36 protein-coding genes and 1 pseudogene (1 of these 37 only partly in view) are annotated in these 43,841 nt (G+C 68.4%); 17 read left to right on the forward strand and 20 right to left on the reverse strand.

Annotated features, from left to right (window positions below):
- A protein-coding gene (locus tag ACTJI4_RS16330; protein ID WP_392923021.1) for a TerC family protein crosses the window boundary here: on the reverse strand, positions 1 to 213 show its start. 744 nt of this gene lie to the left of the window's left edge; 213 of the gene's 957 nt are visible here — the first part of the coding sequence; it begins with the start codon at positions 211 to 213; its stop codon lies off the left edge, out of view.
- A 277-nt stretch (positions 214 to 490) separates the two neighbouring features.
- On the opposite strand from ACTJI4_RS16330, the gene ACTJI4_RS16335 reads away from it, so the two are divergent.
- Positions 491 to 1,663 carry a class I SAM-dependent rRNA methyltransferase gene (locus tag ACTJI4_RS16335; RefSeq protein ID WP_440869953.1) on the forward strand — a complete coding sequence of 391 codons (1,173 nt, stop codon included), beginning with the start codon at positions 491 to 493 and terminating at the stop codon, positions 1,661 to 1,663.
- Between the two features lie 114 nt (positions 1,664 to 1,777).
- Positions 1,778 to 3,046 (forward strand): dipeptidase, encoded by a 1,269-nt coding sequence (locus tag ACTJI4_RS16340; RefSeq protein ID WP_440869954.1) that lies wholly within the window; start codon positions 1,778 to 1,780, stop codon positions 3,044 to 3,046.
- 102 nt (positions 3,047 to 3,148) lie between these two features.
- Here the strand turns inward: ACTJI4_RS16340 and ACTJI4_RS16345 are convergent, their stop codons facing one another.
- From ACTJI4_RS16345 to ACTJI4_RS16360, 4 genes and pseudogenes are all read right to left on the reverse strand, one after another.
- On the reverse strand, positions 3,149 to 4,579 hold the full coding sequence (locus ACTJI4_RS16345; protein WP_392923011.1) for an amino acid permease: 1,431 nt from the start codon (positions 4,577 to 4,579) through the stop codon (positions 3,149 to 3,151).
- A gap of 64 nt (positions 4,580 to 4,643) precedes the next feature.
- Positions 4,644 to 5,063, reverse strand: a complete 420-nt coding sequence (locus tag ACTJI4_RS16350) for a hypothetical protein (protein WP_392923009.1) — start codon at positions 5,061 to 5,063, stop codon at positions 4,644 to 4,646.
- Positions 5,064 to 5,229: 166 nt separating this feature from the next.
- Positions 5,230 to 5,856, reverse strand: a complete 627-nt coding sequence (gene leuE / locus ACTJI4_RS16355) for a leucine efflux protein LeuE (RefSeq protein ID WP_440869955.1) — start codon at positions 5,854 to 5,856, stop codon at positions 5,230 to 5,232.
- Positions 5,857 to 5,873: 17 nt separating this feature from the next.
- Positions 5,874 to 6,838, reverse strand: a pseudogene (locus tag ACTJI4_RS16360) (LysR family transcriptional regulator); the annotation flags it as partial.
- An 87-nt stretch (positions 6,839 to 6,925) separates the two neighbouring features.
- On the opposite strand from ACTJI4_RS16360, the gene ACTJI4_RS16365 reads away from it, so the two are divergent.
- Entirely contained in the window at positions 6,926 to 7,933 is a 1,008-nt protein-coding gene (locus ACTJI4_RS16365; protein WP_440869956.1) for a zinc-binding alcohol dehydrogenase family protein, read from the forward strand.
- 3 nt (positions 7,934 to 7,936) lie between these two features.
- On the opposite strand, the gene ACTJI4_RS16370 is transcribed toward ACTJI4_RS16365, so the two are convergent.
- A complete protein-coding gene (locus ACTJI4_RS16370; protein WP_440869957.1) occupies positions 7,937 to 8,557 on the reverse strand; it encodes a glutathione S-transferase family protein in 621 nt (206 codons plus the stop codon).
- Positions 8,558 to 8,606: 49 nt separating this feature from the next.
- On the opposite strand from ACTJI4_RS16370, the gene rmuC reads away from it, so the two are divergent.
- The 3 genes from rmuC to ACTJI4_RS16385 are packed head-to-tail and all read left to right on the forward strand — an operon-like array spanning position 8,607 to position 11,096.
- A complete protein-coding gene (rmuC, locus tag ACTJI4_RS16375; RefSeq protein ID WP_392923000.1) occupies positions 8,607 to 10,070 on the forward strand; it encodes a DNA recombination protein RmuC in 1,464 nt (487 codons plus the stop codon).
- A gap of 58 nt (positions 10,071 to 10,128) precedes the next feature.
- Positions 10,129 to 10,506, forward strand: a complete 378-nt coding sequence (locus ACTJI4_RS16380; RefSeq protein ID WP_392922996.1) for a hypothetical protein — start codon at positions 10,129 to 10,131, stop codon at positions 10,504 to 10,506.
- A 29-nt stretch (positions 10,507 to 10,535) separates the two neighbouring features.
- On the forward strand, positions 10,536 to 11,096 hold the full coding sequence (locus ACTJI4_RS16385) for a glutathione peroxidase (protein WP_440869958.1): 561 nt from the start codon (positions 10,536 to 10,538) through the stop codon (positions 11,094 to 11,096).
- A gap of 36 nt (positions 11,097 to 11,132) precedes the next feature.
- On the opposite strand, the gene ACTJI4_RS16390 is transcribed toward ACTJI4_RS16385, so the two are convergent.
- The 6 genes from ACTJI4_RS16390 to ACTJI4_RS16415 all read right to left on the reverse strand — a co-directional run bounded on the left by ACTJI4_RS16390 (position 11,133) and on the right by ACTJI4_RS16415 (position 15,234).
- Positions 11,133 to 12,149, reverse strand: a complete 1,017-nt coding sequence (locus ACTJI4_RS16390; protein WP_440869959.1) for an MlaA family lipoprotein — start codon at positions 12,147 to 12,149, stop codon at positions 11,133 to 11,135.
- A 1-nt stretch (position 12,150) separates the two neighbouring features.
- Positions 12,151 to 12,462 carry an STAS domain-containing protein gene (locus ACTJI4_RS16395; protein WP_392922986.1) on the reverse strand — a complete coding sequence of 104 codons (312 nt, stop codon included), beginning with the start codon at positions 12,460 to 12,462 and terminating at the stop codon, positions 12,151 to 12,153.
- On the reverse strand, positions 12,452 to 13,111 hold the full coding sequence (locus tag ACTJI4_RS16400; protein ID WP_392922984.1) for an MlaC/ttg2D family ABC transporter substrate-binding protein: 660 nt from the start codon (positions 13,109 to 13,111) through the stop codon (positions 12,452 to 12,454). The genes ACTJI4_RS16395 and ACTJI4_RS16400 overlap by 11 nt, the downstream gene beginning before the upstream one ends.
- Positions 13,108 to 13,632 carry an outer membrane lipid asymmetry maintenance protein MlaD gene (gene mlaD / locus ACTJI4_RS16405; RefSeq protein ID WP_282246564.1) on the reverse strand — a complete coding sequence of 175 codons (525 nt, stop codon included), beginning with the start codon at positions 13,630 to 13,632 and terminating at the stop codon, positions 13,108 to 13,110. Before mlaD ends, ACTJI4_RS16400 begins: the two co-directional genes overlap by 4 nt.
- Positions 13,633 to 13,696: 64 nt before the next feature.
- Positions 13,697 to 14,446 (reverse strand): MlaE family lipid ABC transporter permease subunit, encoded by a 750-nt coding sequence (locus ACTJI4_RS16410; protein WP_068847974.1) that lies wholly within the window; start codon positions 14,444 to 14,446, stop codon positions 13,697 to 13,699.
- Entirely contained in the window at positions 14,446 to 15,234 is a 789-nt protein-coding gene (locus ACTJI4_RS16415) for an ABC transporter ATP-binding protein (RefSeq protein ID WP_440869960.1), read from the reverse strand. The genes ACTJI4_RS16410 and ACTJI4_RS16415 overlap by 1 nt, the downstream gene beginning before the upstream one ends.
- Before the next feature lie 234 nt (positions 15,235 to 15,468).
- Between ACTJI4_RS16415 and recC the strand changes: the two genes are divergently transcribed.
- Genes recC through recD form a run of 3 tightly spaced genes read left to right on the forward strand, consistent with a single transcriptional unit; the run spans position 15,469 to position 24,340 of the window.
- On the forward strand, positions 15,469 to 18,813 hold the full coding sequence (gene recC, locus ACTJI4_RS16420; RefSeq protein ID WP_440869973.1) for an exodeoxyribonuclease V subunit gamma: 3,345 nt from the start codon (positions 15,469 to 15,471) through the stop codon (positions 18,811 to 18,813).
- Entirely contained in the window at positions 18,810 to 22,457 is a 3,648-nt protein-coding gene (locus ACTJI4_RS16425) for a UvrD-helicase domain-containing protein (protein ID WP_440869961.1), read from the forward strand. Before recC ends, ACTJI4_RS16425 begins: the two co-directional genes overlap by 4 nt.
- Positions 22,454 to 24,340, forward strand: coding sequence for an exodeoxyribonuclease V subunit alpha (gene recD, locus ACTJI4_RS16430; protein ID WP_440869962.1), 1,887 nt, complete (start codon positions 22,454 to 22,456; stop codon positions 24,338 to 24,340). The genes ACTJI4_RS16425 and recD overlap by 4 nt, the downstream gene beginning before the upstream one ends.
- A gap of 27 nt (positions 24,341 to 24,367) precedes the next feature.
- Here the strand turns inward: recD and ACTJI4_RS16435 are convergent, their stop codons facing one another.
- The 6 genes from ACTJI4_RS16435 to ACTJI4_RS16460 all read right to left on the reverse strand — a co-directional run bounded on the left by ACTJI4_RS16435 (position 24,368) and on the right by ACTJI4_RS16460 (position 30,021).
- A complete protein-coding gene (locus tag ACTJI4_RS16435) occupies positions 24,368 to 24,790 on the reverse strand; it encodes a hypothetical protein (RefSeq protein ID WP_392922970.1) in 423 nt (140 codons plus the stop codon).
- 36 nt (positions 24,791 to 24,826) lie between these two features.
- Entirely contained in the window at positions 24,827 to 26,851 is a 2,025-nt protein-coding gene (locus tag ACTJI4_RS16440) for an FUSC family protein (RefSeq protein WP_440869963.1), read from the reverse strand.
- A 3-nt stretch (positions 26,852 to 26,854) separates the two neighbouring features.
- Positions 26,855 to 28,366, reverse strand: a complete 1,512-nt coding sequence (locus ACTJI4_RS16445) for an efflux transporter outer membrane subunit (protein ID WP_440869964.1) — start codon at positions 28,364 to 28,366, stop codon at positions 26,855 to 26,857.
- Positions 28,363 to 29,277, reverse strand: coding sequence for an efflux RND transporter periplasmic adaptor subunit (locus ACTJI4_RS16450; RefSeq protein ID WP_392922961.1), 915 nt, complete (start codon positions 29,275 to 29,277; stop codon positions 28,363 to 28,365). The genes ACTJI4_RS16445 and ACTJI4_RS16450 overlap by 4 nt, the downstream gene beginning before the upstream one ends.
- Positions 29,274 to 29,483: a DUF1656 domain-containing protein gene (locus tag ACTJI4_RS16455; RefSeq protein WP_392922959.1), complete on the reverse strand. Its 210-nt coding sequence runs from the start codon at positions 29,481 to 29,483 to the stop codon at positions 29,274 to 29,276. Before ACTJI4_RS16455 ends, ACTJI4_RS16450 begins: the two co-directional genes overlap by 4 nt.
- Positions 29,484 to 29,565: 82 nt before the next feature.
- On the reverse strand, positions 29,566 to 30,021 hold the full coding sequence (locus ACTJI4_RS16460) for a MarR family winged helix-turn-helix transcriptional regulator (RefSeq protein WP_392922956.1): 456 nt from the start codon (positions 30,019 to 30,021) through the stop codon (positions 29,566 to 29,568).
- A gap of 129 nt (positions 30,022 to 30,150) precedes the next feature.
- On the opposite strand from ACTJI4_RS16460, the gene folE reads away from it, so the two are divergent.
- From folE to ACTJI4_RS16480, 4 genes are all read left to right on the forward strand, one after another.
- Positions 30,151 to 30,753 carry a GTP cyclohydrolase I FolE gene (gene folE / locus ACTJI4_RS16465; RefSeq protein WP_440869965.1) on the forward strand — a complete coding sequence of 201 codons (603 nt, stop codon included), beginning with the start codon at positions 30,151 to 30,153 and terminating at the stop codon, positions 30,751 to 30,753.
- A gap of 94 nt (positions 30,754 to 30,847) precedes the next feature.
- Positions 30,848 to 32,317, forward strand: a complete 1,470-nt coding sequence (locus tag ACTJI4_RS16470) for a DUF3375 domain-containing protein (protein WP_392922952.1) — start codon at positions 30,848 to 30,850, stop codon at positions 32,315 to 32,317.
- Positions 32,304 to 33,005, forward strand: a complete 702-nt coding sequence (locus tag ACTJI4_RS16475) for a DUF4194 domain-containing protein (protein WP_392922949.1) — start codon at positions 32,304 to 32,306, stop codon at positions 33,003 to 33,005. Before ACTJI4_RS16470 ends, ACTJI4_RS16475 begins: the two co-directional genes overlap by 14 nt.
- 19 nt (positions 33,006 to 33,024) lie before the next feature.
- A complete protein-coding gene (locus ACTJI4_RS16480) occupies positions 33,025 to 36,396 on the forward strand; it encodes an ATP-binding protein (protein WP_392922946.1) in 3,372 nt (1,123 codons plus the stop codon).
- 5 nt (positions 36,397 to 36,401) lie between these two features.
- On the opposite strand, the gene ACTJI4_RS16485 is transcribed toward ACTJI4_RS16480, so the two are convergent.
- A complete protein-coding gene (locus ACTJI4_RS16485) occupies positions 36,402 to 37,178 on the reverse strand; it encodes a sulfite exporter TauE/SafE family protein (RefSeq protein ID WP_392922943.1) in 777 nt (258 codons plus the stop codon).
- Positions 37,179 to 37,237: 59 nt separating this feature from the next.
- On the opposite strand from ACTJI4_RS16485, the gene ACTJI4_RS16490 reads away from it, so the two are divergent.
- The 4 genes from ACTJI4_RS16490 (at position 37,238) to ACTJI4_RS16505 (ending at position 42,208) form a co-directional block, all read left to right on the forward strand.
- Complete coding sequence (locus tag ACTJI4_RS16490) at positions 37,238 to 37,627, forward strand: YchJ family metal-binding protein (RefSeq protein WP_440869966.1); 390 nt, start codon at positions 37,238 to 37,240, stop codon at positions 37,625 to 37,627.
- A gap of 84 nt (positions 37,628 to 37,711) precedes the next feature.
- Positions 37,712 to 39,004, forward strand: coding sequence for an ergothioneine biosynthesis protein EgtB (gene egtB, locus ACTJI4_RS16495; RefSeq protein WP_440869967.1), 1,293 nt, complete (start codon positions 37,712 to 37,714; stop codon positions 39,002 to 39,004).
- Positions 39,001 to 39,975 (forward strand): L-histidine N(alpha)-methyltransferase, encoded by a 975-nt coding sequence (gene egtD / locus ACTJI4_RS16500; protein ID WP_440869968.1) that lies wholly within the window; start codon positions 39,001 to 39,003, stop codon positions 39,973 to 39,975. The genes egtB and egtD overlap by 4 nt, the downstream gene beginning before the upstream one ends.
- Before the next feature lie 67 nt (positions 39,976 to 40,042).
- A complete protein-coding gene (locus ACTJI4_RS16505) occupies positions 40,043 to 42,208 on the forward strand; it encodes a lytic murein transglycosylase (protein WP_440869969.1) in 2,166 nt (721 codons plus the stop codon).
- A gap of 13 nt (positions 42,209 to 42,221) precedes the next feature.
- On the opposite strand, the gene ACTJI4_RS16510 is transcribed toward ACTJI4_RS16505, so the two are convergent.
- Positions 42,222 to 43,415, reverse strand: a complete 1,194-nt coding sequence (locus ACTJI4_RS16510) for a benzoate/H(+) symporter BenE family transporter (protein ID WP_440869970.1) — start codon at positions 43,413 to 43,415, stop codon at positions 42,222 to 42,224.
- Positions 43,416 to 43,841 lie beyond the last annotated feature (426 nt).

Consider the following 43,841-nt stretch of genomic DNA (forward strand, 5'->3'; position numbering starts at 1 on the left):
CACCGCCTGGCCAGCGGTTTCGCTCAGGTAGTACCAGAGGCCACCGTTGAAGGCCAGGGCGAGGGCGACCCAGCCGATCGACCACCACAGGGCCTCCTTGAAGGTCACCTTGTGCGGGCCGCCGTGTCGCATGAGTACCAGATCGACCAGCAGCGCGATGATCACCACCGCGCCGAAGCCGCCCCACAACCACACATTACCGATCGTCTGCATGAGCTTGTCCGTTGAATGAATGAAATGCCTCAAGCCGGACGGCGAGGATCTGCAACGGAGGATCGGAGGGGATCCGGGGACAGAGCTTCGCCATGCGGCGAAGGTCTCGCTCGCAGTCCCACCGGGTGGGACTGCCGTTGCACCGGAGCCTGCGGGCTCGAATTGACGGCGACAACGTCTGGGAGCTACTCCCCTTCTGGGGCCGATTCTGCGGGTTGGATGGGTTGGCGTCAAATCGGCGGCCTGCCGGGCCGTGGCGCCCGTCTACAATAGGCAGATGAATACCGTCCCCACTCCCGTTGTCCGCCTTAAAAACGCCTGGCGCTCCAGCCACCCGTGGATCTTCCAGAAACTGGTCGAAAAGCCCGCCGTCCGCCCGAAACCCGGCGCCATCGTCGACGTGGTCGGCGTGGATGGGGAGTGGATCGGGCGTGGCTTCTACAACGGTCATTCGCGCATCGCCGTGCGTATCCTCGAGACCGACCAGCGCGTCCCCGTCGATGCAGGCTGGTTCTCGCGGAAGATCGCCCAGGCGGTGTCGCTGCGCCGTGACGTTCTGAAGCTGGATGCCATCTCCGATGCCTGGCGCGTGGTCCACAGCGAAGGCGACGGCCTGTCTGGCCTGGTGGTGGACCGCTATGGCGACCTGGTGGTGGTGGAGTTTTTCGCCGCCGGCATGTTCCGCCACCGCGAGTGGGTCTACGAGGCCCTGCGCGAGCAGTTCCCGGGCTGCCGCTTCCACAGCTTCGCCGACGAACACGTGCAGAAGCAGGAAAGCTTCGACTTCCATGGCAACACCACCACCGAAGCCTCGGTCATCACCGAGTACGGCGTGAAGTTCCGCGCCGACCCGGCCGGTGCGCACAAGACCGGCTTCTTCGCCGACCAGCGCGAGAACCGCCAGTGGCTGAGCCAGGAGGTGGAAGGCAAGTCCGTGCTGGACCTGTGCTGCAACACCGGTGGCTTTGCGGTGTACGCCGCCGCGCGCGGTGCATCGGACGTGCTGGGCATCGATATCGATGAAGACGTGATCGCCATCGCCAAGGGCAACGCGCGTCTGAACAACGTGCGGCCGCGCTTCGTGCAGTCCGACATCTTCCCGTGGCTGCGCGATGCGGCCAACCGCGGCGAGCAGTTCGATGTGGTGATCCTGGACCCGGCGAAGATGACCCGCGACCGCGACCAGGTGATCACGGCGCTGAAGAAGTACCTGGACATGAACAAGCTGGCCCTGGGCGTGGTCAAGCCGGGTGGCCTGTTCGCCACGTTCTCGTGCACCGGTCTGGTGGCCGAGGACCAGTTCCTGGACATGCTGCGTCGCGCGGCGTTCTACTCCGGCCGCACCATCCAGATCCTGAAGGTCTCCGGCGCCGGCCCGGATCACCCGTTCATGGCCCACGTGCAGGAATCGCGCTACCTCAAGGCCGTGTTCTGCCGCGTGCTCGATTGACCTTCGCGTGCCGACCAACGGTCGGCACCTACCGCAGAATGGCAGGGCAGGTACCGACCGTTGGTCGGTACGCTTTGCTATGGTCTGACGCATTCCCATCTGAAGAGAGGCGTCATGACGTTGCGCAGTCTGTCCCTGCTGGTGTCACTGGCGCTGTGCGCGCCGCTGTCGGCCCACGCCATTGAATTCAGCGCGCAGGAACTTGCGCGCGCTGCCACCCTGCAGAAGAAACTGCTGACCCTCGACAGCCACCTGGACACGCCGGCGAACCTTCACCGCGAAGGCTTCGACATCCAGCAACGCCACGACCATAACGCGTTGTCGCAGGTGGACCTTCCTCGCATGGTGGACGGCGCGCTGGACGGCGGGTTCTGGGCCATCTACACCGACCAGGGCGACCGCAGCCCGGCCGCGCAGCAGCACGACCGCGATGCGGGCCTGCTGCGGCTGATGGAAATCCGCGAGATGCTCGCCGCGCATCCGGATACCTTCGCGCTGGCATTGACCGCCGCCGACGCCGCCCGGATCAAGGCGGCTGGCAAACGTGTGGTCTATATCAGCATGGAGAACGCCAGTCCGCTGGTCGACGATCCCACGCTGCTCAGCTTCTACCACAAGGCCGGCCTGCGCCTGCTCAGCACGGTGCACTTCGCCAACAACGAGTTCGCCGATTCGGCTACCGACAGCAAAGGCGCCGAATGGAAGGGCCTGAGCCCCGCCGGCAAGACGTTGGTGGACGAGGCGGTACGTCTTGGCATCGTGATTGACCAGTCGCATGCCTCCGATGCGGTGTTCGACGACCTGATCCAGCGCATGCCGGTGCCGTTCGTGTTGTCACACAGTTCCGCCAAGGCGGTCTACAACCACCCGCGCAACCTGGACGATGTGCGTCTGAAGCAGCTGGCCAAGGCCGGCGGGGTGATCCAGGTGAACGCCTATGGCGGCTACCTGATCGACACCGGCAAGAATGAGGCACGCACGCAGGCCGAAGACGCGCTGATGAAGCAGATCGGCGCCGATTACGATGACCTGAGCATGGCTCAGGGCGTGCAGCTGAAGCAGGGTCTGGCCGAGATCGATCAGCGCCTGCCGCTGCGCAAGGCCACCTTGGACGACTTCTTCGCCCACTTCGAGCACATCCTGGCCGTGGTCGGCCCCGAGCATGTGGGTATCGGGCTGGACTGGGACGGCGGCGGCGGGCTCACCGACCTGCAGGACGTGAGCGATCTGCCGAAGATCACCGCCTGGCTGTTGCGCAAGGGCTACACCGAGAAGCAGATCGCGGGGATCTGGGGGAGCAACCTGCTGCGTGTGCTGCAGCAGGCGCAGGACTTCGCTGAGCAGAAAGCGCGCACCACCAACGGTGGCGCGCTACCGCGGTAGGTACCGCAAGGAACGGCACCGCCGTTCCTAACGTCGCTTGCGACGGCCTGAAGGGGACCCGCCAACGGCGGGCATACCGTTGGTCGGTACTCCCCCAATACGTTAACGGCCGATCAGCGCATTGCGGCGGCTGTAGAGGAAATACACCGCCAGGCCAATCACGTTCCAGATCAGGAAGTACAGCTGGGTGCTGGTGGGCAGGCTGACGAACAGGTAGATGCAGCCCAGTGCGGCCGCCGGGCCGATGAACCAGGCGATCGGCGTGCGGAATGTGCGTTTGGCGTCCGGTGCACGGCGGCGCATCACTACCAGGCAGATACCCACGGCCGTGAAGGCCGCCAGCGTGCCGGCATTGGCCAGTGCGGCAATTTCGTCCAGCCGCGCCACGCCGGCCAAGGCCGACACCACGGCGGCACTGAACAGCGTGGTGGCCACCGGGGTACCGGTGCGCTTGTTCACTGCCGACAGGCCGCGCGGGAGCAGGCCATCGCGGCCCATGACGAAGAACACGCGGCTTTGGCCAAACAGGAAGGCCAGCAGTACGGTGGGCAGCGCAATGATGGCCACCACCCCGATGACCGCTGCCGCCTTGGGCTGGCCCAGTTCACGCATGATCAGGGCCAGCGGTTCGGCGCTGCTGCCAAACACCGCGTAGCTCATCGCGCCAACGGCGGCCAGCGCCACCAGCATGTAGATGATGGTGCAGCCGACCATCGAGCCGATGATGCCGATCGACAGGTCACGGCCCGGGTTCTTGGTCTCTTCGGCTGCGGTGGAGATGGCATCGAAGCCGTAGAAGGCGAAGAAGATGATGGCCGCCGCGGCCATCACGCCACGCTCCACGCCATCCGGGCCCAGCGTCTTGGCGAAGCCGTGCGGCATGAACGGGTGCAGATTGGCCGAATCGAACGCGGGCAGCGCCACGGCGACGAACACGCCCAGTGCGATGATCTTCAGCACCACCAAGATGGCATTGAGCGTGGCGCTTTCCTTGGTGCCCAGCATCAGCCCCCCGGCGACCACCCAGGTGATGAGGACCGCCGGCAGGTTGAACACGCCGCCTTCCACATGCGGGCCCGCCGAGAGCGCCAACGGCAGCCGGATGTCGATGCCGAAGTTGCCGTGTATCCACTCAAGGAAGCCGACGAAATACCCCGACCACCCCACCGCCACGGTGCTCACCACCAGCGAGTACTCCAGGATCAGGCTCCAGCCGACCACCCAGGCGAAGATTTCACCCAGCGCGGTGTAGCTGTAGGTGTAGGCGCTGCCGGCGGCCGGCATCATGGTGGACAGTTCGGCATAGGACAGTGCCGCGCAGGCACAGACCGCACCGGCGATGGCGAAGGAGATCAGCACCGCGGGGCCGGCCAGGTTGGCACCCACGCCGATCAGGGTATAGATGCCGGTGCCGACGATGGCACCGATGCCCATGGCGATCAGGTGCGGCCAGCTGAGGGTACGAACCAGGCTCCTGCCGGCTTCATGGACGGTGACGGAATCGAGCGGCTTGCGCCGTAGCAGCGATGACATGGAACCTCACAGAGTGACGGGTATCGACAATTTTCCGAGTGTGACCGAACGCGGCGCAGCATTACTACTGCCGGACGTCGTGAATCCCTTGACGATCATTTGAAACAGCCTGCGGCGACGAATGTGGCACAACCCGGCTTGCCGCGATCAGGGGGCCCCAGCGCGCCACATCACAGGCGCCCTGCGGGTAGATGACGCAGGTGTCATCGGGGAGTTTCTTGCAGCGCAGAATTCCCCGTTCATCGAATACCCGCCAGCCGCAGGCGTCTGCCTCGGCTTCGCAGATGCGCCGGCGCAGCCCCAGCAACAGGCTGGCGGCGCAATCGAAGCGGCAGCCCCGTAGCTCGATGCGATCCAGCGGCTGCAGGTCCGCCACGATCCGCTGTACCGACGGGTGCGCCAGGTCGACGCGGTCGGTGCTCAATGCCAGCAGGCGCTCGTCGTGGCCGGTCAGGTGCTGTACGAAGTACACGGGGGTGGTCATCTCGCAATTGCCTCGCCACGGGTCGGACGCCCGTGATGGCAACGATTGGACACCTGCCCGCGATCCGGAAGAATTACGCGCTTTTGATCGCCAGGCCCCATTTCGATGACAGGCTCTATCGCAGCAGGCGGGGGGGGCGCGGGTCAAACGTCCACCTCGCAAGGGTTCAGCCACTCAGCCCCAAGCGCACCCCGAATCCGATCAGGAAAATCCCCGCCACGCGTTTCAGTATCACCCCTACACGTGGATGCTGGATGATCCGACGGCGCAACAGGTTGCCCACTCCGATCAGGACCGAGCAATACGCCAGACTGAGCACGAAGATCAGCGTTGCCATGCTCGCGAACGTCAACACGCCCTGGTGCCCCACGGGGTCGATGAACAGCGGCAGGAAGGCCATGTAGAAAATGATCGCCTTGGGGTTGAGCAGGCTGATCAGCACGGCCTGGCGGAAGTAGTGCCCCGGCTGCAGGCGGACGCCGCCGGTTTCACCGCTGGCAGGCGCGGGCCGCAGCAGGCCGATGCCCACCCACACCAGATAGGCCGCACCGAGGTACTGCACGGCGTGGAACACCACCGGGTTGGCCTTGAGCAGGGCGGCCACGCCGGCCACCGCCAGCCACATCAGGATCTGGTCGCCCAGCAGCAGCCCGAACAGCGCGGTGTAACCGCCGCGCACGCCGCCACGCCCGGTGGCGGTGAGCAGGGTGAAGGTACCCGGGCCGGGCAGCGCCAGGAACACCAGCACGGCGATGACAAAGGTCCACAGGTCCTGGATGCCCATCCACGGCATGGCGGCGACTCGAATACGGGGCCGCCATTGTCGGCTACCCGGCCGGGTGCCGACAGCGCTATGGCGCCGGAACCGGCAGATCGGCCAGCATGGGCTGCAGGCGCTGGGCGCACAGCCCATGCAGTTGGCGGATCGCGGGCGAAAACTGCTTGCGATGCGGGCAGACCAGATTCAGCGGCAGGTTGTCGCCTGCGCCCCCCATCAGCACCTGCAGGCGCCCGGCGCGCACATCGTCTGCGACATCCAGCCACGACTTGAACACGATGCCTTCGCCGGCCACCGCCCAGCGCCGCACCACGTCGGCGTCATCGCACACCAGCTGGCCGCGCACCGGTACCACCACGCGCCGGCCGTCCTGTTCGAAACTCCAGCGGTCGTAGGGGCGCCCGGCCAGCTGGTAGACCAGGCAGTGATGGTCCTTCAGCGCCTCCAGCGATGCGGGGGTGCCATGACGCGCCAGGTAGGACGGTGCGGCACACAGCACCCGCCGGTTGCCGGGCAGCAGCGGCAGCGCCACATAGCTGGCGGCGTCAAAGCGGCCCAGCCGGAACGCGATATCCACCGGATCGCGGAACACGTCGGCCACCTGGTCCGAGAGCAGCAGGCGCAGCTGCAGCTTCGGATGCGCGGCGCGGAACTCGGTGAGCCAAGGCAGCAGCACGTTGCGGCCCAGGTCCGATGGCGCGGCCACCTGCAGCACGCCGTGCAGCTCGGCATCCTCACCGCGAACCCGGGCCTGGCCCTCGTGCAGGGTGTCCAGCAGGTCCCGGGCGTAGGGCAGGTAAAGCACGCCTTCGGCCGTGAGACGCAGGCTGCGCGTGGAGCGCACGAACAGCCGCAGGTCCAGCTCCCGCTCCAGCCTGGCCACGGCCGCGGCCACCTGGCCGGGCAGCAGGTCAGCCTCACGCGCCGCACTGGAAAAACTGCCCAGCGCGGCGGTGCGGACGAACAGCTGCAGATCCTCGAAGCGGACCATTTTCATTTCCGGAGTGAAAGTGCTGCTGCATTCTGCTCCTTTCCGGGCGGGGCAGGGCAGGCGACCCTGAGCGCCTCTTCCAAAGGATCTCCCATGAAAGCCATCGCCTATACCCAGCACGGCCTGCCCATCACCGATCCGACTGCGCTGGTCGACCTCACCCTGCCAGTGCCGGCCCCGGGCCCGCGCGACCTGCGCGTGCAGGTGCGCGCGGTGTCGGTGAACCCGGTCGACACCAAGGTCCGCCGTGGCGTGGCCGTCGAGGCCCCGCGCGTGCTGGGCTGGGACGCGGTAGGCATCGTGGACGCGGTGGGCAGCGAAGTGACCCTGTTCCAGCCTGGCGACCCGGTTTTCTACGCCGGCGACATCAACCGCCCGGGCAGCAACGCCGAGTACCAGCTGGTGGATGAGCGCATCGTGGGTCGCAAGCCGGCAAGCCTGGACGATGCCGCCGCCGCGGCGCTGCCGCTGACCGCGATCACCGCGTGGGAGCTGTTGTTCGACCGCCTGCGCATCGCCGAAGGCGGCGGCGAAGGCCAGACCCTGCTGGTGATCGGCGCCGCCGGCGGGGTGGGTTCGATCCTGGTCCAGCTGGCGCGCCAGCTGACCCGGCTGACCGTGATCGGCACTGCCTCGCGCCCGGACACCCAGGACTGGGTGTACGCGCTGGGGGCCCACCACGTCATCGACCACAGCCAGCCGCTGACCGAAGGCCTGGCCCGGATCGGGATCGAGGCCGTCACCCACGTGGCCAGCCTGACCCACACCGACCAGCACTACGCCCAGATCGTCACCGCGCTGGCACCGCAGGGCCAGCTGGCCCTGATCGACGACCCCGGCCAGCTCGATGTGATGGCGCTCAAGCGCAAGAGCCTGTCACTGCACTGGGAATCGATGTTCACCCGCTCCAGCTTCAGCACGCCCGACGTTCAGCAGCAGCACGTGCTGCTGAACCGGGTGGCCGATCTGGTCGACAGCGGGGTGCTGCGCACCACACTGGGCGAGAACTACGGCCGTATCGATGCGGCCAATCTGCGCCGCGCGCACGCGCACATCGAAAGCCACCGCGCGGTGGGCAAGGTGGTGCTGGAAGGCTTCTGAGTTTCAGGCCACGCCGTTGTCGCAGTGGCGGGCAAACCCGGGGCGCGGGCCGATGCGGTGGAACCACGCCGCCACGGCCGGCAGTTCGGGTCTGTCGCCCGGGGTCAGCCGCCAGCGCTGGGTGGAAAGCCCCAGCACGATGTCGGCGAGTGTGAACTCGTCCCCGGCCACGTACGCGCCGGTCCTGGCGAGCTGCTGATCCAGTTGCTGCATGAGCCGGTTCCACTGCACCAGACCGGCCTGCGCGGCGCCATCGTCAGGGTAGGCGGGGTGCTGGCGCACGCGGGCCATGAACACGTGCCGCCAGGCGGTGTTGAGGTCGGTGGCCTGCCAGTCCATCCATTGCTCCACCCGGGCCCGCGGCCGCGGGTCGCGCGGCAGCAGGTCGTGGCGGCCGGCTGCCGCGGCCAGGTAGCGGCAGATGCTGTTGGATTCCCACAGCACGAAGTTGCCATCGCGGATCACCGGGACCTGGCCGTTCGGGTTGAGCGGGTGCAGGGCCGCGAGGAAATCCGCATCGTGGCCGTCGGCCCCGAGCTGCCGGTATTCCAGGCCCAGCTCGGCGCACAGCCAGAGCACCTTGCGCACGTTGATCGAGGTCGACTTTCCCAGGACATCCAGCATGGAGCGATCCGGCGCAGCGAATGAGACCGGCTCAGCCTACACTTCCTCCATGCAATCTGAATTCCTCATCCTTGGCGGCCTGCTGTGTGCCGTCCTCATCCTGCAGCTGGTGTCCCTGCTGCGGCGTTCCGGCCATGGCGACCTCGAGCAGAGTCTGCGTGAGGAGGCGCGGACCGGCCGCAGTGAGCTGCGCGAGCAGCTCGAGGGGCTGGGCCGGCAGCAGGACGCGCGGCTGGAAACCTTCGCGCGCGCGTTGACCGACCTGTCCACCCGCACCGACCAGCGCCTGGACCTGCTGCGCGATGCGCTCGGCGAAGACGCGCGCAAGGCCCGCGAGGACGCCGGCCAGGCCCAGCAGCGCAACGACGCGCACCTGGCCGCGCTGCGCCAGACCCTGGCCGACGACGCCCGCCTGGGGCGTGACGAAACCGCGCAGTCGCAGCAGCGCCTGGCCGAATCGCTGGGCCTGCGGCTGCAGGAGATGACCCAGCGCAACGAGCAGCGCATCGGCGAGATGCGCGCCACGCTGGAGCAGCAACTGCAGAACCTGCAGGCCGACAATGCGCAGAAGCTGGACCAGATGCGGGTCACGGTGGACGAGAAGCTGCAGACCACGCTGGAAGCGCGCCTGGGGGCGTCGTTCCAGCTGGTGTCCGACCGCCTGGAGCAGGTGCAGCGCGGGCTGGGTGAAATGCAGCAGCTGGCCACCGGCGTGGGCGACCTCAAGCGGGTGCTGACCAACGTCAAGAACCGCGGCAGCTGGGGCGAAGTGCAGCTGGACAACATCCTGGAGCAGACCCTCACCCAGGAACAGTACGCACGCGGCGTCAAAGTGCGCCCGGACAGCGGAGAAATGGTGGACATCGCGGTGCGCCTGCCCGGGCGCGGCCATGACGACACTCCGGTGTGGCTGCCGATCGACTCCAAATTCCCGCGCGAAGACTACGAGCGCCTGCTCGATGCGCAGGAGCAGGGCGACGCCGACGGCGTGCGCGTGCAGGGCGCGCAGCTGGAACGCGCGATCCGCATCCAGGCCAAGTCGATCTGCGACAAGTACATCGTGCCGCCGCACACCACCGATTTCGCGGTGATGTTCCTGCCCACCGAAGGCCTGTACGCCGAGGTGATCCGCCGCCCGGGGCTGGTGGACCTGCTGCAGCGCGAACACCGCGTGGTGGTGGCCGGGCCGACCACGGTCACCGCGCTGCTCAACAGCCTGCAGATGGGCTTCCGCACCCTGGCCATCGAACAGCGCTCAAGCGAAGTGTGGAGCCTGCTGGGCGCGGTGAAGAGTGAGTTCGGCAAGTTCGCCGGCATCCTGGAAAAGGCTGAAAAACAGATCAGCACGGTCGGCCGCAGCCTGGGCGAGGCCAGCCGCAAGACCCGCACCATCGAGCGCCGCCTGCGCGGGGTGGAGTCGCTGGGCAGCGAGCAGACCGATCTGCTGCTGGGCGATGCCGGTGGCGACGACGACGACACTGGCGTGGACGAGACCACCATCGCGCAGGACTGACACCTGATGCCTGCACACTGCACTCCCTGCCTTCATTGTCTCCAAAAGGATTGAACCGATGCGCTTTGGCTTGATGCTGTCCCTGATGTTTGTGCTTGCCGGCTGCAGCACCGCACCCCACGCGGCCGGTCCCACCGCGCCTGCGCCCGGCACCGACGCTGCGGTCGCCGACGCGGCCAGCTGTGCCGCCGCCGGCGGTGAAATGAAGCCGCTCGGGCGTCTGCAGCGCCTGCAGTGCGTGAAGCCTTACGCGGATGCCGGCAAGACCTGCAGCGCCAAAGCCGATTGCACCGGACAGTGCCTGGCCGACGGCGAAACCGAGCTCGTGGCCGGTGCGAAGGCGCGCGGCATCTGCCAGGCCGATGTGAGCCAGAACTTCGGCTGCCGCCAGCGCATTGACAATGGCGTGGCGCAGGGCACGATCTGCGTCGATTGATTCCGCTCCATCCCCCTCCAGGATTTCCCGTGAGCCAGACCGTCTACGACATTCCCGTTTCCACCATCGATGGCCAGCCGAGTTCGCTGGCCGACTACCGCGGCAAGGTGCTGCTGGTGGTCAACGTCGCTTCCAAGTGCGGCCTTACCCCGCAGTACGAAGGCCTGCAGGCGCTGTACGCCGACAAGCACGCGGCCGGCCTGGAAGTGCTGGGCTTCCCGGCCAACAACTTCCTGGCCCAGGAGCCGGGCAGCGACGCGGAGATCCAGCAGTTCTGCCAGCTGGAATACAACGTGGGCTTCCCGATGTTCGCCAAGATCAGCGTGGCCGGCGCTGACATCCACCCGCTGTACCAGCAGCTCACCCAGGCCCAGCCGGCCGCCATCGGCGAAGGCCCGATGCGCGAAAAGCTGCAGGCCGCAGTGGCCAAGTACCCTGACCTGGCCGTCAACCCGGCCCCTGCGGTGTTGTGGAACTTCGAGAAGTTCCTTGTTGGCCGCGACGGTCAGGTGATCGCCCGCTTTGCCCCGGACGTACCGGCCGACGATGCGCGCCTGGTCGCGGCCATCGACGCCGCACTCGCCGCCTGAAAAAGAAACCCCGCGAGAGCGGGGTTTTTCTTTCGATCAGTTACCCCAGTCGGGCATCGGCATCGCATCGACCGGAATCGGCGCGCTGTCGTCGTCGTGGCCGCGATCGCGGCGGCTGCGCAGGTCGTTCTGGATCTGGTAGTTGCGGCGCTGCAGCCAGGCATCGCGGGTCAGCGCGTACTCATCCACGGCGTTGTCGCGGATGTCGTCCAGTGCCAGCAGCTGCGAGCGCATGTCCACCAGCTGCAAGCCCTGCAGGGGGATGCGGATCTTGTCTTCCTCGATTGTGCGGATCGGCGACAGCGGAATGTCGCCGGCCAGGCCGAACACGTCGCGCACGGTACGCGGGCCAAAGAACGGCAGCTCCACGTAACGCGAGCTGCGCCAGCCCCACGCGCCAAGGGTCTGGCCGAAATCTTCACTGCGGCGCGGTACCAGCGCGCGGCTGGCCGGGTCGAACAGACCCCCGATGCCGAGCGTGGAGTTCATCAGGAACCGGCCCAGGCTGTCCCAGGCGTCGCCTGGGCGGCCCTGCAGCAGCTGGTTGGTGATCGTCACCGGGGCGCGCAGGTTGCTGAAGAAGTTGGTCACGCCGGTGCGTGCGAAGCGCGGCACCACGTTGGTGTAGGCGGTGGCCAGCGGGCGGGCCACGGCGCGGTCGACCACGTTGTTGAACGCGTGCACGCGGCGGTTGAAGCCTTCCCACGGGTCGTACGGCGAGCGGCCCGGTTCGGCACCGTCGGCGGTCGGCGCCGGACCGCCGTACAGCGCGGCGAAGTCGTCCTCGGCACCGGTCGGCGGGGCTTCGGTCGTCGCGGCCGGTGGCGTGGCGCCATCGGTGCCTTCAGCGGCAGCCACAGGTGCTGCAGCCGCATCGGTTGCCCCAGCGGTGGCGGCTGGCGCGTCGGTACCCACGTCAGTGGCTGCGGCAGGCGCGGTCGCAGCGGGCGGCACCGCCACGCTGGCCGGCGCGCTGTCGCGTGCAGGCTTGGCCGCACAGGCGCTGAGCGCCAAGGCAAGCAGGAGAAGGAAAGCGTTGCGTACGACGTTCATGTCAGCTCGCGGCAGTAGGGGCATTGAAATCCAGGGACGGCGCCAGCCGGTAGGCAGCGCTGAGTTCATTGAAACCGGCAGGCATGCCGTTGAGGGCCAGCGTACGCCCGTTGGCGCGCGCGTGTGCGGACAGCTCGGCCAACAGCGCCAGGCCGGCGCTGTCCACACGCTCCACGGCGGTCAGGTCGAGCTGGGTCACTGCCTCGGGCAGCGCCTTCAGCTTGGGCCACAGCGCGACCACCGCGTCACGGTCCAGCACGCCCGCGATGCGGGCGCTCGGGCCATCCAGCTGGACGGTGGCGTTACTTGCCATTGCCGGCCGGCCCGGCCTGCAGGGACCCGCTGCGCAGGTCGTTGGCCACGGCCTTGATGCCCTTCTGGCGCAGCGGCGCGTCGAACTGGGTACGGAAGGTCTGCACGTAGGAAATGCCTTCGATGTTCACGTCGAAGATTTTCCACTGGCCGTTCACGTTGCGCATCATGTATTCAACCGGGGTGGACTCGCTGCCGGCGCGCAGCAGTTCGGTGGAGACCTTGACACCGCGGTTGCCGGGCAGCGGCTGCTCACCCTTCAGGCGGAAGCTGGGCTTGCCCTGGATGGTCAGCAGGGCCGAACCGTAGCGCTGCATGAGGTTGTCGGCCATGGCGTCGGCGAACAGCTTCACGTCCGCGTCGGAAGCACCGCGCGCATTGGCACCCAGCACCAGGCGGGCCGCGTAATCACGGTCGAAGGTCCGGTTGAGTTCGCTGTCGATGTAGCTGCGCAGGGCGGCCGGGTTCTTGCTGAACTCCGCCTTGCGCTGCTGCAGGGTGGACAGGATGCGCGTGCTGGCGGCGAGCACTTCCGTGCCAGCCCCCTGCGACGCGGCGGTGGCGGCCGGTGCCGCCTGGGCGAACGACAGCGAGGGAAGGGCGGCGAGCAGCGCCGACGCGAGCAGTGCCTTGATCAGGGTCTTTTTCATTTCTGCGGTTCCGTTGCCGGCGCTTCCGCGCCGGGAGCTTCCTGGGAAGCGGCGCCGGCATTGCCCGGGCCGCTGAACATGTATTTGCCGACCATCTGGATCAGGTCCACGGCCGGCTGGGTGAAGACAATCTCGTCACCGGACTTGAGGACCTCCGGGTCACCGCCCGGCTGCAGTCCGATATAACTTTCGCCGAGCAAACCGCTGGTGAATATGCCGGCGGAGGTGTCGGCCGGCAGATCCTTGAACTTCGGGTCCAGCTTCAGGGTCACGATCGAATCAAAGCGGGTCGGGTCCAGGTCGATGTTGCCCACCTGGCCCACCACCACCCCGCCGATCTTCACCGGGGCCTGCTTGCGCAGCTGGCCGATCTGCGTGAAGCGTGCCTTGAGTTCATAGCCCTCGCTGCCGAAGCCCCAGCGCTGGTTGGTCGATGCCATTGCCAGCACCAGCAGCGAGGCCAGCGCCAGCAGCAGGAAAGCGCCGACGGAAAATTCGAGTCTGGGACCGCGGATGGCCATGTTGATCTCACCGTATCTGATCAGGTGCCCGAAGCCGAAGCCCAGGCGGAAGGTTGGTTGGGCGTCAGCGGAACATCATGGCCGACAGCACGAAGTTGAACATCAGCACCAGCAGCGAGGCGTTCACCACTGCGCGGGTGGTGGCCACCGACGTGCCTTCGATGGTCGGCTCGGCATGGAAGCCCACGTATGAGGCGACCAGCGCGGCGGTACCGCCGAAAATGGCCGACTTCAGCATTGCCACGCCGAAATCGTCCCAGAAATCCACACTGTTGCTCAGTGCCGACCAGAACACGCCGTTGTCCAGGCCCAGCACGTGCACGGCCTCGAAGTAGCTGGCGCTGATCGCCAGCGAACAGAAGATGCCGGTCAGCAGCGGCACGGTCAGCACCGCCGCCCAGAAGCGCGGCGCCACGACCTTGGCGACCGGATCGATCGCCATCAGCTCCAGCGCCTTGATCTGGTCGGTGGCGCGCATCAGCCCCAGTTCGGCGGCAATGGAGCTGCCGGCGCGGCCGATGAACAGCAGTGCGGTCAGCACCGGCGCAAGCTCGCGGTACAGCGACAGGCCCAGCAGGGTAGACAGCGCATCGGCGGCACCGAACGTGGTCAGCGTGCGGTAGCCCTGCAGGGTCAGCACCAGGCCGACAAAGGCACCGCCGACGGCGATGATCGGCAGCGAACGTGCGCCCACCTTGTAGATCTCGCGGGTCAGCTCGGCCAGGAAATCGGCGGTCGGCAGCGAACCGCGCAGCACGGTCAACGAGAACAGGCCGGCCCGGCCCAGCGAACGGGTGCTTTCAACGAACGGCATCAGGCCACCTTCGCGCGGGGCGCGGCATCGAACGGGATCGGGCCGTCCGGCTGCCCGTGCAGGAACTGGCGCAGCAGCGGGTCCTGGCTCGACTCCAGCGCGGCGGGGCTGCCCTGGAAAACCACGCCGCCATTGGCGATCGCGATCACCTGGTCGCAGATCGGCAGGGTCTCGTGCACATGGTGGCTGACGATGATGCTGGTCAGGCCCAGGCTGTGGTTGAGGCGTTGGATCAGGCTCATGATCACGCCGCTGGCGATCGGGTCCAGCCCGGTCAGCGGTTCGTCGTAGATCATCAGCGGCGGGTCCAGTGCCAGCGCACGCGCCAGTGCCACCCGGCGCGCCATGCCGCCGGACAGCTCGCGCGGCCAGGCATCGGCTGCGGCCAGCAGGCCCACCGCGTGCAGCTTCATGTCCACCAGCCGGCGCAGCACCGGGGCTGGCAGCCTGGTATGCGTGCGCAACGGCAGCGCCACGTTCTCGGCCACCGTCAGGTCGGTGAGCAGGCCATTGCCCTGCAGCAGCACGCCGACACTGCGGCGCATCTCACGCAATGCGCTGCTGCCGGTGGGAATCGGCTTGCCGAACAGGGTCACGGTCCCCGCTGCGGGGCGCAGTTCGCCGGTCAGGGCGGCCAGCAGCGTCGACTTGCCGCTGCCCGACGGACCCAGCACGGCGGTGATGCTGCCACGCGGTACCGACAGCGAAACGTCGCGCAGGATCGCCCGACCGCCGCGATCAATACGCACGTTCTCCAACTTCACCAGCGATTCTGCAGAAGCCGTCATGGACGCCATTAACAAAATTCCAACGTTGTAAGATCGTGGTGGGCGGCTGAACAAAACCGAACTGGACCGTGCAGTATTGTCGCATGTCGGGGTCCCAAGCCCCGCCACGGCGCGGTTGCCAGCCCGCAACAGTGCGTACCGCCTCGATCCGTGCTGGAGGTCACAGACGTCACCGGCCTGCCGCCGGTATCGGCGAGGGTCGAGATTGCCGCCGGGCTGCGGCACACTGCCGTGATGACCGACCCTGCTTCAGACTTCCGCCTGTACCACTCCAATTCGCTCGACGTGCTGGCCGCGCTGCTGGCCCGCACCCTGCGCGAGCCGGTGGTGGGGCAGTCGATCCTGGAGCCGGATGTGGTGCTGATTCCCCAGGTGGCAATGCGGCGCTGGCTGCAGTCCACCCTGGCGGCGGAGTATGGCATTGCCGCCAACCTGGCGTTCCTGACCCCAGGCGAGTTCGTGGCCCGCGCGCTCAATGCCAATGTGCCCGGCGAGCATGACGATCTCACCGCTGCCGCGCTGCACTGGAAGCTGTACGCCGCGCTGACCCACCCCGGCCTGATGACGCAGCCGCCGCTGCGCGCGCTCCAGGCCTACCTGTCGCAACCCGACCCGCTCAAGCCGTGGGCGCTGGCCGGTGAGCTGGCCTCGGTATTCGAGAAGTACCAGGCCTGGCGCCGCGACTGGCTGCTGCGCTGGGAGGCGGGGGCCGACCCGCTGGATCCACAGGCGATCCTGTGGCGCCACATCGGCAGCGGCCACCAGTACCGCGCGCGACGCATCCATGCCTACCTCGAAGGCTTCGAAGGCGCCGACCGTCCGCTGCCTGCAGGGCTGCCACCGCGTCTGTTCGCCTTCGCCACCTTGAATGTATCGCCGGATGTGCTGCGGGTGGTGGCCACCCAGGCACGGGTCGGCACGCTGCACTTCTACCTGCCTACGCCGACGCGTTCCTACTGGGGCGACCTGCAGACCCTCGGCGGGCGGCTGCGCTCCGGCGCGGCCGATCCGTTCGGCAACGGCAGTGACGAAAACCGCCTGCTGCAGGCCTGGGGCGCGGCTGGCCGCGACTTCATGGCGGTACTGGGCAGCTATGAAGTAGTGCATCCGTCCGGTGAGATCGCCGCTTACGACGATCCTGAAGATGACGGGCGCCCGGACATGGCGCACGGCGGCCTCGCCGACAGCCTGCTGCACCGCCTGCAACGCGACCTGTTCCACCGCCGCCCGCAACCCGCAGGTGCGTTGCGCCCGGCACTGCTGCGCAACGACCCCAGCCTGCAGGTGCATGCCTGCCACACGCGCCTGCGCGAGCTCCAGGTGCTGCATGACCAGCTGCGCGCGCTGCTGCAGGACCCGCGCTTCGACCCGCCACTGCAGGCGCGCGACATCGCCGTGCTGGCTCCGGACATCGACCCCTACGTGCCGTACCTCGAAGCCGTCTTTGGTGGACGCAGTGGTGGCGAAGACCATATTCCCTACGCGCTGGCCGATACCAGCCCGCTGACCGGCGAACCGCTGGCCGATGTGTTCGTGCACCTGCTCGGCCTGCCGGTGTCGCGTTTTGGCCTCAACGAAGTGCTGGACCTGCTGTCGAGTGCGCCGCTGGCCGAAGCCGCAGGGCTGGACGCGGCCGCGTTCGACCGCCTGCACGACTGGCTGCAGGCCGCGGGCGCGCGTTGGGGCCTGAGCGCGGCGCACCGGACCCAGCACCAGGCGCCCGAAGATGACGCCTACACATGGCAATTCGCGCTGGACCGCTTGCTGATTGGCCATGCCAGCGGCAGTGACGGTGAAATTGCCGGGGTGGCGCCATGGCCGGAGCTGGAAGGCAGCGCGCTGGAGGCGCTGGACCGCCTGCTTCGGCTGCTGCGGGTGCTGGCCCACTACCAGCGCGCGCTCGGCCAGGCGTTGAGCCCGGCGCAGTGGCGCCAACGCCTGCTGGCGATGCTGGATGCGCTGCTGCCCGGCACACCGGAAGCGGCCAGCCGCCAGCGCGCGCTGGAACGGCTGCGCAAACTCATCAGTGAATTCGCCCGCGATGCCGAATGCGCTGGGTTCGCCGGCACCGTTCCCCCGGAGGTGGTGCGCGCGCACTTCGCCGGTGCACTGAGCGAGGCCGACACGCGCGCGCCGCTGCTCACCGGCGGCATCAGCTTTGGGCGCATGGTGCCGATGCGGCTGCTGCCGTTCCGGGTGATCTGCGTGCTCGGCCTGAACGATGGCGACTTCCCGCGCCGCGACCCGGCCGCCGGGCTCAACCAGCTCACCGCCGAACTGGGTACCGACAAGCGCCGCCACGGCGACCGCTCGCTGCGCGAGGACGACCGTTTCCTGTTCCTGCAGCTGTTCGCCTCGGCGCAGGATGTGTTCTACCTGAGCTACCTGGGCGCGGACCCACGCGATGGCAGCGTGCGCGAGCCATCGGTGCTGGTCAGCGAGCTGATCGATGCTGCCGCCGAATACCACGAGGATCCGCCGGGGGCTGCAAAGCAGCTGACCGTGCGCCACTCGCTGCAGCCGTTCTCGCCGGCCGCGTTCGGTGGCGGCGATGAGCCGCGCCGTTTCAGCTACCGCCAGCAGTGGCACCCGGCCGCCGGTTCGCTGGGCAGCGTGCGCCGCCCGCCGCCGGCGTGGTTCGAGCAGGCGCTGGCGCCGCTGGACATTGAGGCCGCGCCGGAACTGTCGCTGGATGCACTGCGCCGCTTCCTGGTCGATCCCGCCGGTCAGTTCCTGTCGCAGCGACTGGGCCTGCGCCTGCCTGATGAACTGGCTGCCGCTGACGACCTGGAGCCGCTGGTGCTGGCCGGCCGGGGCCTGGAACAGCGCCTGCTGCAGCACGCGGTGATCGAGGCGACCCTGCAGGGCGACGATACCCCCCTGTATGCCCGCCTGCGCGCCCGTGCGCTGCTGCCGTCCGGCGCACTGGGCGAACGCCAGTTCCACGCATTGCAGGAGCAGACCCGCCCGTACGCCCTGGCGCTGTCCCAATGGCGCGGCAGCAGCGACGCCGACAGCCGCCGCTATGAGGTGGAGGTCGGTGGGGTACGACTGCATGGGCGAGTGGACGACATCCATCCGCAGGGCATCGTGCGTCTGCGCGCGGGCAGCTTGAACGGCCCGGCCGCGATCCGGCACGGACTGGACTGGCTGCTGGCCAATGCAGCCGGCGACGCGCTGCCGCTGGTCGAGTTCCACGACGGCGGCGAAGACGGCATCGGGCCGCACGTACTGCCGGCATTGCCCGCGCCCACTGCCAGGGCAGCGCTGCAGGCGCTGCTGCAGCTGCGCCGCGATGGCATGCGCGCGCCGCTGCTTTACGGGCCGTACACCGCCTGGACGCTGTACCGCGCGCCCGTCGCCAAGCGCGAGAGCGAAGGCTGGGCGCAATGGCATGGCGGCGACCGCCGCTGGGGCGAGGCCAGCGGCGATGCCGTGCAGCTGGCCCTGCGTGGCCGTGACCCCTTCGCCGACCCCGACAGCTATCAACAGCTGCTGCACACCAGCTTCGTGGTGTTCAGTGCGGTCCGCGAGGGTCGGGTGTTCCAGGGTTTCAACGACGAAGGCGCCGTGGCATGAGCGGGCAGATGCTGCACGACGACCCCTACCTGTCGCTGCCGCTGGAGGGCGTGCGTCTGATCGAGGCCAGCGCCGGCACCGGCAAGACCTTCACCCTGGCCACGCTGTTCACCCGGCTGGTGGTGGAGCAGGGTTACCGCATCGGCCAGATCCTGGCGGTGACCTTCACCGACGCGGCCACCCAGGAACTGCGCAAGCGTATCCGCGAGCGCCTGGCGCTGGCCGCGCAGCTGCTGGCGCACGCACCGACCGCCGACGAGGCCCCCGAGGTGCAGCTGACCCGCTACCTGCTGCAGCGCGAACTGGCGCTGGGCCGGGAAACACCCGTCGCGCTGGCGCAGCGCCTGCAGACCGCCGCCGACGAGATCGATCTGGCGTCGATCTTCACCATCCACGGGTTCTGCACCCGCGTGCTGCGTGAGCACGCGCTGGAAAGCGGGCACACTTTCGACCCGCCAACGCTGCTGCCCAGCGAACGCGAGCTGCACGACCAGTTGGCCGCCGACCTGTGGCGCGTGCACGCCAACGACCCGGCCACGGTGGATGCGTTGACCCGCCTGTGGTCCACGCCGGATGCGCTGGCGCGCGACCTGCCGACGCTGATCAAGCCGTTGCCGCTGTTGCCCGCGCCGCCCCGGCAGCATCGTGAGGATCCCAGCGCCGCGCTGCACGCGGCAGCCGACGCGCTCGCCAGCGCGGTCGATGCGCATGTCGAAACCGCCCAGGCCAGCATCGTCAACGCCTTCGACCGCAAGATCTTCGACGGCCGTCGCGCACGTCGGCCCAGCTTCGACAAAGCCTTCGCCGAGCTGCAGGCCGGTCGTGCGGCCCGCAACTGGCCACGCGGCGCCACCTCCCACCTGGGCAAGCTGCTGCCGGTGGCGCTGCTGGGGTTCTGCAGGGACGACCAGCAGGGCCATTGTCCCGCCTCGCCCCTGTTCGAGGCGCTGCAGAGCTGGTGGCATGCCGCCGATGCCTTCGACCAGTGGTTGCGCCAGCAGGCCCTGCTCCTGCTTCACGAGCTGCGCAGCCAGGCCCGCGAGCGGCTCCACGAGCTCAAGCGCGTTGGCCGCGTTCAGACCTACGATGACCTGATCGACGGCGTGGCCGCCGCACTGGACGGCCCGCACCGCGCGGCGCTGGTGCAGCAGCTGCGCGCGCAGTACGCCATCGCGCTGGTGGATGAGTTCCAGGATACGGACGACCGCCAGTGGAGCATCTTCGAGCGAGTGTTCGGCGATTCGCCCGAAACCCGCGAAGCCGGGCTGGCCCCGGCGCTGTTCCTGATCGGTGACCCCAAGCAGGCCATCTACGGCTTCCGCGGTGGCGATATCCACACCTACCTCAAAGCCAAGCGCGAGGCGGTGGCCGCGCCGCCGTTGAAGCGCAACTTCCGCTCGCGCCCCGGCGTGCTGCGCGCGCTGCAGGCGCTGTACGACGCCGCTGGCGAGCGCGCGTTCCTGGAAGCAGGCATCGCCTTCGAACCGGTGCTGCCCGGCAGTACCCGCACCGATGCCGATTACCTGCGCGATGGCGCGCCCGCGCCGGGCCTGACCCTGCGCCTGCTGCGCAGCGACGACGGGGCCGACCTCAAGGCCGATCCGTCGCGGCAGCAGGCCACCGATGCCTGCGTGGCCGCGATCCACCACGTGCTGCTGGAGGGCCGCGAAGGCCGTGCGCTGCTGCGCGGCGAACCGGTGCAGCCGGGCGACATCGCGGTGCTGGTGCGCCGCCACCACGAAGCCACCCGAATCCAGCGCGCGCTGAGCGCGGTGGGCATCCCGGCGGTCGCCGCCGGCAAGCAGAGCCTGTACGCCACCGCCGAAGCCCGCGAACTGCGCGTGCTGATGCTGGCCCTGCTGCAACCGGCCGACGAAGGCCGCCTGCGCGCTGCGCTGTCAACCGTGTTGCTGGGCGAAAACGCTGCCTCCATCGATGCGATGGAACGCGACGGCGACCCGCAGCGCGCGTTCCAGACCCGGCTGCTGCTGTGGCGTGAGCGCTGGCTGCGCGGCGGGCCGTTCGCGGTCATCGCCGACCTGTGTGCGGACAACGCCGAGCGCCTGCTGGGCCTGCTCGATGGCGAACGCCGGCTCACCAATTACCTGCAGCTGGGCGAGCTGATGCAGCAGGCCGCCGGCCAGGCACTGGGGATGCACGGCCTGCTGGACTGGCTGCAGGTGCAGATGGCGCATGCCGACCAGGACGACGAACAGCAGCTGCTGCGGCTGGAATCGGACGCACGCCGGGTGCAGATCATCACCCTGCACAAGAGCAAGGGCCTGGAATACCCGCTGGTGTTCCTGCCGTTCGTGGGCATCGACAGTGGTGGAAGCAACACCGATTCCAACTGCACCGTGTACGCCGATGGTCGTCGCGAGCTGCACTGGAAGCTGGACAAGGACGAAGCCTGGAGCGCGGCCAGCGAGCGCAGCGCACAGGAACAACGCGCTGAAGACGCGCGCCTGCTGTATGTGGGCCTGACCCGCGCTGAGCACGCGTTGTGGATCGCAGCCGGCGACCTGGCCGGGCTGGCGAAGACGCGGCTGGCGCCGATGCTGTCCGACCTGGAGGCGCTGCGCGCGCACCCGGACATCGCAGTGATCGAAGGCCCGGTGGAGCCACGCCCGGCGCAGCTGCCGGTGCAGCGCGAAGGCGAGCTGCCGCCGGTGCGTGCGATCACCCGGCGGGTGCCGCACGACTGGTGGGTGTACAGCTTCACCCAGCTGGCGCATGCCGATGCCGGCCACGACACCGACGCGGTAGCCACTGAAGCACCGGCCCCTGCCGCCGACGAACCGGCAGGCCCGGAGCTGCCACTGGAAGTGGAACCACCCGCAGCCGGCGAACTGCAGCCGGAGACCGACCCGCGGTTCACGGGCAGCCGCTTCGGCAACGTGCTGCACGATGCTCTGGAGAACACCGATTTCGCGCGCTGGGCCGACTGGCGCGCGGGCGACCCGGCACCGGGCGATGAGGCGGAGGTGCTGCGTGAATCGCTGCGCAGCGAAGGCTACGCCGATGCGGACCTGGACGACGGCGTGGCGGTGCTGGTGCCGCTGGTCGGCCAGACCCTTACCGTGCAGCTGCCCGAAGGCGGCGCGCTGCACAGCTTGCCGCTGCACGACAGGCGGGCCGAAATCGAGTTCCACTTCGCCATGCAGCCCACCGCGGTGCCGGCGCTGCTGCAGCTGCTGCACCAGTACGGGCTGGTGCCGGACCGCCGCGGCTTTGGCACGCGGCGCCAGCTCGAGGGGCTGATGACCGGCAAGATCGACCTTACGTACGTAAGGGACGGACGCTGGTACGTGCTTGACTACAAATCCAACCGGCTGCCCGGCTACGACGCCGCACGCCTGGCGGCCGCCATGCGAAGCAGCGAGTACGACCTGCAGGCGCTCATCTATACCGTGGCGCTGCATCGCTGGCTGCGCTTCAGGCTGGGCCGCGACTACCAGCAGGCGCGCGACCTGGGCGGCATCCGTTATCTGTTCTGCCGGGGTCTGGTGGCCGGGCGCGCGGATGCGCCGGGCGTGCACGCGCAGCGCTTCGATCCCGCGTTGGTCGAAGCAATGGATGCCCTGTTCGCCGGCGGGCCGCAGAAGCATGCCGAACTGGTGGCACGCGCCTGGGGTGAGGCATGAGCCTGCTTGAGGCACTGCTGAAGCAGGGCACCCTGCGCATCCTGGACCACGCCCTCGCGCAGAGCCTGCGTCGGCTGCAGCCGGATACCCCCGATGCAGTACTGGCCGCTGCCGCGTTGGCGTCGCTGGCCGTAGCGCAGGGCCACGCGGGCTTCGACCCGGCCGCGCCCGCAAGGCTGGTAGATGCCGAGCTGGACTGGCCGGCGCCAGAGGGGTGGCTGGCGCAGCTGCGCGCATCGCCCTGGGTGGCATTGCCCGACAGCGACGACGCGCTGGCTGCCGATGCGCCACTGGTCCTGGAACATGGTCTGGTGTACCTCCGGCGTTACCGTGAATACGAACGTCGCTTGGCGCTGGGATTGCAGCGCATCGCCTCGCAACCGCTGCCTGCGCATGATCCTGCCGGGCTCTCCACGCTGTTCGCACAGTTGTTCCCCCAGGCGCTGGACGGCATCGATCACCAGGCGCGCGCGGCGGCGGTAGCGCTGCGCCACCCGCTGGTGCTGGTTACCGGCGGCCCCGGTACCGGCAAGACCACCACCATTGCGCGCCTGCTGGTGCTGCTGGCCGCGCAGGCGCGGCAGGCCGGTGCGTCGCTGCCGCGCGTGGCACTGTGCGCGCCCACCGGCCGCGCCGCCGAACGCATGGCCGAAAGCCTGCGCCAGGCCCTGCAGCGGTTGCGCCTGGTCGGGGTGGCCGCCGAACTGGCCGAGGCCATGCCGACCACCGGTGCCACCCTGCACCGGCTGCTGGGCGTCATTCCCGATTCGCCGCGCTTCCGCCACCACGTCGACAACCCTCTTCCGTACGACATCGTGGTGGTGGACGAGGCTTCGATGATCGATCTGCCGCTGATGACCAAGCTGGTCGAAGCGGTGGCCAGCGGCACCCGGCTGGTGCTGCTGGGTGATCCTGACCAGCTGCCGTCGGTGGAAGCCGGCGACGTGCTGAGCGCGATCCTGCAGGCCAGTGGCGACGGACTGGGTACCCAGGCTGATGATGCGGCCGCCCTGCGCCCGCTGCTGGCGGCTCCCGCATTACTGCCGCTGGCACCGCCGCAGGCGTTCGCCGGCCGCCGCGTGCAGCTGCAGCGCGGCTACCGGCAGAGCGATGCGCTGGACCTGGTGCCGCTGGCACGCGCCGTGCGCGAAGGCGACAGCGCTACCGCGCTGCAGCTGCTGCGCGGCGGCACGCTGGCCGGCGTGGCCTTCCACGAGGACCAGGTCGATCCCCTGCTGCAGCACCGCCACACCCTGCTGGCGCACTGGCGCGGACTGGGTGAGGCTGACGATCCGGTGCAGGCGCTGGCGCAGGCCGGTCGGCTGCGTCTGCTTACCGCCCTGCGCGAAGGTCCACAGGGCGCGCGCGGACTCAACGAGCGCATCGAAGCAGCCCTTGCCGGAAGCGCGCGCCCGGGCGCTGGACCGCGTTACTTCCACGGCCGGCTGCTGCTGGTTACCGAGAACAGCTACCGGCACCGCTTGTTCAACGGCGATATCGGGCTGTGCCTGCGCAGCCGCGAAGGCGCGATGCTGGCCTGGTTCCCCGGGGACAGTCCGGAGCAGCCGCGCGCGTTCCACCCGGCTGCATTGCCCGCGCACGAAAGCGCCTTCGCCATGACCGTGCACAAGGCCCAGGGCTCGGAGTTCGATGAGGTCTGGCTGCAGCTGCCACGGCGCGACAACCGGGTGCTGTCGCGCGAACTGGTGTACACCGGCATGACCCGCGCGCGGCAGGCCTTGCATGTACTGGGCAGTGCAGACGTGTTGCAGGCCGCGTTGGCGCGGCATGCCAGCCGGTTGTCCGGGCTGGCCCAACGGCTGGGCGCGGGCGCCACGATCACTGATGTGGCGGCGGCGCCCGCCCAGGGCGAACTCTGGTAGAGAACGGCTCTACCAGACCTTCCAGAATCAGGCGTCGCCTTCCTCTTCTTCTTCTCCCCCGGGAATCAGCACGGTACCGTCCGGGTACACGATCGCACCGTCGCCGCTGACATCGAAGAATCCTACCTGGTGCTTGTTGGCCAGGATCTGCACCTGGCCATGCGCGTCTTCGGCCACCTCATCATCGAACGAGGCATAGATCACATGGGTGCCGATGCTGTAGTCGGTCACCTGCGGGCGGTCGTCCTCGTCATCGGACAGCGGACCGTCCATCGGCGGGAAGTCTTCGGCGAGCTCGGTGAAGAAGGCCTGCAGCGCCGGCACCGAGACGGCAGCGTCGTCGTACCCGTGCTTCTCGTTCCATTCGGTCTGCGCGTCATACCACTGCAGGAATGCCTCGGCGTCGCGCGGCGCCACGGCCGGGTCGAATACCATCACGTCGTAACTCATTGGGGATCACCTTGTTCCATGCAGGAATGCAGGGCGTCAGGATACTCCCCCCTGTGTGACCGCCGGCGGTTCCGGGAACAACGCATAGCGCAGTCCGAGCACCCCCATCAGCGCTTCATCACGCGCCTTGCCGGCCTCCACCGTCTGGACCCGCTTCAGCGACGCCTCCAGCCTGGCCTGCAACGTGGGCGATGCAGGCTGTGGCCGGCGCAGCGCCACCTGGGCGCGGTAATGTGTCGCCACATCGTCCAGGATCGCCTCGATCGCCTGCCTGCTCGCCGCCGGCAAACCATGCCGTGCGCGGCGCAACTGCAGGATGTTCAGACCGATGCGCGCCTCGGTGAGCATGTCCACCGAAGCGATGTCGCTTCCTTCGGGCGTGGCGGCCAGGCGCGGCGCGAGCAGGCCCAGCAGGTCCAGCATGCGCGCCGCGAACTGCTGGCGGTCCTGCCGGCCGCGGCCCTCGGCCGCTTCAGCCAGCGTGGTCCAGCCTTGCCGCACCAGCCGGCGAGCCGTCCATTCAGCGCCCACCGAGCGGAACAGGCGGGTCATCACCACGGCAAAGCCAATGCCGATGAACATCGCCACCGACGAATTGATGAAGCTCTGGATGTTGGCGCTGTAGGTGTTCTGTACGTTCAGCAGCGCCACCAGGTTGACTGTCAACGGCAGCCCGATCAGCGCGGTCTTGGGCTGGTGCAGCAGCAGCCCCAGTGGCAGGAAGATCACTGCCAGCACCAGTGCCAGGCTGCCGAAATCATGCACCGCCGGGAACACGCCGAACAGGTACACCGCCGCCACCAGGCTCGCAACGACGGCCCAGAGCAGGAACTGCAGCATGCTCGGCGCCGGGTCGTCCTGCGCGGCAAAAAACGCAGCGGCCACCGCGGCCATCATCGCGCCGTTGCCACCGCCTTCCCAGCCCAGCCCGATCCACAGCGCGCAGTAGGTCATCAGCGCGACGCCGGCGCTGGCGGCAGAAAACAGCGCCATGCCGTAGTCCACGTGGCGCGCGCCGCCCACGCGCTTGGCCCGCACCCTGAAGTGGGCGGCATCGCGTGGCGCGCTGCCGTGTTCAATGGCGTCCTGCAGGGTGGCGCAGTCCTGCCACAGGTCCACCAGCTCTTCCAGGCGCAACAGCAGGGTCACCAGCAGCAGGTGGTCCAGTTCCCCATCCACCGCCGGCTTCAGCGCCAGGATCCGCGCGCGCAGGGCGGCGGACTCCTCGGCAGTGGAACGGCCGGGCCGCTCCAGCCAGTGCGTGATGTCGTCCACCAGCGGTTCCAGCCCCGGCGGCAGCGCGCGGCCCCCGGCGCGCAGCGCGCCCAGCCGGTCGGCAATGGATGACAGCACCGGCAACATGAGCAGCATGCGTTCGCGCAGCCGTTCCATCGACACCGCTGCACCGGCATGGCGCGGATCATCGCGGCGCAGGAACGCGATCAACGCCTCGAACTGCACCAGGTCGGCCGCCAGCCGGTTGCGCGGGCCGTGCGCCTGGCCGCGCAGCAGGATCTGTCGGCACCACTGCGCAGCATCGTCCATCCAGTTGCCGATCCGCGCGCGCAGCATCGGCCGTACCGAGGTGGGGAAGAACAGCGAGGCGAACAGCACCGCCACCACCGTGCCCAGGATGATTTCTTCACTGCGCGCCACCACTGTGTCGAAGATGGTGTCCGGCGAGGTCACCGCGGGGAAGCCGATGAACGCGGTGGTGTAGCCGGCCAGCAGGAACGCGTAACCGCGCGGGCCGCGGTTGAGCAGGGCGATGAACAGGCACGCCGACAGCCACAGCGACATCGCCGCGCTCAGCAGCAGCGGGGTTTCCACCAGGTGCGGCAGCATCCACAGCGTGGCCGCGCCGGCAATGAGCGTGCCGACGATGCGGTAGACGCCCTTGGCCCGGGTCGGGCCCAGCATCGGTTGGGTCACGATGTAGACGGTGGCCATCGCCCAGTACGGGCGTGACAGGTTGCCGGCCAGGCCGATGTAGAGGGCGGCGAGCGCGGCCAGGAAGGTCTTTACCGAAAACAGCCAGGCGTGGCGGTCTAGCAGGAGCATGGGTCAGTTCTGCCGATTGACCGCACCCCGACCAACCGTGGGCACTACCGTCGGTGTCGGTCCTACCTGGGCCTTGGCCATCGCATCGGCGTTCCAGCCGCCGCCGAGGACCAGGAACAGCTGGATCTGGTCGCGCGAGACCTGCGCCTGCTGCTGCGCGAGCGTGGCATCGGCCGACACCAGGGTCCGGTCGGCGTCCAGGCTGGACAGGTACGGGGTGCGCCCGCCCTGGTACAGCCGGCGGTTCTGCTCGGCGGCCAGCGCAGCCTGCGCCTGCGCCTGCTGCAGCGATTGCAGGCGCTGCAGGTCGTGTGCATACCGGCTCAGTGCGGTCTGGGTTTCGCGCAGCGCCTGCAGCACGCTGTGGTCGAACTCGGCCAGCGCCGCATCGGCCCCGGCTTCGGTGGCGTGGATGCGCGCGTGGGTGCCCGAGGACGGCAGCGTCCACGAGATCAGCGGCCCCAACGACCATTGCTGTGTCAGCGGCTCGCCAAAATCGGCGAGCAGGCCGGCCGCGCCCAGCGACGCGCCCAGGCGGATGTCCGGGTACAGCTCGGCGGTGGCCACGCCGATCCGAGCGGTGGCGGCGGCCAGCTTGCGTTCGGCTTGGCGGATGTCGGGGCGGCGCTGCAGCAGCGCGCGGCCATCGCCCACCGGCAGCGGCTGGGCCAGGGTCGGGGCCTGGTCGCACGCGCTCACGCCCTCGGGCAGCTGGCCCGGGGTGCGGCCGAGCAGGGCGGCCAGCTGGTATTCGGAGGCCTGGCGCTGCGCCTGCAGCGGCGGCAGCGCGGCTTGCAGCATCGCCACCTGCGCATTGGCGCGTGCCAGCTCCGGTGGCGTGCCACGTCCTGCGCTGATGAGCCGCTGGGTCACCTCGCGGCTGCGCTGCTGCAGCTGCAGGGAATGTTCGGCCACGTGCAGTTCGTGGTTGGCGTGGCAGATCTCCACGTAGCTGCCGGCCACCTGGGCCACCAGCGAAACCCGCGCCAGGTCCATCGCAGCGGCCACCGACTGCTCGTCGGCGCGCGCGGCTTCGGCCGCTCGCTTGAGCTTGCCGAACAGGTCGACCTGATAGGACACCGCGAACTTGCCGTCGGCCAGGTTGATTGGCGGCAGCTCGTGTTCGAGCAGGAACGATTCGGCCGACAGCTGCGCGCGGCTCACCCCGGCCTCGGCTTCGTATTCGAAACCACCGGCATCCAGCGCCTGCTCGTACACGGCGGCGGCGCGGCGCAGGTTGGCATCTGCCACCTTCAGTTCAACGTTGTCGCGCAGCGCCTGTTCCACCAGCCCATTGAGCGTGGCGTCCTGGTACAGCTCCCACCAGCGTGCCGGCAGCTCGGCGCCCGCTGCCACCTGCGGGTTGGCGGTGTCGATGAACGCCGCATTGGCCTCCGGGCGTTGGAACGCCGAACCGGCCGGTACCGCGTAATCCGGGCCGACCGTGCGGCAGGCGGCCAGGCTGCTGGTCAGCGCCAGGGCGAAGGCGATGCGGTGCAGGGTCGGGCGGTTCACAGGGCCGCCCGTGCCGGTTGCGCCGGCGTGGGGGAGGGCGTGGCGGTGTCCGGCTCGATGGTGACCGTGGCGGTGCGCCCGGCAATCAGGTTCACGCCGGTGGGAATCGTGTCGATGTGGATGCGTACCGGAATGCGCTGGGCCAGCCGCACCCAGTCGAAGGCCGGGGTCACGTTCGGCAGCAGGCTGGAACCCTCGCTGCGGTAACGGTCCTCGATGCCGGCAGCGATGCTCTGCACGTGGCCCTGCAACGGCTGCGCCTCGCCCATCAGGCGGATGTCGACCTTCTGCCCGGCATGCACGCCGCGCAGGCGGGTTTCCTCGAAGTAGCCGTCCACCCGGAACGAACCGGTGTCCAGGACCGCCATCACCGGGCGGCCGGCGGTGACGTAGTCGCCGGCGCGCACGGTGCGGTCGTTGACGTGGCCGTCGCTGGGGCTGCGCACCTCGGTCCGGGCAAGGTTGAGCCTGGCCAGGTCCACCGCGGCCTGCGCGGTGGCCATGGACGCCTGCGCGGCCTGCAGCTTGGCGCGGCGCATTTCGGCGTCCTCCGCCGCCACCAGGTCCTGCAGGCGGCGGTCGCGGGCGGTCTCGCGGCGCAGCTGCTCCAGCGTGGCGCGACGTTCGCCCAGCGTGGCCTGGGCCTGCTCCAGCGCGATCTGGTAACGCGCGCGGTCCACCACGAACAGGACCTCGCCGCGTTTCACCGGCTGGTTGTCGGCCACTTTCACCGCTTCCACCAGCCCGGACACATCCGGGGCGACCTGCACCACGTCGGCGCTGACGTGCGCATCGCGGGTCCACGGTTCGTCCATGTAGTACGACCACAGGTGGCGCAGCACCAGCAGGGCGGCAATGACGGCGACGACGGTCAGGACGACCGGGAAGGTGTGCTTGAGGATCTTGTTCACGATTGCATCCAACGCATCAGGGAAAACAACCCGCCGAGCACGATCACGTACACGGCCAGGTTGAACAGGGCGGGGTGCCAGATGTGGCGGTAGGCGCCGGTGCGCTGCAGGACCAGGCGCAACCCGCTGGTGAGCAGGTAGGCCAGCAGCATCAGCCCGAGCAGGGTCGGGATGAACACACCATAGAGACTGAATTCACCGTACATCGGGGCAGGAAGTTCGCAGGAAGCGGAAAGGGGAAACCACGGCGTCGCAGGACAACACCGGGAGGTGGGGCAGGACTGCGGCTTACGTCACGCGGTCGGAGGCATCGGCCAGCAGCTTCCACAGCTTCAGCACGGTGCGCAGCTCATCGGTGGTCAGCTCGCCGAACACGTCCTGGCGCAGGCCGATCAACTGGCTTTCCAGCTCGCTCACCAAGGCCTCGCCCTTATCGGTCAGCCACAGCAGGTTGGCCCGGCGATCGCTGGCATCGCACTCGCGGCGGACCAGTTCACTGGCCGACAGCTTGTCCAGGAGGCGCACCAGCGAGGGGCCTTCCATGCCCAGCTGCTGGGCCAGGGTGACCTGGCGGATACCACCGCCGGCACGGCCGATCATCAGCAACGGCATGGTGCAGGCGGCCGAAATGCCATAGCTGCCCAACGCCTGGTCGGCCAGGCGCTGCCATTGCCGCCCTGAGTGGAGCAGGCCGGAGCTGAGCTGCATCTGCAGCTGGGTGCGTTCGTCGAGGGAGCGTTTCATGGCAGATAGATAGGATACTACTAATTTCATTCCTATCAATACCTCCAGCCCAACCGCAGCCCAACGCCCGGGGGACGCCCGGGGGGTCTGTCGGGTACGATGCTCGCCCCCCTTCGGGTGCTGTATGTAATGAGCAAAAAAGACAACGACGTGACCCCGGTGACCCAGGATGAGGCCGAATCGGCCGTGCGCACCCTGCTGCGCTGGGCCGGTGAAGATCCCACCCGTGAAGGGCTGCTGGACACCCCGCGGCGCGTTGCCGAAGCCTACGGCGACTGGTTCAGCGGCTACCGCGACGACCCTCGCGCCTACATGGAACGGACTTTCGAAGAGGTTGCCGGCTACGACGAGCTGATCGTGCTGCGCGACATCGAGTACGAAAGCCACTGCGAACACCACATGGCGCCGATCATCGGCCGCGTGCACGTCGGCTACCTGCCGGCCGGCAAGGTGGTGGGCATCAGCAAGCTGGCCCGCGTGGTGGAGGCCTATGCCCGCCGCTTCCAGGTCCAGGAAAAGATGACCGCGCAGATTGCCCAGTGCATCCAGGACGTGCTGCAGCCGATCGGTGTGGGTGTGGTGGTGGAAGGAGCGCACGAGTGCATGACCACCCGCGGCATCCACAAGCGCGGCGTGAGCATGGTCACCTCCAAGATGTTGGGCAGCTTCCGCGAGGATGCCCGCACCCGGGCCGAGTTCCTGCGCTTCATTGAAGTGGGCGGCAAGCGCTGAATATCCCGCGCGCCCGGCATGATCGTGCCGGGCCGGTGCCCCTCCCGCTGCGCGGCACCTGGCCGTGCGGCGTCTATTCGGATGTCCTGGCTGCATGAAGCACCGCGAACGTATCACCCGTTACCGCGCCCTGCGCGAACAGCCCCAGTGGAAACTGTTGGCCGCCGCCAACGCCCCGGAGATCATCGGCCTGCTGCAGAGCCTGCTGATGGACGGCGAGCGCACCCTGCCGGCGGCGGTGCTGCACGAGCGCCTGCAGCGCGCACTGGACCAGCTCAACGGCGAAGAACTTTCGCGTGAGCTGCCGCGCACTGCCCAGGCCTACATTGCCCATTGGCTGTCGCAGGGGTGGCTGGAGCGGCGCCTGCCCGAGGGCGCCGACCAGGAGCAGTACGAGCTCTCCACCCGGGCGCTGCAGGCGATCCGTTTCGCCGACAGCCTGGAGCAGAGCCGCGTGGCGGCCACCGAAAGCCGGTTGGCGCTGGTCATCGAGCAGCTTTCGCAGCTGGCTGCGCAGACCGAATCGGACCCGGACGCGCGCCTGTCGGCCCTGCGTGACGAGCGCGACCGCATCGACGCGGAGATTGCGAGGGTCGGCGTTGGCCGGGTAGCGACCCTCGATGGCAAGCGCGCGCTGGAACGGGCGCGGCAGATCATTGGCCTGGCCGACGATCTCACCGAAGACTTCCGCCGCGTCCGCGACGACTTCGAACGCCTGAACCGCGAGTTCCGCGAACGCATCATCGACGACGAGAGCGAGCGCGGCGACGTGCTGTCGCGGCTGTTCGAAGGGGTGGACGTCATTGGCGACAGCGACGCCGGGCGCAGCTTCCAGGCCTTCTGGCGCCTGCTCAACGATGCCGAACAGAGCGCCCAGCTGGATGCAGCGCTGGAGACCGTGCTCGCCCGCGGCTTCGCCCGCAAGCTGGACCGCGACGAGCGCGCGTTCCTGCGCGGCTTCACCGCCACCATGCTCGAGCGCGGCGGCCAGGTCCACGATGTCCTGCAGCACTTCGCCCGCAGCCTGCGCGGTTTCGTGCAGAGCCGTGGCTACCTGGAACAGCGCCGGCTCAACCAGCTGCTCAAGCAGGCGCAGTCCGAAGCATTGGCGCTGCGTGACGAGTTCACCGCCCAGCGCCCGATCGGCCGTGACCTGCAGCTGACCACCAGCCGCCTGCGCTCGTGGTCGCAGTGGAAACTGCATGACCCGCGCAGCGCCCATATCGATGGCAGCGTGCAGCGCAATGAGGCCGCAAGTATTTCGCTGGAAAGCGTCGGCGACCTGGTGGCCTCGTCAGAGATCGACTTCCGCACGCTGCGCCGCGACCTGCATGACCTGCTGGCCATCCAGCCGAAGCTGAGCATCGCCCAGGCCCTGTCGCAGCGCGACGCGCCGCAGGGGTTGGGCAGCGTGATCGGCTACCTGTCGCTGGGCACGCGCCACGGCACGGTAGTGGAAGGCGAACAGGAAACCGCGCATTGGCGTGGTGGTGATGGACAGTGGCGGCGGGCCCGTATCCCGTTGGTTTGGTTCACCCAGGAGAAACGCCATGAACTGGCATGAAGATTCCAACGACGCCGCCCTGATCGACGGTGCCGCCCACGACCTTGACGCAGAGCCGGTGGTGGTTACGCCGCTGCCGCGGCGGAACAACGACGTCTATTACCTGGGCGATACCGGCCGCCTGCCGCTGGATGGGCGCCGCGCGCTGTGCCAGCTGCTGATCGGCCCGAGCATCGACCAGTTGCGCCACCCCAAGCTGTGGCCTGCGCTGATCCGCAGCGAGGCGGCCATCCGTTCGTCGCTGGCCGACCTGTTCCTGGAACTGGTGCTGGACCGTGACAGCGGCGTGGCCTTCACCCGCCAGGCCGACACCGAAGACGTCGAAGCGCCGGTGCTGCTGCGCAGCTCGCCGTTGACCTTCATCGACTCGGTGCTGCTGCTGTACCTGCGCCAGCAGCTGGCCGAGGCCGACGCCCGCGGTCACCGCGCCGTCGTGGCCGACAGCGAGATGGCCGAAGCGCTGGCGATCTATGAGAAGAACCTCTCCACCGACCGCGCCGGGTTCAACCGTCGCGTCGCGGCGGCGGTGCAGAAAATGAAAGAGAACCACATCCTGACCCGCCTGGCGGGTCAGGAAGACCGGCACGAAGTATCGCCCGCATTGAAGCTGCTGTTCTCTGCCGAGGATGTGTCCGCACTCTCGTCGGTATACCGCCAGTTGCGCGAAACCCCTGCTGCCAAAGCCTGAACGGAACGACCGATAACGCATGGCCATCTCCAAGAACACTCCCGCCCTGTTCACCGAAGGGCTGCCGGATCCGCGCCAGCAGCAGTTCCGCATGCGCCGGCTGCAGGTGCATAACTGGGGCACTTTCAACGGCCTGACCGAAGTTCCGATCGCCGAGCGCGGCTTCCTGTTCGTCGGCCGTTCCGGCTCGGGCAAATCGACCCTGCTTGATGCCATGTCGGCGATGCTGGTGCCGCCGTCGATCGTGGACTTCAACGCAGCGGCACGCGAAGCCGAACGCAGCGGCCGCGACCGCAACCTGGTGTCCTACGTGCGTGGCGCGTGGGCCGACCAGCAGGACCGCGGCACCGGCGAGATCGCTACCCAGTACCTGCGCAAGGGCGCGACCTGGACGGCGCTGGTGCTGGAATACCGCGCCGGCGATGGTCGCGTGGTCAGCCTGGTACGGCTGTTCTGGATCGCCGGCAATGGCGCGGCCGCCGCCGATGTGCGCAAGCATTACCTGATCGCCGAGCGCCCGTTCGATATCGCCAGGGACCTGGGCGGCTTCGACCTGGACCTGCGCAAGCTCAAGCAGCGCCTGGGCGATGTGCACCACTTCGACAGCTTCACCGGCTACGCCGAGCGCTTCCGGCACCTGCTGGGCATCGACAATGAGATGGCGCTGCGCCTGCTGCACAAGACGCAGTCGGCCAAGAACCTGGGGGACCTGAACGTCTTCCTGCGCGATTTCATGCTCGATACGCCGCGCACCTTCGATGCCGCCGAACGGCTGGTCAGCGACTTCGCCGAACTGGATGGCGCGCACAAGTCGGTGGTCACCGCCCGCCAGCAGGTCGAAACCCTGCTGCCGGCGCGCGCGCTGCATGCCGAACTGAAGGCGTTGAACCTGCAGCGTGCCGACGAGGAAACGCTCAAACTCGGACTGGACAGTTTCCGCGAGTCGCGCCTGCAGCTGCTGCTGGAGAAGCGGCTGCAGGAAATCGACGTGCGCAACCGGGGGCTGCAGGGCGAAGAATCCCAGCGCCGGCAGGCCCTGGCCAACCATGAGGAGCACCTGGCCGAGCTCGAGCTGCAGCGCCGCCAGCAGGGCGGCGAGCGCATCGAGGAACTCGAACGCGAACAGGGCCGGGCCCAGGCCGAGCAGGATCGCCGCCAGTCCAAGCGCGAGCAGGCCCGCCAGGCCGCCGCCAAGCTGCAGAACGAGCTTCCCGATGACGCCCATGCTTTTGCTGCGTTGATCGCGCGCGCGCAGGGCGAACTCGACAATCGCCAGCAGGCCGCCGCAGCGCTGGACGACGCCATCTCGGAGCGCCAGGCAGGCAAGCAGGACGATACCCGCCGTTTCGCCGATGTCCGCGCGGAACTGGAGGCCATGGAGCGCAATCCCTCCAGCATTCCCGCGCCGCTGCAGAAGCTGCGCAGCCGGATGTCCGAAGAAACCGGCGTGCCCGAGTCCGCACTGCCGTTCGTGGGCGAACTGATCCAGGTCCACGAGGACCAGGGTGCCTGGCAGGGAGCGATCGAGCGCGTGCTGTTTGGCTTTGCACAGTCGCTGCTGGTCGAAGACAAGCACTACAACGACATCAACGCCTGGGTGAATCGCACCCAGCTTGGCATGCGCCTGACCTACTACCGGGTCCGCCGCAACGAAGACGCAATCGCGCGCTCGCCGTCCGCGCGCTCGCTGCTGCACAAACTGGAGCTGCGCGACAGCGTGTTCGAGCCATGGCTGCGCCGCGAGCTGGGCAAGCGCTTCGACTATGAGTGTGTTGACGCCAAACAGCTGCGCGATGTCGAACGCGGCATTTCGCGCGAAGGCCAGGTCAAGCACCCCGGCGACCGCTTTGAAAAGGATGACCGCAGCGCCATCGGCGATCGCCGCCGCTGGCTGCTGGGCTTCAACAACCAGGAAAAGCTGGCGTTGTTCCGCCGCGAAGCGCAGGAACTGGCACAGCGCATCGCCGCCTGCGATGAAGACGTTGCGCGTCTGCGCGGCCAGCGTGACCTCGACAACGAGCGTCGGATGGCCTGCCACCAGCTGGTGAACGTGGTATGGGAAGAGGTGGACGTCGCCACGGCGATGCAACGCCTGCAGGACATCGAAGCGGCGCTGCGCGAACTGCGCGAAGGCAATACCGACCTGGCCCGGCTGGCCCAGCAGATCGACCAGGCCCGTGCGGACATCGTGCAGGCACGGCGCACCTATGAGGACACCCGGGTCGAGCTCATCCAGCTCTCGCGCGAACGCGACAAGCTCGATTCCCAGCGCCAGCGCAGCCGCGCCCTGGTGCTGCCGGCGCTGGGCGCCACCCAGGAAGCCGGGCTCAAGAAGCGCCTGGATCTCCTCGGCGGGCTGAGCCTGGAGACGCTGGAAGCGCACATGCGCGAGATCAGCAAGGGCATCAACGAAAGCCTGGCCGCGTCCCAGCAGGACGTACACCGGGTCGAGACCCAGCTGGTCGGCTGCTTCCGCCGCTTCGCGCAGGCCTGGCCGGAGGAGTCCGGTGACTTCACCGCCTCGGTGGCTTCCGCAGAGGACTACCTGGCGCGTCTGGCGCGTCTGGAACGCGATGGCCTGCCGCAGCACGAGGAACGCTTCTTCGACCTGCTGCAGAACCAGAGCAAGAACAACCTGCTGGCGCTGCAGCGGCACAGCGCCGAAGCGCGCAAGTCGATCGGCCAGCGCCTGGATGAGGTCAATGCCTCGTTGGAGCAGGTGCCCTTCAACCGGGGCACCCTGCTGACCATCGAGCTCAGCGACCGGCGCCTGCCGGAAGTGCTCGAGTTCCACCAGCACCTGCGCGAAGTGCTGTCGCATCACCAGACCGAAGAGCGCGACGTCGCCGAGAACCAGTTCGCCGTGCTGCGCGAGCTGGTCAAGCGGCTGGGCTCGCAGGAGGGCGAGGACAAGCGCTGGCGCGAGAACGTGCTCGACGTGCGCCTGCATGTGGAGTTCATCGGCGTGGAACTGGACGCCGCCACCCGCCAGCAGGTCGAGATCTACCGCAGCGGCGCCGGCAAATCCGGTGGCCAGCGCCAGAAGTTGGCCACCACCTGCCTGGCCGCGGCCCTGCGCTACCAGCTCGGCGGAGCGGACAGCCAACTGCCCAGTTACGCTGCCGTGGTGCTGGACGAAGCGTTCGACAAGGCCGACAACGAGTTCACCGCCCTGGCAATGAACATCTTCGAGAACTTCGGCTTCCAGATGGTGGTGGCCACCCCGCTGAAATCGGTGATGACGCTGGAGCCTTTCATCGGCGGCGCCTGTTTCGTCGAGATCAGCGGCCGCCACGACTCCGGCGTGCTGTTGATCGAGTACGACGAAGAAGGCAAGCGGCTCAAGCTTCCTGAGCGCACCCGCGCCGTTGCCGGGCAGGTCGAGGACTGACCTGCCTAGCCGGCGAACGTGTCCCAGCCCATCCGGGCGATCAGCACCACCACCAGGCCCACGAACAGCTTGCGGATGAACGGCGTGCCGCCGCGCAGGGCAAGCCGGGTCCCGACCACCGAACCGACGATGTTGGCGGTGGCCATCGGAATCGCGAACAGCCACAGGATGTTGCCGGTCGGCACGAAGAACGAGATCGCGGCCACGTTGGTGGCCAGGTTGACTACCTTCGAGGCGGCCGAGGCGCGCAGGAAATCCAGCCCGAAGAAGCGCACGAACAGGAAGATCAGGAAGCTGCCGGTACCCGGTCCGAAGAAGCCGTCGTAGAAGCCGATCACCGCCCCGATCGCCAGCGCCGCGGCAAGTTCCTTCCGGCCGATCTCGCGCGGCCGGTGCAGGGCGCCGAAGTCCTTCTTCCACAGCGTGTAGCCCAGCATCGCCACCAGCAGCACCAGCACCAGCGGGCGCACCGCGTCCTTGGGCAGCAGGCTCACCGCCGTGGCGCCGGCGAACGAGAACACGAAGGCCGTGGCGGCCGCGAACAGCACCGGTCGCCAGGGGAAGCGCACATTGCGCGCGTAGCGGAATGCCGCTGCGGCGGTGCCGAACATCGAACTGAACTTGTTGGTACCAAACAGCATCGCCGGGGTGTGCTGCGGCAGCACCGTGAACAGCCCGGGCAACTGCACCAGCCCACCGCCACCGACGGCGGCATCGACCAGGCCGGCGATGAAGGCGATCGCCACCAACCACAACAGCTCAGGGGGAACCAGCTCGAACACGGCAGCGCATCTGGGCGGAAAGCGCGCCAGCATACGCCTCCTCGCGGCACAATACGCCCATGACCCCTGCCGATCCCTGTCCCTGCGGCCGCCCCGTTGCCTACGCCGCGTGCTGCGCCCGCTTCCACGCCGGCGAGGCCGCACCCGATGCGGAGGCGTTGATGCGCTCGCGCTACAGCGCTTACGTGCGGCAACTGCCGGCGTACCTGCTGGCCAGCTGGCACCCCGATACCCGCCCGGAAACCCTGTCGCTGGACGAACCGGCCGGGCAGCGCACGCGCTGGCTGGGCCTGACCGTGCACGAACACACCCTGCAGGATGCCGACCACGCCCAGGTGCGCTTCACCGCGCGCTACCGGATCGGCGGCGGCAGCGCGGTGAAGATGCAGGAGCACAGCCGCTTCGTGCGCTTCGATGGGCGCTGGTTCTATCTCGACGCGCTGCCCTGACCGCCTATTCAACTTGGGCGGCGTAACACCGCGTACGCCGCGCCGTGACATCGCGCTCACCCGTGCTCGCCGATCCTTCGTGCGATGAACGCCGTCGTTGCCCCGCCCCCTTCCGCCGCCACCGCTGCCGCCGCACTGGCGGCCCAGTTCGCCCGGGTACGTGCCCGCAGCGTGGCCCTGGCCGCACCGCTCAGCGCCGAAGATGCGATGGTGCAGAGCATGCCCGATGCCAGCCCGAGCAAATGGCACCTGGCCCACACCACGTGGTTCTTTGAACGTTTCGTGCTGGCGACCCAGCCGGGCTACGTCCCCTTCGACGCCGATTGGCATTATCTGTTCAACAGCTACTACCAGAGCATCGGCCCGGCCCATGCACGGCCACAGCGCGGCCTGCTGTCACGGCCGTCACTGGACGAAGTGCTGCGATTCCGCAGCCTGGTCGACCAGCGCGTATTGGCCGCGCTTCAGGCAGATGCACTGGATCAACAGGCCACCCGGCAGCTGGTGTTGGGCCTGCACCACGAGCAGCAGCACCAGGAGCTGCTGCTTACCGACATCAAGCACGCGCTGTGGAGCAACCCGCTGCAGCCGGCCTACCGCGACGACCTGCCGCGCAGCACCGGCACCGCCTCGCCGCTGGCGTGGATCCACAGCCCGGAACAGATCGTGGAGATCGGCGCGCCCGCGTGGCCGGCGCATGCTGCCTTCGCCTACGACAACGAATCGCCCGTGCACCGTGTGCTGGTGCCCGCCCATGCACTGGCCAACCGCCCGGTCAGCAACGCCGAGTTCCGCCGCTTCGTCGAAGCAGGGGGTTATCGCGAGCCCGCCCATTGGATGAGCGAGGGCTGGAGCCTGTGCCAGCAGGAGCACTGGCAGCACCCGCTGTACTGGGATGACGCACTGGCGCGCGAGTTCACCTTGGCGGGTTGGCGCGCGCTCGACCCCGATGCACCGGTCTGCCACCTCAGCTACTTCGAAGCCGACGCCTACGCCCGCTGGGCCGGTGCGCGCCTGCCCACCGAATTCGAATGGGAAGCCGCCGCCGCGGGGCAGGCGCCGCAGGGCAACTTCGCCGACAGCGAGCGCCTGCATCCGGCCGCGCCCGACCAGGACAGCGCGCACGACCGCCCCCTGCAGCTGTTCGGCGATGTGTGGGAGTGGACCAGCAGTGCCTACGGGGCCTACCCCGGTTTCCGCACCTTCGAGGGCAACCTCGGCGAATACAACGGCAAGTTCATGTGTGGGCAGTGGGTACTGCGCGGCGGCAGCTGCGCCACCCCGGCCGACCACATCCGTCCCAGCTACCGCAATTTCTTCGCACCGTCGGCGCGCTGGCAGTTCGCCGGCGTGCGCCTGGCCAAGGATGCCGCATGAGCACTGTGAGTGATGCCCTGGATGCGTTGACCGACCTGCAACCGGACCGCGCGCGGATCACCGCCGACATCCTGCACGGTCTGTCGCAGGACCCGCGGCAGTTGCCTTCCAAGTATTTCTACGACGCACGCGGGTCGCAATTGTTCGAGCAGATCACCCGCCAGCCCGAGTACTACCCCACGCGTACCGAGCTGCAGCTGCTGCAGCAGGTCAGCCCCGAGATCGCCCGCGCCGTGGGGCCGCACCTGCACGTGGTGGAACTGGGCAGTGGCAGCGGTCGCAAAACCGAGCGGCTGCTGCATGCGCTGGCCGATCCGGTGGCCTACACCCCGATCGAGATCTCGCGCGCGGCGCTGCTCGACAGCGTCGCACGCCTGGCCGAAGCGCTGCCGGAGATCGAGATGCTGCCGGTCTGCGCTGACTTCACCCGCCCGGTAACGCTGCCCGAACCGCAGCGCGAACCGGCGCGTCGGCTGTTGTTCTTCCCCGGTTCCACGCTCGGCAATTTCGCCCACGACGATGCCGTGGCATTGCTCGATGCCATGCGCCAGACCATGGGTCGCACCGGCCTCGCGCTGATCGGGATCGACCTGCACAAGGATCCGGCGCAGATCGAAGCGGCCTACAACGACGCGGCCGGGGTAACGGCGGCGTTCACCCTCAACCTGTTGCGCCGGCTCAACCGCGAGATCGGCAGCGACTTCGACCTGGATGGCTTCGAGCACCGCGCCCGTTACAGCGTGCCGCGCCTGCGCATTGAAACCGAACTGGTCAGCCGCTGCGCACAGCGGGTGCACGTGGCCGGCCGCGCGTTCGAATTCGCCGACGGGGAAGCGATGACGGTGGAATACAGCCACAAGTACACCGATGCCTCGTTCGCCGCGTTGATCGCCGAAGCCGGCCTGCGCGTGCGCACGCAGTGGAACGCCGATGCCCCGGCATTCGGCCTGCGCCTGCTGGAATGGGCCTGAACCGCACGGGTTGCCGCTATGATGCGGTAACACTTGGCTGCAGGGATTCACGCCAATGAGGATCACCATGGTCGGCTTGCTGGGCGCGCTGTGCCTGGCCGGCACCCCTGCCGTTGCCGCGCCGCAGGACGATTTCGATCGCTGCCTGGCCACGTTGCAGCCGCAGGCGCTCAAGCAGAGTGTCAGCGCGGCCGGGTTCACCCGGCTCACCGCCGGCCTCACCCCGGACTTGAGCGTGCTGCCGCTGCTGGATGCGCAGCCCGAATTCACCACCCCGCTGTGGGATTACCTGGCCGCCCTGGTCGATACCCAGCGTGTCGACGACGGCCGCGCCCGCCTGGACCAGCACCGCGACCTGCTCGCGCGCGTATCCGCGCAGTACGGCGTCGATCCGGCCACCATCGTCGCGGTCTGGGGCGTGGAGAGCGATTACGGCCGCGTATTCGGCAAGCGCCCTCTGCTGCAGTCACTGGCAACCCTGTCCTGCAACGGCCGCCGCCAGCCGTTCTTCCGCGGCGAGCTGCTGGCCCTGCTCAAGCTGCTGGACGCCGGTGATCTGAGTGCCGATGGCCTGACCGGCTCCTGGGCCGGCGCCTTCGGCCATACCCAGTTCATGCCCTCGACCTATGCGCGCATCGCGGTGGACGGCGATGGCGATGGCCGCCGCGACCTCGTGGCCAGCATTCCCGATGCGCTGGCCTCCACCGCCAACTATCTCAAGCAGGCCGGCTGGCGTACCGGCCAGCCGTGGGGCATCGAAGTAACGATCCCCGCCGGCTTCAACGCCAGCTTGGCCGGGCGTACCCAGCGCAAGCCGCTGGCGGCCTGGCGGGCATTGGGCATCGCCCCCATCGGCGGCGGCACGCTCGCGCCTGCGGGACTGCCCGAGGATGCCAACGCCGCGCTGCTGCTGCCCACCGGCGCCAAGGGCCCGGCCTGGCTGGTGTTCCGCAATTACGATGCGATCTACGCCTACAACGCCGCAGAGAGCTATGCCCTGGCCATTGCCACCCTGGCCGACCGCCTGCGCGGCGGCCCCGGCATCGTGGCTGCCTGGCCCACCGACGATCCCGGCATTGGCCGCACCGAACGCCGCGAGCTGCAGACCCTGCTGCTCGCACGCGGCCACGATATCGGTGCCGCCGATGGCATGGTCGGCACCGCAACCCGGCGCGCCATCCAGACCGAACAGCAGGCGCTGGGCTGGAGCAACCCGGACGGCCGCGCCGGCCAACGCATCCTTACCGCGCTGCGCAGCGCACCCCCTCTACCCAAGCTCACTACCGCCATGCCCGACAGCACCGCGTTCTCCCTGCCGCCCAACCACGCCCGCCTCGTGCAGTCGCCGGCTGCCCCCGGCGCCGCGCTGCCCAGGCTCGACGGCCTGAGCATGGTCGACATCCAGGGCTTCCCGGCCTGGAAGGTGGAAACCCCGCTGGCCACCGCCGCGATCTCCGTGTTTGGCGGGCAGCTGCTGTCCTTCATTCCCAAGGGCGGCCAGGACGTGCTGTGGCTGTCGCCCACCGCGCAGGCGCTGCCCACCCCCATCCGCGGCGGCAGCCCGGTGTGCTGGCCGTACTTCGGCAAACAGGGGCAGGGTGGTGACGTGCCCTCGCACGGCTTCGTGCGCAATGTGCCGTGGACCCTGCAGACCGCGCAGCGCGAAGCCGACGGCACCGTGGTGCTGACCCTGGCCCCGCCCGCGCTGGAGACCCTGGACCTGCGCCTGAGCATGCAGCTGCGGATCGGCCGCACGCTCGAACAGCGCCTGGTCACCGAGAACACCGGCCGTCAGCCGGTCACCTTCACCCAGGCCCTGCACAACTACTTCAAGGTCAGCGATGCGATGCAGGTCAGCGTGTCCGGGCTGGATGGCCTGACCTATCTGGACAAGTTCGAGAACTACGCCACCCCGCGCACCCAGCAGGGCGACTGGTCGCTCAACGACCCGCGCGACCCCGGCCGCAGCGACCGCATCTACACCCAGGCCGGCGGCCGCTACGTGCTGAAGGACCCGGGACTGAAGCGCAGCATCGAGATCACCACCCAGGGCAGCCGCTCGCTGGTGGCCTGGAACCCCGGTGAAGCAGGCGCAGCCAAGATGGCCGACGTCGGTGCCGGCTGGAAGGATTACGTGTGCCTGGAGGCGGCCAACGCCGGCCCGGACGTGGTCACCCTGGCCCCGGGCGCGCGGCACAGCCTGGTACAGACCCTCCGCGTCCTGCCCCTGTAAGCGCGGCCAGCGCTCAGGGCAGGGCGCGAGCGCGCGGCCGCAGTGCCACCAGGCAGATGCCGCCGGCCACCAGGCCCCAGAACGCCGAGCCGATTCCGGCCAGCGACAGCCCCGAAGCGGTCACCAGGAAGGTGACCAGTGCAGCCTCCCGATCGCTTTCCTCGCGCAGGGCCATGGCCAGGCTGTTGGCGATGGTGCCGAACAACGCGATGCCGGCCACGCAGGCCACCAGCTCCTTCGGGAACGCCGCGAACACGGCGGCCACCGTCGCCCCGAACAGGCCCACCACGATGTAGAAGGCGCCGGCGGCCACGGCGGCCGTGTAACGCCGGGCCGGATCCTCATGCGCCTCGCGTCCCATGCAGATGGCTGCCGTGATCGCCGCGAGGTTGAGGCCGTATGCGCCGAACGGAGCCAACACCGTATTGACCACGCCGATCCAGCCGATGACGGGGGAGATCGGGGTGTCGTAGCCGGAGGCACGGATCACTGCGACCCCGGGAATGTTCTGCGAGGCCATGGTGACCACGAACAGGGGCAGGGCGATGCCGAACACCGCCGGCCACGACAGGGTGGGCCACGTGAACACCGGCGTGGCCAGTTCCACCCGCAGTTGTTCGGCATGCAGCAGGCCCTGTGCGGCAGCAACGCCCACGCCCACCACCAGAGTGGCGATCACCGCGTAGCGGGGGAACAGCCGCCGGCCCACCAGCCATGTGGCGAACATCGCCAGCGCCATGCCCAGCTGCGTTCCCATGGAGACGAACACGTCCAGCCCGAAGCGCAGCAGCACGCCGGCCAACATGCCGGCGGCCAACGCCATCGGCACGCGGCGCATCACCTTGGCGAACACACCGGAGAAGCCGGCCAGCATTCCCAATACCGCAGCCAGCACGAAGGCCCCGATGGCATCGCTGTAGGCCACCGCGCCGGTGCCCACCACCAGCATTGCCGCGCCGGGGGTCGACCATGCAGTGACCACGGGCACGCGGTAGCGCAGCGAGAGCCCGATACAGGTCACGCCCATGCCCAGCCCCAACGCCCACATCCAGGAGGCAATCTGCGCCTGCGTTGCACCGACCGCCTGTGCGGCCTGGAACACGATCACCGCGGAACTGGCAAAGCCCACCAGCACGGTAATGAAGCCGGCGACCACCGCGGGCAATGAGAGATCGCGCAACAACGAACGCTTGGCTACCGCAGACATGACGCATGCTTCCCTGGCCACAAGAAGCTGCATTGTTGGCAGCCCTGCGCAGCACGCGCAACGCGCGTGCTGCGCATCGCCGTTGGCGCTGTGCCCACACACGGCAGGTACCGACCGTTGGTCGGTACGATTTGAAAAAAGCGCTTGACGAATTTCGAGAAGTCTTTAGTATTCGCTCCCTCGCTGCGACGCGGTCTTCACCCCGGTGAACACCACGCCAAAGCGGCGGCGACATCCTTCGAAACAAGGTGTTGACGGAAACGAAAAGCCTGACATAATAGGCGGCTCGCTTCGACGAAAAGACCTTCGGGTCGCACGACGAAGCAGCATCGGCAACGACGTCCACTTCGGTGAGGCGGCCCTCGAAAAAGGGTGTTGACGAAGCGGAAAAGCCGGCTATAATGGGCGGCTCGCAACGACGGAAAC

Origin of the sequence: Stenotrophomonas sp. 22385, assembly GCF_052045085.1 — a bacterium.
Taxonomy (GTDB): domain Bacteria; phylum Pseudomonadota; class Gammaproteobacteria; order Xanthomonadales; family Xanthomonadaceae; genus Stenotrophomonas.

Excerpts from the sequence above, each read along its gene's own strand:
- ACTJI4_RS16335 (WP_440869953.1), top strand. The coding sequence starts at position 491 with ATGAATACCGTCCCCACTCCCGTTGTCCGCCTTAAAAACGCCTGGCGC.
- ACTJI4_RS16340 (WP_440869954.1), top strand. The coding sequence starts at position 1,778 with ATGACGTTGCGCAGTCTGTCCCTGCTGGTGTCACTGGCGCTGTGCGCG.
- ACTJI4_RS16345 (WP_392923011.1), bottom strand. The coding sequence starts at position 4,579 with ATGTCATCGCTGCTACGGCGCAAGCCGCTCGATTCCGTCACCGTCCAT.
- ACTJI4_RS16350 (WP_392923009.1), bottom strand. The coding sequence starts at position 5,063 with ATGACCACCCCCGTGTACTTCGTACAGCACCTGACCGGCCACGACGAG.
- leuE (WP_440869955.1), bottom strand. The coding sequence starts at position 5,856 with ATGCCGTGGATGGGCATCCAGGACCTGTGGACCTTTGTCATCGCCGTG.
- ACTJI4_RS16365 (WP_440869956.1), top strand. The coding sequence starts at position 6,926 with ATGAAAGCCATCGCCTATACCCAGCACGGCCTGCCCATCACCGATCCG.
- ACTJI4_RS16370 (WP_440869957.1), bottom strand. The coding sequence starts at position 8,557 with ATGCTGGATGTCCTGGGAAAGTCGACCTCGATCAACGTGCGCAAGGTG.
- rmuC (WP_392923000.1), top strand. The coding sequence starts at position 8,607 with ATGCAATCTGAATTCCTCATCCTTGGCGGCCTGCTGTGTGCCGTCCTC.
- ACTJI4_RS16380 (WP_392922996.1), top strand. The coding sequence starts at position 10,129 with ATGCGCTTTGGCTTGATGCTGTCCCTGATGTTTGTGCTTGCCGGCTGC.
- ACTJI4_RS16390 (WP_440869959.1), bottom strand. The coding sequence starts at position 12,149 with ATGAACGTCGTACGCAACGCTTTCCTTCTCCTGCTTGCCTTGGCGCTC.
- ACTJI4_RS16395 (WP_392922986.1), bottom strand. The coding sequence starts at position 12,462 with ATGGCAAGTAACGCCACCGTCCAGCTGGATGGCCCGAGCGCCCGCATC.
- ACTJI4_RS16400 (WP_392922984.1), bottom strand. The coding sequence starts at position 13,111 with ATGAAAAAGACCCTGATCAAGGCACTGCTCGCGTCGGCGCTGCTCGCC.
- mlaD (WP_282246564.1), bottom strand. The coding sequence starts at position 13,632 with ATGGCCATCCGCGGTCCCAGACTCGAATTTTCCGTCGGCGCTTTCCTG.
- ACTJI4_RS16410 (WP_068847974.1), bottom strand. The coding sequence starts at position 14,446 with ATGCCGTTCGTTGAAAGCACCCGTTCGCTGGGCCGGGCCGGCCTGTTC.
- ACTJI4_RS16415 (WP_440869960.1), bottom strand. The coding sequence starts at position 15,234 with ATGACGGCTTCTGCAGAATCGCTGGTGAAGTTGGAGAACGTGCGTATT.
- recC (WP_440869973.1), top strand. The coding sequence starts at position 15,469 with ATGACCGACCCTGCTTCAGACTTCCGCCTGTACCACTCCAATTCGCTC.
- ACTJI4_RS16425 (WP_440869961.1), top strand. The coding sequence starts at position 18,810 with ATGAGCGGGCAGATGCTGCACGACGACCCCTACCTGTCGCTGCCGCTG.
- recD (WP_440869962.1), top strand. The coding sequence starts at position 22,454 with ATGAGCCTGCTTGAGGCACTGCTGAAGCAGGGCACCCTGCGCATCCTG.
- ACTJI4_RS16435 (WP_392922970.1), bottom strand. The coding sequence starts at position 24,790 with ATGAGTTACGACGTGATGGTATTCGACCCGGCCGTGGCGCCGCGCGAC.
- ACTJI4_RS16440 (WP_440869963.1), bottom strand. The coding sequence starts at position 26,851 with ATGCTCCTGCTAGACCGCCACGCCTGGCTGTTTTCGGTAAAGACCTTC.
- ACTJI4_RS16455 (WP_392922959.1), bottom strand. The coding sequence starts at position 29,483 with ATGTACGGTGAATTCAGTCTCTATGGTGTGTTCATCCCGACCCTGCTC.
- ACTJI4_RS16460 (WP_392922956.1), bottom strand. The coding sequence starts at position 30,021 with ATGAAACGCTCCCTCGACGAACGCACCCAGCTGCAGATGCAGCTCAGC.
- folE (WP_440869965.1), top strand. The coding sequence starts at position 30,151 with ATGAGCAAAAAAGACAACGACGTGACCCCGGTGACCCAGGATGAGGCC.
- ACTJI4_RS16470 (WP_392922952.1), top strand. The coding sequence starts at position 30,848 with ATGAAGCACCGCGAACGTATCACCCGTTACCGCGCCCTGCGCGAACAG.
- ACTJI4_RS16475 (WP_392922949.1), top strand. The coding sequence starts at position 32,304 with ATGAACTGGCATGAAGATTCCAACGACGCCGCCCTGATCGACGGTGCC.
- ACTJI4_RS16480 (WP_392922946.1), top strand. The coding sequence starts at position 33,025 with ATGGCCATCTCCAAGAACACTCCCGCCCTGTTCACCGAAGGGCTGCCG.
- ACTJI4_RS16490 (WP_440869966.1), top strand. The coding sequence starts at position 37,238 with ATGACCCCTGCCGATCCCTGTCCCTGCGGCCGCCCCGTTGCCTACGCC.
- egtB (WP_440869967.1), top strand. The coding sequence starts at position 37,712 with ATGAACGCCGTCGTTGCCCCGCCCCCTTCCGCCGCCACCGCTGCCGCC.
- egtD (WP_440869968.1), top strand. The coding sequence starts at position 39,001 with ATGAGCACTGTGAGTGATGCCCTGGATGCGTTGACCGACCTGCAACCG.
- ACTJI4_RS16505 (WP_440869969.1), top strand. The coding sequence starts at position 40,043 with ATGGTCGGCTTGCTGGGCGCGCTGTGCCTGGCCGGCACCCCTGCCGTT.
- ACTJI4_RS16510 (WP_440869970.1), bottom strand. The coding sequence starts at position 43,415 with ATGTCTGCGGTAGCCAAGCGTTCGTTGTTGCGCGATCTCTCATTGCCC.